The sequence below is a fragment of the Pedobacter steynii genome, assembly GCF_900103665.1.
GTDB lineage: Bacteria > Bacteroidota > Bacteroidia > Sphingobacteriales > Sphingobacteriaceae > Pedobacter > Pedobacter steynii.
In genome coordinates this window covers 57,672-115,342 of sequence record NZ_FNGY01000015.1, presented here as the reverse complement: position 1 = coordinate 115,342, position 57,671 = coordinate 57,672, and the positions used below count along the sequence as shown (strand labels likewise).

Genomic DNA, 57,671 nt, shown 5'->3' with positions numbered 1-57,671 from the left:
GTAAAGCTCAGTGATGGCATTCATATCAAAAAAGAAAATTGATGTTTGGTTTTTTCAAAAATAAATATGACAATCCGGCTTTGCTGGAAGAGATCAGACAAACTGAAGAAAAATGGTTTGTCTTTCTTGATAAGCTGGAAACACGCCTTGAGGAGCTGTGTGCTGCCGCCATACCTGAACTTATTGCCGTATTTAATCAGGATACTGATCCTTATAAACGTGCGCATAGCAGAATGCTTACCGGATTAATCGGACAGATTAGCCAGATGCAGCAGAAAGGCATCGAAGCAAAGGAAACACACATCATTCCCTTTATGCAGCCCTCCGGTTCCCTCCTGCCTGATTTAATGTCCAGTGCCGGCCGTAAATACCATGACCGTCTTTACCGTTTTCAAATGGCCTGCTTTGACCGGCATCATCAATTTGAAGACAAGGTAAATGAAGGGATTGCCGCGTTAAGAGCTGCGAAGGGAAATACAGATCTGGAAGGGGCTTACCAGCGTCAGTTAACGGAATTTGAACGTATAAAAGACAACTTTAACTGCAAACAATGTGGCGGCAAAATGAGCCTTCCAAAGATGTTTTTCATTGCGACCTATATCCAATGTCCATTTTGTCAATCTCAAAACACCTATACCCCTTCTACAGAAATGCAAATGTTGTTCCATCAGGCCAGGAGCTTAGCAGAACAACGGACGGCCCATCTGCTGCAGGATTATGAAAATAGCAAACCTAAAAATCCTGCCCTATATCAGCAGTATTTAAGGGCCATGTTCGATGAGTGGAACAAAATAACTCCCGATATGCTAACCGAAAACGAACGTTTTTATCAGCGTTTACTAAAAGATCATTCTATTAATCATTACTAAATATAAAAAAATATGTCTCAGAATCCATTATTAGAACCTATTCACGGTATTACTTTAGAAGATTACAGCGCTGCATGTGCAAAGATGGGAAGCGGCTTAAGCGAAGACCAGGTGGCAACAGCTTTGGGGGTAGAAATGCCGGTATGGCAGGAAGCGAATTTACTTTGGCAGGAACGCATGAAGGAAGATGCTACTTATCAGATCGTTACCCTTTTTGGTCAGCATTTTGGTACCGCAGATCAGCACCCTAAATTCAGTAACCTGCAAGCAGCGGTTTCCCCGGAAGCAACGGGTTATATTGAGAAAATTAAAACAGATAAAGACTTTTACCAGGAACTGGAAGTAGCCAGACAGGTAGCCTATGATTATGGACTGGATGGCGCCAGCTGGATAGCAGATCAATACGGAATATCTCTTGGTGATTTTCAAATAGCTGCTTCCCTATGGAATGAGCAGATTCATCGGGATATTGCTGCTGATTCTCAAAAATATATGCGTACACAAGACGCTTATAAAGAAAAGTATCGTCAGCAGTTCGCAAATGCCCAGGGCGGGAATGTTGCGGACGACATAGAATTTTAAAGCTCAGTTACCTCCTCTTAACGCATGGTTAAGAACCGCGCCAATATAGCTGCCCCCTCTCTTATTTACACTCGCGGTAATTAAGGGATAAGGGGCAATTGGTCGGGAACCCTTATCTGCAACCACAACCGGCAGGTGATAATAGATGTCTTTCTCGTGTTCAAGATCAATGTCCCATTTCCCCCGCAGGTTTTCCCGGAAGGTTTCCCCAATATAACGGCTCACCAGATCCAGGGTATATTGATGCTCTGCTTTTAGAATCTCTTCTGTGGAGCTGAATTTGACCAATAACCATTCTTCTACGTCATCGATAGACTGCGGACTATAACTGAGCTTTTTACTCGTTTCCTGTTCAAAAAAATTGGTAAATTCTTCCAGCTTCTCTGACATTGCAAATAGCCATTCTTCGAAATCCTCCCTTGTTAAATTTGCGCGCATAACTTAGCTAATAAGACGCTTTAACTTCGTGCTAAAGCGTTAAGTAAGTTAGGGAATAAATTCAGTTATACGAACTAAATCACTAGTTTTATCTATGGCCTGCATATTCATTTCGTTCATTTTATCCTAAAATATTATTGTTCGTCCTTTCTAAAAAAAAAGAGTTATATTTAGTTACCTACTCTCTTTCTATTATGACGCTGTCTCTCTTTTTTGCAAGCATCAGTTGCTTTTTTCTACTCCTTTTTTCTCTGCACCTGTTTTGCGCGAAACGGGGAATCAGACTGCTGAACTATTTGCTTGCCCTGCTCTTCTTTTCAAAATTCGGCCAGGTCCTGATTGCCCTGTTGATGTACTCAGATCAGAAAGCAATATATCCGGCCATATACCAATTGTTTACCCCATTATCCTATATCGCACCCGCCTGCTTTTATCTATACACCACAAATTTTATCCCTGGAAACCAGCAACTGTCTAAAGGGCAATGGTTACATTTCATTCCGGTAGTCTTTGCCTTCGCTCATTTATTTTCAGACGTTCCCATCAACTGGACGTTAATTGCCAATCAGATCGCAGAGAACGGACAGTTGTTTAGCACCGAAAGAACAGGACTGTTTCCTGCGGTTTTCTTCATTCTTGTTAAGCCAGGCCTGGTCATCATCTACCTCGCATTGACCTGGTATGCCGTGTTAAAGTCAAAAGTTCTCGATAAAAACGCCAAACATCCCGGTAGAAACTGGTTATTGCTTTTCCTTAAGGGTGGTACTTTTTTTCAGCTGACCGGCTTTCTTCCATTGGTATTCCAGAACCTGAACCTGAACCTGAACATGAACCTGCCTGATCGCCATGCCTCATTTCTCCTGTTGAATAGCATCGCATTTTTAATGATTATTACTTATGTGCTTAATCATCCGAGATTATTCTACGGCTATCTTTTTGTTTCAGTTAACCTGGACATGGGCCAGACAGACATCGGGAAAGAAATTAGACGGGAAGTTCCGACCGTTACGAACACGATAAAAAAGGTAAGCCTCTTACCGGATCAGCTGATCAATTATTCCAATGCGATGAAAGAAGTGATGGAAACTAAGAAACCCTACCTTCTGGAAAGCTTTCAGATCGTTGACCTGGCCGGAGCGCTAAACATCCCTGTTCACCATTGCTCCTTCGTGCTCAACAACCTGATCGGAAAGAACTTTCGCGACTGGATCAACGAGTACAGGATCAATTCTTTCCTGGAACAATACCCTCTTAAAGCACAAAGAATGACGATTGAGTCGATTGCTCATGAATGTGGTTTTAAAAGTGTGGCCACTTTTTACAATGCCTTTAAAAAAGAAACCGGCATCATGCCAACCGTCTATTTCTCCCAAAAAAAGGTCTCCTAACCTGTATTTCTTTTACAACCGTTGAATAGTTAGACAACTACAACGTTAAAATCAGGCTTTTAGTATGATAAGCCTGATAACTTTATATAGCTAACACACCATGCTCAATTCATTGAATTAAACGAGTAATTTCTAAATGATATGAAATACTCCCGCGCTCATATACAACAGTAAATCATTACATATTTAAATTAATTACCTCTTATTCAATTTTTATGAAAAAAGCAACTTTTACTCTATTGGTGTTATTTTTATTTGTGCTTAACAGTTTCGCACAAACTCCCCAAAAAATCAATTACCAGGCGGTAATTCGAAACGCTACCGGACAGCCTGTACCCAGTCAGGCAGTAGGAATGCGGCTTACAGTACAAAACGGACCGGTAGGTGCCCCGATATATACGGAGACACAAGTGCCAACCACCAATGCTTTTGGATTGGTGAACCTGCAAATCGGAACGGGAACAGTGGTAACGGGCACCTTTTCAGCCATTCCCTGGTCTACAGGAAATAAATATCTTAAAATTGAAGCGGATATCGCCGGCGGATCGGCTTACGTCACGATCGGTACAGTAGAGCTGGTAAGTGTCCCTTATGCTTTAAACTCACAGGCCTCAGCAACCAGCCTCGATAACCGCTGGTCTCTTTCGGGTACTGATATTTTGAATAACAATACAGGAGGCGTTGGAATCGGTGCCGGAACCGGCACATTCCCTGCAACAGACGCGGTGCTGGATATCTGGTCTACCACCAAAGGTATCCTGATCCCAAGGGTGGCCTCTGCAGCAGCAATCGCTTCACCAAGTGATGGTTTACTGGTTTACCAAACCGGCGCACCTAAAGGTTTTTATTACTCAAAAACAGGTGCATGGGTAAGACTTACTGATGCGAATGACGCATCAGGTGGTTCAAATGGCGGTGCTATCATTCCTTATGCTTCCGGTCTTCCTGTAACCTTGACAACCGTTGCAGGCGGTCTGGTTGGTACAACGAGTCTTGTAGGCTTTGGAAGCAGCACTCCTGGAGTTTCCGTGTTTGGTGGAACGATCGACCTTACAGGTGCTGCAGGTACATTGCTCAATTTCGCATTCTCCATGCCAAGATCTGGTACCATAAAAAGTATGTCTGCTTATTTTAGTACAACATTGGCTTTATCACTGATCGGTACCAATTTAACGGTTACTGCACAACTTTATCAAAGCACCACTCCCGATAACCAGTTTACTGCTGTTCCGGGGGCCTCTGTTACTTTGGCGCCATCCTTATCAGGCATCATCAGTATAGGCGGGGTATCCAACGGCATTACCACAGGGCTTAGCATACCTGTAACTGCGCAAACACGCTATTTAATGGTGTTTTCTGCCACCGCGTCCGGGCTAACCCTGATCAATACTGTAGCTGGTTATGCCGGTGCAGGATTAAGCGTTGAGTAAATAAGTTAAGCAGATCACTAAACATATTATTATGAGATACCTCAAAACAATTATATTGTTGTGGGTTTCGATTTTGGCTTGCTTGACGGCAAATGCTCAATCTGCGAATAGCCATACAACCAGCGCCGGGGGCGGTAGCGCATCGCTGCCCGGAGGGAACACGCTGGGTTTCACCGTTGGAGAACCTTTTATCACCACCATCGGATCAAACCCACTGTTCACACAAGGGCTACATCAAACCTTGCTGACTTTTGCAGTAACGGATGTCAGCTCTCCAAGTGCCAATGCCTATTACAAAGAAGCGGGTGTGGTACTGATCACGGTTACATTTGATCAGCCAGTCCTGGTCACGGGAGTTCCTGAACTCGCCCTCAATAGTGGCGGAAAGGGACTTTACACCTCCGGCTCAGGAACCAATACCCTCACTTTCACTTATACAGTCGCAGCCGGAGAAAACGCTGCAGATCTGGACTATGCCGCAATCGGTTCCTTAACCCTTGCCGGCGGAAGTACCATCCAGAATGGCCTTGGTGCAAATGCGCCCCTGACCTTAGCGGTTCCGGGTACTGCAGGTTCATTAGGTGCGAATAAAGATATCATCATTGATACCACCTTACCTGTTGCACCATCCACACCGGTTCTGGCAACGGCCAGCGACAGTGGGATATTTCCTTCAGATAACATCACTAGTGTGGTCCTCCCTGTTTTTACGGGTACCGCAGAAGCAGGCGCAACAGTCACCTTATACGATACTGACGGTACAACCGTACTCGGAACGGGTGTCGCCACTGGCGGAAACTGGTCCATCACGGTCTCACCTGCCTTAACTGAAGGCGCACATACCATTACCGCAAAAACAACAGACCTTGCGGGCAATCAGGGTGTGGCTTCCACAGGACTGGTAGTGACCATTGACCTTACTGCCCCTACCCTTGCGATCACCAGCAATGTGCCGCAATTGAAAACCGGCGAAACAGCGACGATCACCTTTACCTTTTCTGAAGACCCTTCTACCAGCTTTACCTGGGATGGAACTACAGGCGATGTAGTGGTTACCGGTGGTACATTGGGCGCAATATCAGGATCAGGTTTAACACGTACAGCAACCTTTACCCCAACAGCAAGTACAAATGCGGGTACAGCAAGCATTACTGTGGCAGCCGCAACCTATACCGATCTTGCAGGTAACAACGGTGGTGCAGGCACAACTCCGGCACTAACCTTTGATACTTCCGATCCGGTTGCACCATCAGCGCCTGTTCTGGCCGCTGCCAGCGACAGTGGGCTATCTAACTCGGATAACATCACGAATGCAGCCGCACCTGTATTTACCGGAACAGCCGAAGCAGGCGCAACGGTAACTTTATACGGTACAGACGGAGTAACAGCCATCGGAACCGGCATCGCCACTGGCGGAAACTGGTCGATCACTGCTTCCGCTCCGACAGACGGCGTACATACGGTTACTGCTAAAGCAACAGATGGAGCAGGTAATGTGAGCCCGGCTTCAACCGGACTTGCGGTAACCATCGATACGACTTCACCAACACTGGCCATTACGAGCAATGTGCCACAATTGAAAACGGGGGAAACGGCCACGATCACCTTTACTTTTTCGGAAGATCCATCCACAACTTTTGCATGGGATGGCACAACCGGTGATGTAGTGGTTACCGGTGGTACACTTGGCGCGATTTCCGGAGCGGGTTTAACGCGCACGGCAACCTTCACACCAACAGCTTCCACCAACGGCGGAACAGTAAGCATTACGGTAGCAGCTGCTACTTATACGGATATTGCAGGTAACAATGGTGGCGCAGGAACAACTCCGGCACTAACCTTTGATACTTCCGATCCTGCTGCACCATCAGCACCTGTTCTGGCCACTGCCAGCGACAGCGGGTTTTCAAATACAGATAACATCACCAATGTGACTACGCCTGTATTTACCGGAACAGCTGAAGCTGGTTCAACCGTAACTTTATATGATACGGATGGCATTACTTCGATCGGAACAGGTGTCGCCACTGGTGGAAACTGGTCGATCACTGCATCTACCCTGACTCCAGGTGTGCATACCATTACTGCAAAAGCAACAGATGTGGCAGGAAATGTGAGTGCGGCTTCTGCAGGACTCGCAGTGACTATTGATACGACTTCGCCAACACTGGCCATCACCAGCAATGTACCACAATTGAAATCCGGCGAAACAGCCACGATCACTTTTACCTTTTCGGAAGATCCGGGCAGTACATTTGCCTGGGATGGAACAACCGGTGATGTAGTGGTTACCGGTGGTACGCTTGGCGCGATATCAGGCACGGGCCTGACCCGCACAGCAACCTTCACGCCAACGGCTTCCACCAATGGCGGAACAGTAAGCATTACGGTAGCAGCAGCTACTTATACCGATGTTGCAGGTAACAACGGTGGCGCAGGTACGACTCCTGCACTTACTTTTGATACTTCTAACCCGGTTGCTCCTTCTACGCCTGTTTTGGCTTCCGCAAGCGACAGTGGCGTATCCAATTCGGATAACATCACCAACGTAGTGATTCCTGTATTTACAGGTACCGCAGAAGCAGGTTCAACCGTAACTTTATATGATACGGATGGCGTTACTTCAATCGGAACAGGTGTCGCCACTGGCGGAAACTGGTCCATTACCGCGTCAACCCTGACTCCAGGTGTACATACCGTTACCGCAAAAGCAACAGATATTGCAGGTAATACAGGTGTGGCTTCTTCAGGACTTAATGTAACGATAGATACCACTTCACCAACACTGGCCATCACCAGCAACGTTCCTCAATTGAAATCAGGAGAAACGGCAACCATTACCTTTACTTTCTCTGAAGATCCAAGTACCAGCTTTGCCTGGAATGGAACAATCGGCGATGTAGTTGTTACAGGTGGTACGCTTGGCGCGATTTCGGGCTCAGGTCTGACCCGCACTGCGACATTTACCCCAACAGCTTCCACCAACGGCGGAACAGCAAGTATTACGGTAGCCGCTGCGACTTATACCGATATCGCAGGCAACAATGGTGGCGCAGGCACAACCCCTGCACTGACATTTGATACTTCTGATCCGGTTGCTCCTTCTGCGCCTGTTCTGGCTTCAGCCAGCGACAGCGGTGTGTCCAACTCGGATAACATCACTAACGTAACTACTCCGGTATTTACAGGTACCGCAGAAGCAGGTTCAACCGTAACTTTATATGATACGGATGGCATTACTTCAATCGGAACAGGTATCGCCACTGGCGGAAACTGGTCCATCACTGCGTCAACCCTGACGCCAGGCGCACATACCATTACCGCAAAAGCGACAGACGCAGCAGGTAATACAGGTGCGGCTTCTTCAGGACTTAGCGTAACGATAGACACCACTTCACCAACGCTGGCCATCACCAGTGATGTTCCTCAATTGAAAGCGGGAGAAACGGCAACGATCACCTTTACCTTCTCTGAAGATCCGGGCACAACCTTTGCCTGGGACGGAAGTACCGGCGATGTAGTGGTTACGGGTGGTACACTTGCTGCAATTTCAGGCGCAGGTTTAACACGCACCGCGATCTTTACGCCAACCGCAGGAACCAATGGCGGAACAGTAAGCATTACCGTAGCAGCAGCTACTTATACCGATGTTGCAGGTAACAACGGTGGCGCAGGCACAAGTCCTGCACTTACTTTTGATACTTCAAACCCGGTTGCTCCTTCTACTCCTGTTTTGGCTTCGGCCAGCGATAGCGGCATATCCAATTCGGATAACATCACTAACGTAACTACTCCGGTATTTACAGGTACCGCAGAAGCAGGTTCAACCGTAACTTTATATGATACGGATGGCATTACTTCAATCGGAACAGGTATCGCCACTGGCGGAAACTGGTCCATCACTGCGTCAACCCTGACTCCAGGTGTACATACCGTTACCGCAAAAGCAACAGATGTTGCCGGTAATACAGGTGTCGCTTCTTCAGGACTTAATGTAACAATCGATACCACTTCACCAACATTGGCCATCACCAGCAACGTTCCTCAATTGAAATCGGGAGAAACGGCAACCCTTACGTTTACCTTCTCTGAAGATCCGGGTGCCACATTTGCCTGGGATGGAACTACAGGTGACGTAGTCGTTACCGGTGGTACACTTGCTGCGATATCGGGCACAGGCCTGACCCGCACTGCGACCTACACTCCTACGGCTTCGACTAATGCTGGTACAGCAAGTATCACGGTGGCAGCAGCCACTTATACGGATATTGCAGGTAACAATGGCGGCGCAGGTACCACTCCGGCACTGACCTTTGATACTTCAAATCCTGCTGCTCCATCTGCACCAGTTCTGGCTTCAGCCAGTGATAGTGGGGTATCCAATACGGATCACATCACCAATGTAACTACTCCGGTATTTACAGGAACAGCAGAAGCAGGTTCAACGGTAACTTTATACGATACAGACGGTACAACAGTGATCGGAACAGGTATCGCCACTGGCGGAAACTGGTCGATCACCGCTTCTACCTTAGCGCCAGGCGTACATACGGTTACTGCTAAAACAACAGATGCAGCAGGTAATGTGAGTCCGGTTTCAACAGGTCTTGCAGTAACTATCGACACCACAATTCCGGTGATCAACAGTATCGCCCTGGCAGATCCGAATCCTACGCTGGCCACGAGCGTAATTTATACCGTTACTTTCTCGGAAAGCGTATCCAGTGTACAGGTGACAGACTTTAATCTGTCGACCACTGGCGGTACCGCCGGAACAATCGCAGGCGTTGCCACAGCGGATAACACCGTTTACAGTATAACAGTCAATGCCATCACCGGTAGCGGAACCATCGGACTGAACCTGAACAACGCAGGAACAGGAATTATGGATCTCGCCGGAAACGCGATCGCAACTGGTTTTACGGGTGATCTTTACACCTTTGACCACACCGCTCCAACGCTAAGCGCGGTAAACTACGTTTCTAATAACAGCAATCCTGTCTTTGCCAAAGTAGGCAATACGGCTACCTTAACCTTTACTGCCAGCGAAACGTTACAAACTCCGGTAGTGACCATTGGTGGTCACGCTGTAGTTCCAACCGCAGCAGGTAATAACTGGACAGCAGCCTATACCTTTACTTCGGGAGATGCCGATGGCCTGGTACCTTTCAACATTACTTTCAGTGATTTGATTGGCAATGCAGGTGTTCCGGTTTCTACAGGAACAGGGACGGTTACTTTCGACAAGATCACGCCGACCTTGTCTGCAGTAAATATCGCCTCTAACAACACTAACCCGCTCTTTGCTAAAGTCGGAGACCTGGTTAGCTTAACTTTTACTTCGAGTGAAGCATTGCAAACTCCGGTGGTGACCATTGCAGGTCATACCGTAATTCCAACTGCAGTTGGCAACAACTGGACCGCCAGTTATACACTCAGCCCGGCTGATGCAGCAGGTTTGGTGCCTTATAACATTGCTTTCAGTGACCTTGCAGGAAATACAGGAACTCCGGTTTCTACAGGTTCAGGATCTGTTACCTTCGACCAGTCTATACCGACATTAAGTGCGGTAGAAATCAGCTCGAACAACGCCTTGCCATTCCTTGCAATTGTTGGCAATACCGCCACTTTAACCTTTACTTCGAGTGAAGCGTTGCAAACTCCGGTGGTGACCATTGCAGGTCATACCGTGATTCCAACGGCTTCGGGCAATAACTGGACTGCAACTTATACCTTTACTCCGGCAGATCCGAGTGGTTTGGTAGCTTATAACATCAGCTTCAGTGACCAGGCAGGAAATGCAGGAACTCCGGTTTCTACAGGTTCAGGATCAGTTACTTTAGACAAATCGGTGCCTACACTAAGCGCCGTAAATATTGTCTCTAACCATGCCAATCCTACCCTGGCAAAAGTGGGCAATATCGCTACCCTTACCTTTACGGCCAGCGAAGTGCTGCAGACTCCGGATGTAACCATCGCAGGTCATTCGGTAATACCAACCGCTGCAGGCAACAACTGGACTGCAACTTATACCTTTACCTCAGCAGATCCGGAAGGTTTAGTCGCTTACAATATCGCTTTCAGTGATATGGCAGGCAATGCAGGTACTCCTGTTTCTACAGGAACAGGTTCGGTAACCTTCGATAAATCTGTACCAGTTTTAAGTGCAGTAAATATTGTTTCTGACTATAGCATCCCTACCCTTGCCAAAGTCGGCAATATCGCTACCTTAACCTTTACAGCGACTGAAGCCTTGCAAACACCGGTGGTTACGATTGCAGGTCATACAGTGATTCCAACTGCCGCAGGCAACAACTGGACGGCAACTTATACCTTTACTTCAACAGATCCGGAAGGTCTGGTAGCCTATAACATTGCTTTCAGCGATGTGACAGGAAATGCAGGAACACCGGTTTCTACAGGTACAGGTTCGGTAACCTTCGACCGGACGGCTCCGGCCACCCCTTCAGGCGTTACGGCAACATCCGGTGATACGCAAATTATCCTGAACTGGGCTGCCAATACAGAAACAGATCTGGTGAATTACCGCATCTTATCCGGAACAAGTCCTAACCCAACTACCTTCTTAGCCAACGTTCCGGCAGGAACAACAAGCTATACCAATGTAGGCTTAATCAATGGTACGACTTATTATTACCGCATTCAGGCCGTTGATCAGGCAGGTAATATCAGCGGGCTTAGCGCTGAAGTTTCTACGATTCCAAAAGCAAGCCAAAGCATCAGCTTTAATGCGATTGCAGCTAAAACCTATGGAGATCCTTCATTCCTGCTGGGCAGTGCAAATTCATCAGCAGGACTTCCGGCAACCTATACCGCCGCTGATCCGACCATTGTTGCTATCGTTGGCAATGTAGCCACGATTTTAAAAGCAGGAACGACAACGATCACTGCAAGTCAGTCTGGAAATGCATTCTTTAATGCGGCACCTAACGTACCGCAAACATTAACGGTAAATACCAAAACGCTGACGATTGTTAACAACAGCCGTTCTAAAGTTTATGGTGATGTCCTGACCAGTGGCGACTTTACCGGCAGCATTACCGGAGTCCAAAGCGGGGATAACATTACCCTGACCAGGAACAGTGCCGGTATCGCAGCAACTGCCAGTGCAGGCACGTACCCTATCGTTGCTACTTTAGCTGATCCAAATGCCAAACTGTCCAATTACTCCGTGAGCAATCCGGATGGAACGTTGACCGTAACACAGAAAACGTTATCCATTGCAGCGTCGAATCTTAGTAAATTCTATGGTACCGCAAGTGTCTTTGCCGGTACAGAATTCAATGCAATAGGATTGACCAATGGAAATACGGTTACTTCAGTGAGTCTGAGCAGTACTGGTGCAGCAGCAACGGCAAGCGTTGCAGGTTCTGATTATGACATCATTCCGACTGCAGCGGTAGGAACCGGATTGAGCAATTATAGCATCGTCTATACCAATGGTAAATTAACGGTGAACAAGAAAGGCTTAATCATCACCGCAGATGCCAAGGAGAAATTCCTGGGTGCTGCATTGCCGGTGTTTACTGCAAGTTACCTTGGCCTGGCCAATGGCGAAACCAGCTCCGTATTGACTGCCTTACCTACATTTACCACTACGGCAACTGCAAGCAGTCCGGTAGGCCCTTACGACATCAATGTGAGTGGTGCTGCGGCGGCGAATTATGCGATCAGTTATCAAAAAGGAATACTAACGGTTAAACTTGATGCGGTTACAAACATCAGCCTTGCCGGAGTTCCTTTATATGAAAACACTGCCGCAGGAGCTTCAGCAGGAACACTGAGCAGTACTTCTGACAATCCGGCCGCCACCTTTACTTATTCATTGGTAGCAGGAACAGGAAGTACAGATAATGCTTCGTTTAGCATCAGTGGAAACCAATTGCTCAGCACGGCAAGTCTGGATTACGAGACGAAAGCCGTTTATAAAGTGAGGGTTCGTTCTACCACACAAAACAACACTTCACTGGATAAAGAGCTGACGATTAATTTAACAGATGTTAATGAGATCCCTACCCTTTCTGCAATCGGCAATCAAACGCTTTGCGCAACGACCGCTACACAGACGGTTGCATTGGCAGGCATCAGCGCCGGACCGGAAAGCGGTCAGACCACAATCTTAAGTGTGAGCAGTACCAATTCCAGTCTGTTTGAATCCTTAACAGCAGCCGGTACTGGTGCTACAGGAACCCTGAGCTACCAACTCAGATCCGGTGCCTCAGGTACAGCTACAGTTACAGTTATGGTGAAAGACAATGGCGGTGTGGCGAATGGTGGTGTAGACAGCTATACCCGCTCCTTCCTGATTACTGTAAATGCTGCACCAGTCGTTGCCATCAGCAGCAACAAAGGAACGCAGGTGAGTAAAGGAGATGTCGCAACACTTACGGTAACCGGCGGAACAACTTATGTATGGTCTAACAGTGCCGGCATCATCAGCGGACAAAACACTGCGGTGCTTACAGTAAGGCCACGTGAAACGACTACCTATACGGTAACGGCAACCAATATTAACGGTTGCTCACAGTCGCAAACCTTCACACTGGGAGTTCTGGACGACCTGGCACTCATCAAGGGTACCAATATTTTGTCTCCTAACGGTGATGGTTTCAATGACAAATGGATCATAGATAACATTGATTTCTATCCAAATAATGAAGTGAAAGTTTTTGACAAAGCCGGACGTATTCTATATACCAAAAAAGGATACGACAACAGTTGGGATGCCATGCTAAATGGTCGCCCTTTAGATGAAGGAACCTATTATTACATCATCGATTTCGGAACGAACAGACTTAAATTCAGAGGATTTATCACTGTTATCAGACAAAATTAACATGAAGAAGCCTGCATCATCCTTTTGAAAAAGGAATGCAGGCTTCATTAAAATTACGCAGAGACATGAAAATCATACACAAAATAGGTTTACTGATTGCTTTCACAGCGGCAGCAAACTCCTCCCAAGCGCAGTTAAACCCATTGTCGGCACAGTACTATACGAACCAGTATGCCATCAATCCTGCTTTCGCTGGTTTTTCGGAGGGCATCAGAATAAATGGTTCTTACCGCAAGCTTTGGGACAATGTACCTGGCGCGCCACTCACTCAAAACCTGACTGCAGATTACGGCTTCAACAGAGTTGGGATTGGCTTAACGGTGAACAATGAAAGTGCGGGCCTGCAAAGGGCAACCCGGGTCCTGGCCTCCTATGCTTATCACCTGAAACTAAACCAGGCCGGAGATGGACTTCACTTCGGACTCTCGATGGGGATTTTAAGCCAGCGACTGGAGGATACGGATATCTACGGCAATCCCAATGATCCATTGGTAGGCCAGTATAACAATCGTAAAACGTATTTAGACGGAGATTTTGGCGTCGCCTATACCACAAACAGGCTTACCGTACAGGCCTCCATCCCTAACCTTAAAAGCTTCCTTAAAAAGGAAACGATTAAGCTTGCTGATGTGGGTACATTTTACTCCGCTGTCAGCTATAAGTTTCAGCTCAGTAAAGGCGCAGAAGGGATTGATGCAGAGCCTAAGGTGGCTTACCGTGGGGTAAAAGGATTTGACAACATCTGGGATGCCGGTGTTCAGGTGGGAATCGCCAATCAACAGGTGTTTGCAATGGCCATGTACCATAGCTCAGAGAGCGCTACTTTCGGCTTAGGCATGGACTTTAAACACAAATATATGATCAGTGGATCATATAGTACACAGACTTCGGCACTCAGTGCCTATACCAATGGCAGCTTCGAGCTGAATCTGAGGCTTAGCCTCGGTGGTAAATAAATAACGAAGTGGGGGGAAAGAAAGGTCGTAGAAGCTGCTGTTAAAGCTGCCTTTTACGGCCATTTCTAATTGCCGATTTCTTCTTGTAATTTCTTCGGTAAACTGGCCAATACCAGATCATAAGAATGATCAATCAGCTCATTCAACTGCTTCCTGGTCAGCCTGCCATCCATAAAAACTGTATTCCAATGCTTCTTGTTCATGTGAAAACCGGGGATGATTTCCTCATGCTGTTCCCGCAATTCGATGGCGCGTTCAGGGTCACATTTGGCATTAAAACGATTGCCGGTAACCAGACTGGTCAGTAAAAAAATCTTCCCTCCAACTTTAAAAACCAGGGTATCCTCTCCAAAAGGAAGCCCTTCAGATGTCCCCTGCTTCTGCAGGCAATATTCCCTTAATTCTTCTATATTCATATGCAATACCAAATATAACAATTCACCCTATTCCGGAGAAACAGATTTTAACACATATGCCTTCGGAAATCCCTGGGGCCTGATTCTTTTGATGATCGCTTTCGCTTCCTGCTTGTCTTTGACATCCCTGATCTGAATGTTATAATAGATCCATTTAGTAGGAACAATAACTACGTTTTTATAATATTTTGATAAAATCTGCTGACAAACCTTCGCCATCTTAAGTTTGAAATGTGCCGCCTGAACCGTTATCGTGCCTGGTGCCGGAGGTCCGGGAGGTACAACCGGCTCAATTTGTTCCACTTGTTTAACCGCCGGTTTGACCTGCTTAGGCGGAGCTATAGGAATAACCGGATCTGCTGACACCCGCCGTCCAGCTGGTTTCAAAACGTAAGCATCAGGGAATCCAATCGGCTTAATCTTTTTAATAATCTCATTCGCTTCTTCCAGATCTTTGACACCCCTGATCTGGATGTCGTAATAAACCCATTTGGTAGGAATGATGACTACATCTTTATAATATTTTAACAGCATACGCTGCGCAGTCCTCGCCATTGGAAATTTAAAATGCGCCGCCTGAACGGTCAAGGTCTTGCCAGGTTCCGGAACCTCTTCCTGCTCCACAGGCGGAACGGGAGCAACAGCTGGAACAGCAGTAGGAACCGGAGCCGCTGATACTGCGGGCATCGGGCTGGTGACCATGTCGAGATGGTTCACAAGGTCGCCTTCGACGTTCCGGGTAATGACAAAGGGTAGTGCTGCCGTTTCTCCTTTTAACTCCATCAAACGCAATTGCGCGGAATCCATCAGCACGGTATACTTGCCCGGAAGCAAGCCGAGGTAAGAGAAATAACCATCGGCTTCAGACACCGTCTGTCCGACTTTTTTAGAACGCCCATCGTAAAAATTTAGCATCACATTCCCCTGCCCTGTTTCTTCTGCCCCATCCTTCAGGATTACCCTCCCTGAGGCCTCTCCAAATACAGAGACCGGAACTTCCACATTCTTTACATAATTAGGGTCAATCACGACACTGTAGTTCGCTTTTGGAAACTTCCAGGCCAAACGGTCAAAGCCCGAACCATCCAGCTCAATGCTGTAATTGGTATAAGCTTCAAGGTCTGTAATCTGAATGGTCGTGTCTTTAACCGACTGCTTAATCCTGCCTCCGTTAATTCTCACTTTTAGCCCCTGCGCTTTGGGTTCATCTTTATCACGCCTGTTGTTTCCGTTCAGGTCCAGGTATGGAATCAATAAAACGGCTCCTTTACCTACGCTGGTATAGTTGTTAAAACTCGTGAATCCGGATTTCCCATCATGGATCAGGCTTCCGCTGATTCCTTGTAAGGAACGAACCACATCATTGCTTTTCCGTACAGAAACCCGCGTTTGGGCAAAAGAGAAATCATACCTTAAGCCCAGTTCTATATTACTGATGTCGCTGATAAAGTTTTTCTCATAAGACAGGTTCAGATAACCACTCCTGAAAATCCGTTTTTCCAACTCTGTTTTCAAACCGATCACCCTGTTATCCGTGTATTCATATTGGACTTGTTGCGTGATCAGCAAGCTGCTCAATGCCCTCAATGAAAGTGAATAATTGGTATAGATATAAGGATCACTGCCTTTTAGGAATACGGAATAGGTCGTCGCACTCGCATTAAGTTTGCCAACAGCTGCCGAGAGCATCCAGTTCGCAAGTGTATACCGGGTGTTTTCCAGCAATATCTGTTCGGCAGTGAGCCTGGTATAAGCCGAAAAATACCGCCCGCGTATCGGAAAGGAAACAGATGCTTTCCGGTTTTCTACAAAAGTATTGTTGATCGCGGTCTGGCCTTTTTTATACCAGGTATTGTTGACTTCAATTTGTAATCCTGAAGGCAGGTTATAACTCAGCAATGCTTTTGACCGCACATCGTGATCGTATTCACCGGAAAATAAAAGGTTGGGCAACAAACGAACCGAGACATTCGCAAAGGGGATCTTTGTACCGGAGCTAATTGAAGAAAGGTACTCAATACCTCCTCCTACAGTTACATTCCGACTGAGTCCGTAATTCGTACTCAGACGGGCAAATTTAGCATGTCGCCCATCCTCCAGGATTCCTGAGCTGGCCGTATATTCAAATTCATTCTTAGGTAAGAAATTAAACGGAATACTGATGCTCTGTTCTGTAGAGCGTTCCTCTCCGTAAGGACCATAAAACCGCAGCTTGATCATGGTATTCCCATATACCAAAGGCACATTAAAAGTATAGAACCCTGAGGCATCGGCTTTAACATAATTGATGAGCACTCCATTTACGTATAGCTCTACCATCCAGTTGGGTTCGGTATGATTACTTAAAGTATAAGTACCGAAAGAACGCCGGTACGTAGTTGGTGTATTGGTCACCTGTACCCCAATCACCGGCGAATAGATCGAAGCGATCGACTGTGTCTGAATCTTACCCGCCAGAATTTGTTTTACATAACGCAGGTCGTTGTCCACATACCTCCAGAGGTAATATTGTTGCCGTCCGGAAAGGCCTTCATTGTTATGGTAATTCAGCACCACATTTGTTTCTCCTCCGGCCACCATTCCTCCTAAACCAAGGCTTACCCTGGCATCATGGGGTGTCCCTTTATTTCCCGCCGAGGTCAGTGCGGCATAATCTGCTGTACCAAAATAAAACAAGGGATAATTCCTCCCTATGGTGGTATCTGCTTTAAATACACCGCTTAATTTGTTTAAGTTGCTCCGCATCTGCTCCTGTCTCATCTCCCTGAGGACAGGAAGCTCGAGATCGGTACTCAGCACAACCGATAAATTGCGAAAGCTAAACACGCAGTTTAACCCGAAGACCTTCGCGAAAAAGTCCGACTGTAAATAGATGCCGCTTTCCGTTTTGACCAGGTCTTCCGGTTTGAGCTCATAACGCTGTTCTTCATAAGTAATCTGGTGATTCTTCTGATCGATCGTGTACTTTGAGTTAGGGCTGATGAAGGTTCCGGAAACCACATCCCTATCCGGAGAGACTTCATATTTGACCTTTAAAAAATTAAAGAGATCAATCACCGGTAACCAGACTTTTTCGTCTTTGATCAGTGCCGGCATTTCTGCAGCACCCACACGTTGTACATTTAAAAATATCGATATTTCTTCATAATCAGTATTGGCCTGAGCCGAAGAATGTTCCGCAGTAAACAGGCAAAATCCAGCCGCAAGCACACTGGCTTTCAGCAAGTGATTGATTCTGTTGACATATCGGTTGATCCTGGTTCCATACATACTACTTAGGGCTGTATAAAGGTCACAGAAAAGGTTCCACTATAATTTCCAGGCGGATTGGCCAAAGGACTGGTCAGCGTTAAGGTCCCACCGATGCGGATCTGTGTCCTGCCCGGAGAAGTCTGTGTGGCAATAAACGGGCTTGCGGGATCAGCAGTACCAATATGCAAGCTGATCGTGCCGCCGTTACTTCCATTCAGCGTCACATCCGGACCGTTAACGATGGTCACCAATGTACCCGGTTCTGCATCGACCTCAAAGATTGCCGGGGAAAAAGATACGCCCTGATTGGTCTGTATCACACTTCCTGTAGTGGACCTTGTTCCATTGGGATAAATGATCACTGTTCCGCCCATCGCTCCCTGGTAAAATGCGCCAAACTGTAAGCCCTGGGCTGGATTTACATAGATCACTACCGGCCTGGGTGGATTTTCAGGTCCCAATGCCAATAGCTTGCGCTGCGCAGTTGAAGACATGGCAGCCAATAACAGGCCTGGTAAAACAATACCGCATATAATTCTTTTCATCTTCCTCATTTTCCCGTGATTTGCACTTTCGTCGTATGTGTTCCTTTTGAAGTTATAAAGCTAACGAGGTAAACGATATTGGGGTTCAGCTGATCCAGCTGATAGACACCGTTTCCATCTATTTTTTTACGTGAGATGACCTGACCTAAAGTGTTACTGATCATTAAATAACCAGGTAGTTCATCCATCAGTTTAATTCTTAAAAACAATGCACCATTGGAGCCGAATATGGCATAAACATCACCATTGGTTCCAGTCACCTCATTCGATGCAACCACACGCAGTGAGAAGCGGTTTTCGACCACTCCTTTTTTAAGATTTACCGTATATACCGGATTTCGCTGCAGGTCGTGATTGGTGCCGGTTAAAGCATCTTTTAGGTAAAGGTTTAGTCCGGCAGGCCAGTTTTCCAGGTTCCGGAGATCAAAAATCACATTTCCATCCCGCTGCGTTTCTATCCCCAGTGGGATAACCGTTGTGCTGTCCACCCCTTCCAATGCTTTGATCACTAATTTTGAAGCATCGTTTCCAATCGCATACAGGTTCGGCAACTGCTCATCTATGTTCATCAGCTTAATGGCATCCCGCTCTTTATCAAATGTTTTTCTTGCGCCTGAATTTGAATAGAGTACCATCGGATCCGCAGCATTGCTATGGTCTGAGAAACCGGCACTCAACCTCAGCAACATGCGGGGCACAGCTAAAGAGGCATCCATCCGCAGGGCCATAGATTTATGGAATACAGGCGAAAGGTCATTTACCCTTACATTGTTGTTCATGGCCAGCGTTCCGGTAACCGGATAGCTGCCATCTGTCACGTGGACGAAGAAGCCCTGCATCGAAGCAATCACCGGCCCTGCAATCCCATCACTGGAAACTCCGTTGATATAAGTGCTGTAAGCACCAGTGTATTGGCTAACCGTACCTGAATTGAAGAAATAGATTGCATTGTCGATATTTGTCCTCGTTAATCCCGAAGAAGCGTCCCAATTGATGGGTGAAGGATAAGGATTTCCTACGAGATTAAAACCTTTGGTGTACAGCTGGTTGTGGTTGTACAGGGTTGCAGAAAGAGATCCGTTGTTCGCCAGGCCAGTCATACTTACCGTTTTCTGAACCATAGCCGCACCAAAATCAGCCGCATAGCCCGCTAAAGGATACAGTGGATTTGCAGGATTGGTATAGGAAGTGAAACCACTGCTCACTTTATCCTCTATATAGTTGTAGAAATTCGGGAAAGTCGCGTTCAGGTCTACGGTGGAAGCGAAACTGTTTACCGTGGCATTCTGTACAGGCGGACTAAAATATTTATAGCCGAAACCGCTGATGAGGTGTCGTTCCATTGTGATATTTCCCGATACGGAGCCCAGGCCAGTCCCATCGATCAGGGCCGTTTGAGTTGCCGAAGAAACTAAAGTCAGGTTTCCTCCCGAGCTAAACTGTCCGTTACTGACGAGCAGAATATCTGTCAGGCTTAGTGCTCCACCGAGGTTCACTCCTGCAGCATTATTGATCTTGAGGTTCTTAATCAGGTTTCCTGTAAAAGCAGCAGCGGGAATACTTTGGGCTGCTGAACCATTCATTTCAATCATTCCGCTACTCGCGATAAAACTTCCGCTATTGCTGATATTTCCACCTATTTTTAAAGTCCCTGTATTTACGTTTAAAGTTCCTGCAGTAACGGTCACATTGTTGGACACCGTAAGTGTTGAAGATTGCAGGGGAACAGTTACATTACTGCTTCCTATCGTTAAATTATAAACGGGATTCAGGGCACTGATGTTCATCGTTGTTGCCGCAGCTGTTGATCCATTTCCCAACTGCAGGGTTCCTCCGGTAAAACCTGTTCCGGTTGTACTCTGGTTATTATAGGCCAGATTTTGACCACCACTACCTCCGGAATTCTGGATCAGTAAAGTTCCGGCCGACATACTAAAGGCCGCGCCTGCGGCATCCATATGGAAAGGCGAAAGCCCTGCTGTGGTACTTCCTGTTGTATTTATCGTAGTCTGCCCTCCCTGCATTTCATACTGCCATGCAGCGGCAGGATGACCAACCGACGATGCAAAATTAAGGTTCCCGGCAGTCACTGTAAAATGTGCCCCATCCAAAGGAATTGCCTGGTTATTGGCCAGTGTTCCGATATTCATTGTTCCGCCTGTTACCTTAATCAATCCTGCAATCGTCCAGTTCATATCCGCAGAATTGATGGTTCCGGCATTTACCCATAGTCCGGCAGCAGCAGGAATCAAATAATTGCCATCCGTGATGTCTGCCAGGAATGGAGTAATGGTTAATGCGGCATTATTCAGGTTAAATGACCCATTGTTTAGGGTCAGAAAACCATTAGGCGCAGAAAATCCGGAGGCCGTTACCGCCACATAATTGGTGTTTACTGATCCAAGATTTGTTGTGATGGTATTGAAAGAGGTCGTTACGCCAGCTCCGGAAATCGTTTGATTACCATCCTTATTAAAAATCACATTACAAAGGCTATTTGCATCCGGGCGCAGGTTAAAGGTTCCGCTATTGACTACATTTCCGCCCAGTGTTAGTAAATGTGTGGCATCGGAGGCCGTCGAAACCGCTAACGTTGCCCCGCTGGAAACGCTCAGGTTTCCATTTACAATAATTTTCTGTACTGTACTGCTGTTGCCGATGCTCATTGTTCCACTACTCACCGTCAGGTTATTGCTCAGGTTGGCATCCAGTAAGGTCAGACCGGCCGAATTTGCCCCGTCCAGATTGTAATAATTCATGGAGCGTACCGTCTGGGCCGCAGTGCCGTTATAGCTGATCGTCCCCGAATTTGCAACCGCATCCGCTGTAGCGGGTAGCGCAACCGTTAGCACCCCGGCGATGCCGGTAATGCCGGATGAGAAGGATTTTAAACCTCCGTTACTCAGGTTCAGGTGGTTGTAAACAGAGGCGGCCACTGTTTGCGCGGCAGGACCATTGTAATCGACCGTACTTCCGGTGACGGTATAGGCATTGCTTCCCGGGCTAAAGGTATTGGCGATGCCAATAGTTCCCGTTCCTGCCAATACCCTTGCTCCTGTTCCGCTGCTGCTCAGGTTGTAATAATTATAGGCAGGAATCGTTTGAGAACCTGTTCCTGTAAAGCCAACCGTACCTCTGGATACGTCGATTACCCCGGTCACTGTTGGAAAGGCTGCGGCTGTATTAAATGTCCCGTCGACGAGTGTCATATTGCCCGAAACCGACAATGTATTTCCTGCAGTGGTGGTCAGCACCAGCCCCGGAGCACTCAGCAATAAATCTTTTGTAACCGCTGCTACATTGATGTTAATGATGAAAGGCCCGGTAAGCTCCACATTATCGTTAACCGAAGGTACACCATCGGTATTCCAGTTTGCGGCATCTCCCCAATTGGCGGTTCCTGCCCCACCATCCCATGTTTTGATATAAATCGTCATTTCTCCGATCTGGAAATCACCAAAGGCGGTTAAACCAGAGGCCATCAGGCTTGTTGCGGTAAGCGTGCCCACCATGGGATATACCCAGGAACCACTGTTATACCCTCCCAATACAAAAGCGCTGGTATTCGCTCCTCCATCCACATCAGCTGCCAGGTAATTAAAGGTCACATTTACAGAGGTAAAGGCAATTCCGCTGTTGTTCATGGTCCAGTACCGGTTTACACTTTTTGTCGCATTGATCATGGAGTTTCCAATGCTCGGATGGTCTCCGGCATTGGTGGCTACAGTCAGGTCCCCGGCAGTACTCACATTGGTAAAGGCCAGGGTAACCGGAAGGTAATTCGAGGCGTTTCCAATTTCAAAAACCTTATTTGTTATGCCGATAGCTATGTTTTTACGATAGTTTCCATTTACCCAACCCGTTACCTGTGCGGCGTCGCTAACTGATCCTGAGGCAGGCTGGATAACGATAAATGAACCCGTTTGTATTTTTCCAAGGGTAAAGGTCAGGGCATCATTTACCGTCACATTTGAAGAGATGCTTACCGTTCCCCCACTATTATTTAAGGTCAGTTTATAAAATGCCGAAGGAGAATAAACATCCTGAATACTGCTTCCATTGAGGGTAAAGGTAGAGGAGCCCGCATTGATGGTCCCATTGTTGACGATATTTCCGGCAATTCCATAAGACCTTGTACCTGCGTTCAAAATAGCGCCGCTATTGACCGTCAGCATATTGGTTAGCGTCCAGTTGGAAGAAGGGCTAATCCCGGCCGCATTGGTATTGGAAATCAATACATTGTTAATACTTCCGGGAGTTCCGGCCATAGTTACCGCTCCTGCTCCACCAAACGCCACCGTTCCTGTGCTGGAAAAAGTTGTCCCCAGGTTAAGTGTTGCTGCTGTAGCAGGAATAAAATTAAGCGTTCCGGCACTTGACATCGTGCCATTGTTCGTTACCGAGCCCAGGAAGTTATGTGTAGGTGTTCCTCCGCCAAAAATAGCACCTGTTCCGACTGTAAAAGTAAACTGCACATTCCATCCCACGCTGGGGAATACACCTCCTGTATTGTTGATGTTCAAAAAGCCGAACTGAGGTACAGAAGTAGAATTTAATACCGGTGAGACCGTTCCGTTAAAGTTCACCGTCATCGCCACCGTGGTCACTGCATTGATCAGGTTCACGGTCTGAACCACATTTCCGGTAAAGGTGGTCGTGCCTAAGGTATATAAGGTCCCGCTATTGATCAGATCCCCGTTCATGGTCGTATAGATCGTTGATCCGCCACTTAAACTTCCTGTACTGGTGATGTTCAGTAATCCATTGAAAATGACATCGTTAATAATCGTGTAACTTCCCGGAACGGTGACCTTGTTGAAGGTCGTATTGCCGGTAATGTTTTTAGTGGTTCCGGTAAAAATGACCGTGCTTGTAGATGGCGTAAATGTTCCGTTATTGAGCCAGTTTCCATTTAAGGTAATGGTGTTTGCCCCCCCGTCGAATGTCGCTCCGTTGTCTATCGTTAATGTTCCTTTTATCGAAACCGGCGTCAGCAAAGATTTAAGCCCTGCATTGCTAAAAGTGATGTTCCCGTATACCAGTCCCGGCAGTAAGAGGTGCTGGGTACTCAGGCCGTTAAATACAACGGTACTATTCGTTCCCAGAATATAATTCGCAAATTTATTAGGCGCATTGTCTGCTCCTATAATCAGTGTTCCTGCATCGGCAATGTTGGCTGTACCTCCAACTACGTCCCTGTTAAAGAAGAAAGATTTAATATCCAATGTGCCTGAGGTTCCGGTTAGATTTCCCTTCAGCGTTACATCTCCGGTGAGCACCGCTAATGAGCCTACAGGTTTATTGATCTCCAGATTATTGAAGGTACTTGCCGAAATCGACTGTGTTCCCGTCCCGTTAAAAATAACACTTGTTCCGGAGGTCGCGGAATTATACGTCCCGGCATTGGTCCAGTTTCCACCGATCATTAAGGTGCTGTTGTTCTGAAGTGTTGCAGAAGCGGCGATACTTACATTTCCGAGAATGGTCATGACCGCATTGTTGTCAAATTCACCACTGCTTACTGTTAAATTTCCATTTACCGTAAGCGGACTCCCGGCTATGATGGCTGCTCCCGTATTATTGATCGTGAGGTGGTTGTAGTTTACAATACCCAAAGCCTGGTTTGTTGTACCCGAATAAGTAACCGTTCCTGTTCCGGGCGTAAAGACACCGCTCAAATAATTAAAATCCCCGCCAACACTCAGGTTTCCTGCAGCGCTGAAGGTAATGTTGGCTCCCCCACTTTCCGTTAAATCATGTCCGACACTGATACTTCCTGATCCGATACTCAGGTTAATGGCATGCCCGGTTGTTCCATCACTCAGGATTAAATCACCGTTTACCGTGATCGCCTGACTTGCGGCGTCAATGGTATGCGTTGCATTTGCAGACCAGGTGCCCCTGATGTCGCCGGAACTCAGCGATCCGCCTGAGGCCATAGAGAGTGTTACCGCCTTGGCACTGCCAAAGTTGATGTTTTTCACCGTAACAGCAGTATTGATTATAGGCTGATTTGTAAAGGTAACCGTCCCAAGATTAACCACATCCGTTGCTGCCGGAGGTCTTGATGCCGAGCCCTGGGTAACCGTCCAGTTGGCCACCGTATTCCAGTCGGAACTGACACTTCCATTCCACTGCACCACATTTGTAGTCGCAGAGAGTGTCCATCTGTTCGTGATGTCTAATATCAGCGTCTGTTCTACATAATTATTCGTTGTGCTATTGCCACTCTTTCCGCTGGAACTCCAGGAGCTGCCATTATAATGCCAAATGGTCATAGCAGATTCACTGTTCCCGTTCAGCTCAGCATCTTCATAATGGAAGCGCATCGTTGCCCCTACATAAGTGCCGGAGGGAACGGTGACTGTATATAACCTGCTGATCGAGCTGCCAAAAGGGAAATCACTTGCAGGAGCAGAAGCCACCACGACTGTGACACTGTTTACACCAAGTGGAAGTGTAAAAGTAACCAGGTTGTTGGGTCCTTCAAAAGCATAAGCGGTTAGTGCAGCAAAAGAGTGGTTTCTGGTAATCGTACCCATGATAATTCCATTCCCCGTTCTGGTGGTCGTAATGGTAACCGTATTTGCGCCGGTGAGTAGTGTTCCCAGGGTCATGTTCAGCGTGGCAACAGAAACATTACTCAATAAGGTAATGGTTACTGTCGACGCGGAATTGTTGATGGTCAGTATATTAAATGTCGTTGCGCCGCTGATGGTCGCATTCTGCGTTCCCACAAGCTGCACCGTGCCCGATCCGGCAGTGAAGCTGCCATTATTGACCCAGTTGTTATACACAGAATGGGTAAAGGTTCCCGAGATAAAAGTTGTTCCTGTACCAATCGTGATGTCGTTATTCACCGTCACTGCGCCAGCTGCGGTTTTATTTCCCCCGGTAGAAAAGCTCAGGTTGCTATAAGTAATCGCATTAATGCTCTGCGCACCCGATCCGTTAAAATTGACCGTATTGGGCGCAGAACTTACGTTTAAGGTTCCTGCAGTTAACGTCAGTGCTCCCGCTACACCGAGGACAGCATTTGCCGACAACTGTAATGAGGTGCCATTAATCGTAGTATTGAATAAGTTTGCGGTTCCGCTCAGTGTGGACGTTCCGGTAAAGGTTGCTGTTCCGGCCGATGCCGTCAGGCTTCCATACACACTAAGTCCGGAGGAGATGTTAAAACTAACCGCCGTACTGACCGTTCCGGTTACCGACATCAGGTAAAAAGTTTTGGTTCCCGCTCCCGAAATTGTCTTGGTTGTCCCGCTCATGGTGATCGTTCCGGCACTCGCAATCAAGCTGCCAGCCACGGTAAGGTTTCCGGTAATGATCATAGATGAAGTGGTAGTTACCGTCCCTGTAATGCTCAGGTTGTCTGGTGAGATGTCGGTTCCGCTAATCGTTGTACCGGTTCCGCTCATGGTTAAAGTTCCCCCTGAAGCCTGTGTAAAAGATCCTGCTCCGGTAGTCGCTAAATTTCCCGTTAAGCTCAAGCCTTCCGCAGAAAAGGCAACCATCGCCGCCGCAATGCTGAGGTTATTAAAGTTTTGCGTACCTGCACCACTTACGGTAGTTCCCGCCCCGGTAAAAACAACCGTTCCGGTATTTCCGTTAAAGATGCCTGCATTTGCCCAGTTTCCCCCGACATTCTGGGTAAAACTCCCACCATTAAAGGTTGTGGCAGCACCAATGGAAACATTTCCATTTACAGTCAGCGTTGCAGCTGCCGTAAAACTAACTGAGGTTCCGGCACCCTGAATACTACTCAGATTTCCCAGTATCGTCATTGCTGTTGCCGGAAATGTTTTAACCGCCGCTCCGGAGGAACTGCTCAGTTTTAAGTTTCCATAGCTTTGATTCCCTATCGTCTGACTGGTTCCTGAATATTCTACCGTACTTGCCAGCACCAGTGTGTTCGTGCTGTAATTTGTCGGATAAGTATTCGTCCCACCGATCTTCAGGGTGGCATTATTGGACACCGTAAGAATTCCGCCTGCAGTAGCGCGGTTGGCCGTAAAAGCGCCAAGGTCTAAAGTGCCCGTCGTTACAGAGAGGTTTCCGGAGATGATTTCGTTGATGCCCAGGCTGACCGTATTTCCTGTATTGAGGATATTTAAATCATTGAACGTAGTGCTTGCTGTTCCGCCAATGCTCTGGGCACTGCTGCTGTTAAAAGTCACCGTTCCTGTTCCTGCTGTAAATGCGGTACTGCTCACATTGTTGATCCAGTTGCCCGTAACGGTCAGGTTAAAATTATTGGCATTCAGTGTTCCCGCCGAGATGGTCAGGTTGTTATTGATCGTAATGGCTGCAGGCAAGAGCAGGCCTGCACTGTTGTTTAGCGTTAAATTATAAAATGAGCTTAATCCCGAGAAGGTCTGCTGCCCGCTTGTACCGTTAAAATTAACTGTTCCGGTATTGGTAAATGTTCCGTTATTGGTCAGTGTTCCTGCAATATTTAAAGTTCCGGCTCCGGCAAGCGTTACTGTTGCACCACTGTTAATCGTCAGGCTCCGGCTGCTCACACTCGTGCTGATATTTGGCATCCTTGTGGCTCCTGAGGTAATGATTACATCGGTAGTTGAAGTTGGGATCACCCCATTACACCAGTTTCCGGCGGTTGCCCAATCGGTACTTACATTTCCCGTCCATTGTCCGGAAGTACTTGTAGAAGTCACAATTACATAAGCTACTGAAGGTGTAACACAACCTGGTATCGTGACCTGTAAGGTATACGTACCGGCATAAGCCGCGGTATAGCTAATGCTCGGATTTTGTAAAGAAGAACTGAAACCATTAGGACCCGTCCAGGCATAAGTGGCTCCGGAAACCGTAGTTGCGGTCAGGTTTAACGAAGATCCGGCACATACCGGAGCATTGCTGCCGGCACCATCCGCCGAATTATACAACACTCCTATTTCGGCGGCGCTTAGTTCCCTTTGATAGATCACCGCATCGTCCAGTGTTCCCTGGAAAAAGTCGCTGGCAGGATCTGATGGCCAGGTGGCAATATCATTATGGCCAATTCTCCAATACCCTGTACTCGTTTCTCCGGAGATTACCGTGGCATCACTGGCCACGAGTGTGGCATCCACATATAATTTCATTCCGCTTGCACCCAGCGTAGCCGTTGCCATGTGCCAGTTGCCATCATTATAGGAGGCAACAGTACTGACATATTTTTTCACCGAGCCCGGTGCCACTCCGAAATAAAGCACTCCGGTAGCCGTCATATAAACCACCCGGTCCCGGCTGCCCCCGGTACCCGTCTGGAGCGTAGAAAAGCCCGTCAACACCCCTCCCACAGTGGTACTGGTTTTAAACCAGACCGAGGTACTGAAAGTATTCGGACTCACATAAGCATTGGTTGTGGAAATGTAATTGCTTGTTCCGTTGAAGGTATATGCTTTATTGGTAATTCCGTAGCGATCTGATGTCTGTGTCGGGGTTCCCCCCTGAAATGCACCTGCATTATTTGCGGCAGCATCGTTTGCATTTCCTTCAAACTTATAATAGGAAAGCAGGCCTGAAGGCATTTGAGAAATGACAGGTCCATTGCAGCTCGTTGCCTGAGTACCACTGAGAGCGGTACTCAAACCTCCTTCAGTGATGGCATAGACCCGCCAATAATAAGTTGTTCCTGTAGTTAATCCTGATTGGACGGAACTTGTTGCCCCGGCGGCAAGCTGGGTCACAAAAGAATAATTGGTTCCGTCTACAGAGCGATAAATGACAAATCCCCGCTCGTTTGTGGAAAGGTCAGTCCAGTTCAGGGTCATGGTCAGGTTTCCTATCGCCGAAAAGCTAAGACTGCCCGGTGCCACAGGAATTGGTGGCGTAAAGGTATAGGTCCTTCCGCTGACTCTTTTTGTTGTGATACTGGCTTCTGAAGTAGAACTGGTACTTGTTCCGGCATTATTTACCGACAGGTAGTTGCCCGAACCGGTTGCCGTGGCCGTCAGACCTATGGATGCAGAAGGAGAAAGCGCGATCGTCAGGTCCGACCGGTAAACATATTCTATTTTACCACTGCTTTCATAAAAGTTGACCTGAAAGGAACATACCGCACCTAAGGCAAGGTAATTCCATTTCACATTGAGGTATTGCACCGTAAAAATCCTGGAGCCCGCTGTTCCGGAGGTTTTGTAGGTCACATTGGCTGTGGAAACGATGTCAAGGTCATCCCACAAAGGTGCAATTACCGGTCTGGGCGAACCTCCCGTAGCAAGACTGTTCGTGTATACGAAATCTGTAGGAACACTCCCCATTGCAATCCAGCCGTTGGTACTGGCGGAAACGTTGGTATACCGGGTGCCCATATACCAGAAATCAAATCCTATAGGAATCAGTGCAGAAACCCCATCATCTGTAGAGCCTGTCCAGGTAGTTGCGTTTGGCGTACTTAGCGCCGTAAACGTTCCGGTTGTACCTGCAAAAGTATAATTGGTTACAGACTGAGCACTTAACTGAAAACTGAGAAAAATAAGCAACAAACAGGTGATTACACCTTTATAAAGTATATTTTTTTTCATTTTCTGAGCGCGTTTAAGGCAAATGCAGAGAATCGGGGTTCAGTGGCGGTTTACTGCAAACTGATCGTTGATTCTGTGATCGTTACCGATTTTTTGTCAGAAGAAGTGGTATAAAGTACCTGTAGCTTTCCTTTGTTATAATTTATAGCAGTGCTTTGGTTAAGATTAAGTGTAAAAACACGACTTGGGTTGGGTGTATAGATGGCAAAACCTCTTGCCAATCCTACCTGTGTCGATTTTCCCTGTTCAGAAATATAGTTGACCTGCAAATCGCCATATATTGAAGCATTCCCGGAACGGGTAAAACTCAGCCGGACTCTCGGAACCCCTTCGGGGCTGGTCTCAAATTCGGGTTTCTGGAGTACCACTGCCGCCTTTGCCGCACCTACCCTGATGATCACCGGAATGGCAATTCCAAAGGTAGGAACCAGGTGTACCGTCATGGTCTTTGCAAATCTGACTTCCTTCTTATCTTCCGCGGGTTTTGGATTGGCCACGGCTCTGAAATACAGGTGAGATCGGTATTCTCCCGCTTTTAATTCGGAAGTATTCATCACCTGTACCTTTACGGTCTGAGATTCATTTGGTCCAAGGACCACACTTCTGGGGAAAAATCTAAAATTTTTATCCGCAAAATTCTGCCCTGAATCAGGGGTCTCGATGGCCTCAAAATTACCATTTTCCAACATTCTGTACTGAAGCACAGAAATCAGGTATTTGGCAGTATCCCTCCCCGTATTTGCAACATTGAGTTCCTGTGTTCTTTTTGAACCTTCAAATGTCACCCTTCTTGGTATAATTACCAGGTCTCCCTGAGCTTTAACTGCGGACAGGAAACACAACTGTCCTGCAATACAAATGACAACGGCTATTATGAATTGAGTTCCGGCTTTCCTAACCATAGGTATAATTAAGCTTAGTTATAATTTACAGTAACCGTAAAAGGGGTTGCCGAAGTATAGGCTCCTTCTGCCTGTGAGGCTACTAAATTCAATGTTGCACCTACTTTAATCACTTGCGAACCAGCAGTCAGTGCACCTGTTGTACTTGGCGTACTGGTAAATGTATTCACGGTCATATTGTCTGTACCACTTGTAATCGTTACTGAAGTAGGTAAAGTAATCGCATAGGTATAAGATCCTGAACCGGAAACGGTAAAAGAGGCTGCCGTAACAGTACCAGTGGTTGCAGGTAAGGTAACGCCTCCACTAAAGGTCCTTGTACCCGCCGGAGCCAGGATTACGGTGCCCACTGCCCCATTGGTGGCTACATTCCCAAAATTCATGTCTGCAGTTTTAGAAATACTGATTGGCGTAACGATGGTTGCCGATGCGTCTGCGGTGGCTGAAGCTTGCGCGAATGCAGAAGAAACGATAAAAAGGGCTGAAAAGCAGATGCCCGCAGAGATAATTAACTTTTTCATGATACTTTATATTTGGTGAACTGTTACACATTAACATCATCAGCAGGCAAATATGCTTTCGCTGATTTTTTATTTCTTATTGTTCAGAGCGGAGAAAGAATCATTTCAAAATTGGGGACAGTAGCGGCACTCTGTGGTATTTGATATCCTATTTATACTAATATACGTTAATATTAACACATAATGTTCTTAACATTTCAAATTATTTTTTCTAAAATAAAATATTAAAACTTTTATTTCATTCATTCATAGACTAATTTCATTCATTGAAAATAATTATCCACAGTAAGATGCTTATAGCAAAATTTCTGTATGTTTTTAAACTTCTGATTAGGATACGGCTATGCTTCTATTTTGTTTAATATTTATGATATATGCTTAAACTTTTCGCTATTTACGCTCCTCTTTTAAAAGCGTACCGGGAGTAAAAATCAGGCTAAACCTCAGGGTATTTGACAGCGGGCTATTTTTTGTTTCTGCGATCATATAAGCCAGATTGATCTGAACAGACTGATAGGTAAATCCACCTCCAAGTGTAAAATAGCGGCGATCTCCTTTATCAGGATGTTCATAAAAATAACCACAGCGCAAGGCCAGTTGTTTGTTATAAGTGTATTCTAAGCCGCCAGCCAGACTCAGCTCTCTTAATTCTTCATTAAACCCGCCTGGTGCATCGGCAAAAGAACCGAAAATTCCGGCCGGTACAGAAATGTTGGGATCTTTCCCTTTTATAATTTGTCCGTTACTGTCGTAGGTGGGTTGCGTGGGCACCAGGAGTTTATTGAGGTCCAGTGCAAACGTCAGTTCGTTTCTATCGTCCAGAAAAAAGGTAGCAGCCGATCCCAGTTTCAGATTGGTAGGCAGAAAAAGCTTATCTATATTATCATTATAGCTCATTTTTGTACCAATATTGGAAATATTCAAGCCAAAAGCCAGCAATGCATCTTTACCCAAAAATTGGGTTGGTTTCCGAAGGTAAGCCGAGGCATCCACCGCCAGGGCATTTCCTGCCTTGCTATTCTGACTGGAAGAGAAATTTCCGGAAGATAGGTTCGAGCGGATATACCTGACCGCAGTTCCGAGAGAGAAGGTTTCACCGAATTTTCTGGAGAATGAAAAGTCGAACGCAAATTCATTTGGACTATAGAATCCCAGATCCTGTTGGTTATTATCAAACAATTGCACTTTGCCAACCGAAAAATACCGCAATGAAGCCGCCAACGTATTCTGGTCGCTTACTCTGTAATGTCCACTAAGGTAGGCCAGGTTAATGTCTGCCTTTAAACTGTTCAACCAGGGACTATAGGAGGCCGAAACGCTATATTTAGGTTCCAGGAACGCTAATTTTGATGGATTAACCGCTACGCTGTTCACATCCGGTAAAATGGCCACACCAGCATCCCCCATCCCTCCTGTCCTTGCGTCCGGAACGATCAATAAAAAGGGAACAGCTGTAATCACATTTGATGCGTTCCCTCCATTGGTCTGAACCTGGGGATTCACTTGTGCCCTTAACGCTACTGTTGCAGGATTTACACCCAAACACAGTCCAAGAATAACAATTAAAGGCCTGACATTCATAACTTTGAAAATTAGCTTATTCTTTTACTGCCCGGATTTTCTTCTATAAAGAAGGCCATATCGATGGCAACCTCCAGTATTTTTGCAATTTTTATTGCCAATTCCTGAGAGGGCAATACCCTGCCACTTTCCAAGCTACGGAATTTATACGGTGTTAATTGAAGTATCTTCGCAAAATCTGCTTGGGTGAGCCCTTTTTCTTTTCGATAGAGCCGTATGCGATTCTTCATCATAAAACTTCTCATGACCAAATATATATACATCAGCATTTATCTGTATGAGCATCACAAGTTTTTCCCGATAATGAATAAAGTGAACACATTAAACGATATTCTGCATGATGGCCCTGATGGCAATATCCAGTTCCTGAGAAGAGGTTTTCAGGTGTTTTATGCAGTCTTTTTTATCACTTTTTGCAGAAAATCCTTCTAATAAATCCACCAATCCCATGATTCTCGCCAGCGGAGCCCGGATCTCATGCGACTGTATCCATGCGATCTCTTTTAAACGGCTGATGCTTTCTTCCATTTTTATCCGGCTTTCAATACGTTCGGTAATGTCTCTGGAATTACAGATAATTCCTTCAATTGCAGGATCGTCGATCATATTGGTAATGATGGTTTCTATCCACCGGTACTCGCCTTTTGCATTTTTAAACCGGAATGGGAGGAGTTCCACTTGCTTCTGATATTTCAAATGCCGAAAATCGCTGACCGTCCCCTGCCTGTCATCGGGATGAATAAATTCAAAGGCATTCTTCCCGATCAGGTCAGTGGCTCTAATCCCTAATATCCGGAAAGAAGTAGGACTAACATATTTATAGGTACCGCCCTGATCAATGACTGCGATTAAATCAGATCCATCCTGAACCATAGCCTTAAATCTTTGTTCACTCGCCGCCAATGCCTGTTCTGCTTTAATGTGCTCCGTAAGGTCAATGACTAATACCAAACGGGCTTGCTTGTCTTCAAACCAAACGGAATTGCCCTCAACAGTTACATAAATTAATTCGCCATTCTTTTTGCAATGCCGCACAGCAGCCTGGTTGCTGCAGCCTATATTGATGTTGTTTGCAAAAATAGCCCGGAGTCTGTCCAAATCTTCTTTAGGTCTGATGTCATTGATCGTCATTTGCAGAAACTCAGCTTTGCTGTACCCATAATGCTTTATCGCAGCTTCATTTACATTTAAAAATGCTAAAGTCTCCAAATCATATACCCATTGCGGAAGCGGGCTCAGGTTAAACAGATCGATGTACCTTTGTTTTTCCTTTTCCAGCTGTTCTGCCGCCAGTTTATGCGCCGTGATGTCTTTAAAATAAACAGATAAGCCTTCGCCTGAGGGAAATGCAGCCACTTCTATCCACATTTGAAAGGGCTCAAAGTACTCCTGAAAACGCACAGCAATATTTTCTGATACCGCACGATGGTATTCTGTATAAAATTTCAGTGGAATTGCTTCCTTATAAACTTCCCAGATATTTTTGCCAATAATCTCTTTTCTAGGTTTTTGCAGCAGACGTTCTGCTTCCTTATTCCAATAGGTGACCACCCATTCGGTATCTAATTCAAAAAACGCATCCGTGAAACTCTCCAGTATATTTGAAATTTTGCGTTTATAGTTCTGCAGCTGTGCTTCGAAACTCAACTCCAACAATTGATCAGGATTAGTTGTCATTTTGTTTAGTATTTAATACATAAGATTAAACAATATAGGTTTGCCTTTTGTTTTGATTATGATTTTATCTAGGAAAACAATCGGTTTTATGCTATACGACAGCATTTAAACTCAATCTTGGATCGGGACATAGGGCACAGTATATTAATTTCAGCGTCTAGCCGACAGAAAACTCATTAAGAACAGGCCAATACCCGAAATAAAAAAAAATATCAATGATATAATGACAACCTTTGACAAGAAACGAATATTTTAAATAAATCAGAATTATGAGAGTACCTAGAAAACAAAAGAAAGAAGCACAAAAAAAAGCTAATGTTCTTGCAACAAACGAAGTAGCACCAGTTGCTGCAGCTAAAGCGCCTAAAAAAGCGACGAAATAAGAAATGAATAAATGACGGCATCAGATGATGCCGTCTAATAAGCACTTTATCACTGCGGCAGAATTTGTAGTGTTGGGGGTTTCTTCCTTTCCCCGAGATCTGTACCTCTGCCCCATCGCTCAGGGTTTTTCTATTTTTTTCATCAGAACCTGGATTTTCTCTTCCTGTTCCATTAGCTTTCTTTGATTTTCGATATTCAGTTTATTTTCTTTAATCAGATATAGGGTTAGTTCTTCGATCTTTTCAAGTAATTTAGCATTCATCTCTCCAAGATCAAGCCCTTTCTCTTTCACTTCTTTTGCAGAAGGGATCCCAGGCAAATGCCCCTTTTCTTGAATGTGATTTTCTATCTCATTTAGAGACAGAACGTTATAATCCTTTTTAAACACATAGTCAGGCCAATTACCTGATTCTACTTTAACTTCACGTGCCCGGATGTTTCCATTTACAGAAAGTCTCTCCTTAGGGACATTAGTCCCAATACCGACATTCCCCTCCTTGTTCCAGATTCCATTTCCGGATAGATAAACATCTCCTTTAAAACTATTTTTATAAGGTACCTCAACAGTTTTTGTCCCCGTTAAAGGTTCGTCTGCAGTTGTCCAACCCTGAAACCAGGTAGGTGAGTCACTCATTCCCATCGAGTAAGCACTTACTGTGAATCTTTGGTAATAACTTTTATCATTGATATAGATTACCACCTTACCACCTTCATTGGATAGGTTAACCACAGGGGTTGAACCGCCGGAACTGGACACATAGGGTTCGTGAAAATAATAGTTTGCAGGATTATTAAAGTCGGCCGGATTACTGTAAATATAATATACTATTGTTAAATTGATTGAGCCTTTAGCCCCATAGCTATAGCCATTGATGTTAATTGTTGGCATGTGTAATCCCGGAGCAAAGGGCATATTGGTTTTAATCTTCACTCCATTAGTAGGGTAGCCGCTTATGGCATAATTTAAGATGTTATTATAATTCTGTGCGTCACTCTTTAAAGCGAACAATACCAGGAAAAGTAGCGTTATTTTCTTAAGCATATCTATTAAATTTTATTTGTTTGTTATGAAATATTTTTCCAGTGTATAGCTATTTCAACGCCGCCGGTAATATCTTCTCAATAATTACCTGTTGCAACTTCTCTGGTTCACTATTGAAAACGGTATGTCCCGATTTTTCAAACCAAAACAGTTCTTTCTTTGGTGCTTTCAGAAACTTATAATAATCTTCCACAATGTAATGGGACTTCTGCTGGTCTCCGATTCCTTCAATAAAGTAAACAGGGCATTTTAATACAGGTAAGGTTTTGAAAAGATTACTGGTTACTGAGTTCTTCCACATTGGAAACCAGACCGCCAACCATTCATGATACTTTGTTTTAAAGCCATCTTCTTTTGCAAAATCAACACCATTATGAATAAACAGCCATTTTTGAGAATAGAATAGATCGTCCTCTTTTTCAAAAGGTAAATTTACTTGGGTCAGTTCCTTTATAGCTGTTTCGTTCTTTGTTTCTCCTGCCCATTTGACGAGCATCTCCATCGTTAATGTGGCATTTTTCTTTTGATCTACGATCGCGCTGATCGGGATAAAAGCATACAATAGTTCGGGATGTTTTTCTGCGATATCGAACCCTAGCATTGAGCCAAAAGAATGAGAAACCAGGAACAGCTTTTTATGTTTAAACCTTTGCAGCAGGTACTTTACGACTTCATAGGTATCTTTCTGTAATAAGCCTAGAGATAGCGCTTCTGTGGAATGGTTTAATTTTAAAGTCTCACCAACTTCTCTCTGGTCCCATTGGACCACCACAAAATTCTCTTTAAGTTTATCCGTAAATTTATCGGCAACCGGAATGAGTGAAGTGCCCGGACCACCATGAAGAAACAGTAATAACGGCTTTGTTTCGTCTACACCCTGGAGCTTTATAAATTGTTTTATCCCACCTATTTTAACTACTGCTGTGGTATCGATCTTAACTGCTCCTTTTTTATTTACCAATTCCGCTTTTCCTATTGACATTGAAAGAACAAAGAGAATAGTGGCCATTAATTGTTTCATATTTACTTATGGTTAATTACCTGACCGGAAATTTATGTAAATAATACCAGAAGTAGATATAAGTTTCCATATTTATTCAATTTGTAGGACTTCATTTTCCTTTGCGTTTAAAGCCTATTTCTGTTCTGGGCTCCTCTTCCTTTTCAATGAACTTGCTGAGATAAGTAAAAAGAAGCTCAATCTTCCGATCATGTTTCATCAGGTGCTTTTCAACCTGTTCAACACGCAGGAATACATCTTTATGAGCCAGTAACATTTCACGTATCCGGATATAGATACGCATGATCTGAATATTAACCTCAATAGATTGCGGACTATTCAGTACGCTGGATAACATAAGTACTCCGTGTTCTGTAAAAGCATTGGGAAGCTTTCTTCTTCCTCCCCAACTTGATGTCGCATTTTGCGACATCAAGTATGAAAACTCCTCATCAGTCAAAGTAAACATAAAGTCTTCCGGAAAACGCTCCCTATTACGTTTCACCTGCTCGTTCAACCGGCGGGTTTCCACGCCGTATAACCCAGCCAGATCTTCATCCAGCATAACTTTTTGATCGCGGATCAAATAGATTTTACTCATCACGACCTCATCGGGTATACCAACACTTTTCAACGTACTCATGTACGAATATATTCAGGTATTGATTTATATTGGTTATTATTAGATGGCTAATTTCTGTCTAAAATCCTTATTCCGGCAATTTCGGTCGCTCCATATGGTGCTCCACTTGCCGTAAACGCAACGATTGCCTTGATCTCCTCATCCGTTAATGGATGTTTCAGCTTAGAATTTCAAGGTAACCGAGCCGATAAATCTGGCCGGTGCCTGAGGTGTTAGTCTTACCGACCATGCTTTTTCACTAGTCAGGTTGTCTACTTTAAAGCCAACACGGTATTTTGGCTGATCGTAGAAAATGCTCGCATCCAGCATGGTATAGGCAGGAATCGTAATTTTTGTGGTCGCCGTATTGGTATGGTAGGATGAACTTCCATAATTACCACCAAATCCTAATCCCAGACCTTGCAACTGGCCATAAGGAACTCGGTAACTTGCCCAGAAGTTTAGGGAATGTGCAGGTCCAGATAAACCCGGGCGTAAGCCATTCGTACTGGTATTTGATTTGGTGAGCTTACTATCGTTATAGGCATATCCTGCTACCAGGTTGACGCCTTCAAAAGGATTCGCGGTTAATTCTACCTCTACCCCTCTGCTCAGCTGGGTTCCATCCTGAATCTGATAAGCGTTCGTTGGATCGTTAGGATCATTACGTAAAACGTCTTTAACCTTGATGTCATAGTAACTGATCGTTCCCACCAATTTATGGTTGAACACATCACCTTTAAGCCCAAGTTCCAGCTGATTGGCTTGTTCCGGTTTAACAGCAGCACCGGTGGCCGTTATGCCGCTTTTATTGAAAAAGCCACTCATGTAGTTACCAAATAAGGAAACATGGTCTTTGGAAAGCTCATAAACCAATCCGAATTTCTGTGACAAGGAGGTTTGTTTATAAGGCCCTGTCTGCAGTCCTGCGGCGCTCAATCCCCCTGAAGTCTGTCCACTATTGATGTCATACACTCCTTGATTCCGGAAATGATTTACCCGAAGGCTCAACATTGCCAGGAAGCGATCGGTAATGTTGATCACGTCAGAAGCATAAGCAGAATAGGCATTATCGCCATTGCTTTCTCTCCTAAGTGCACCTTTACTCGTTAGTGAATCCACTTTAAAGCGGCTTATCCTGTAAGTTGCAGGCGTATTGACAAAATCTACCGCAGGAAAGTTTACAGTTACCCGGTCAAAATCATTGGCATTGTTGTAGTAATCCAATCCTACCACCAGGCGGTTGCGCAGTTTTGCAACTTTGAAATCTCCGATAAAGTTCTGCTGTAGGTTTGTGGCGATAAATGCTGTATGGCCGGTAATGATCTGAGGACTGATTTTCGTTTCCGTTGTTCCTCTTAATGCAGTGATATAACCATTGATCGAAGAACGGGCACGGGAAATGATGGTCTGTGAAGTCCAGCTTTCCGACATCTTGTAATTTGCCTGGGCAAAGATGTTCAGCATTTGGGTCTGATAAGGTAAATCGTTGCCTATAAAGGTCTTTTTATAAGGAAACTGTAAATCTACAATCGATTTTTCAGATGCTACCGTTGGACTCACAAAAGGGTTAAAACGAACGACTGAAGTTCCCTTCGCCTGACCAAATTCTACATCAAACAATAAAGATAAACGGTCTGTTACCTGATAAGAGAAGCTTGGCGCTACACTTACACTGTTGGTAAAACCCTGGTCCTGAAAACTCTTTTCAAAGCTCGTTGCCCCATTTAAACGAAACAATACGGTTTTATCCGCGTTCACCGGTGTATTGATGTCTACTGCGATGCGGTTAAAGTTCCAGCTTCCGCCAAAATAGCTCACCTCGCCGCCGAAACCATTGTAAGGTTTCTTCGTTACACGGTTGTACAACCCGCCATAACTGCTCGCGATGTTCGTTCCAAACAAAGTGGTAGAAGGTCCTTTGATCACTTCCACGCGCTCGATATTTGCCGGATCTATGGAAGAGAACGCCGCCCCTGCTACCCCATTGCGTGCATTGGGTTCGGTATCAAAACCTCTGGAACGAAAAGTAACCCTGCCCTGGTTGGCAATCATCGGCACACCTGCACCCGGAACATTTTTAGCGATGCTCCCAAGATCTGTGGCCATTTGCTCCTGAATCAGTTCTTTTGGAATGGAAGAATACACCTGCGGATTTTCCAGGTTTTTCAAGGGTAACCTCGCGATGTAAACGCTTTCTTTTTTTGAAAACCGGTTTACCGTTCCTGCAATCGTCACTTCCTGCAAAGCGAGTACGTTTTCCCTGCTGAGCTGATAATCCGCCATTGCTGTTTGTCCGGCAAGCACGTTGATTTTTATGTCTTTTTGAGCTGCACCAAGAATCTGGATTCTTACAGTATAGCTTCCCGGATTCAGATTACTGAAAGCATATTTCCCCTGTTCATCTGTAAGGGTTGTTTTCTTTGTCTCCAGTAAAGTAACTGAAGCAGAGCCGTAGGCTTGTCCGTCGAAAAGTGTGATTTTGCCAGAGATACCTCCCGAAGACTGGGCAAAAGAACTGAGGTAAGTGAATGTAAATAAGGTGACCAGAATAATGCGTAAAGATTTCATCTATATTGTAAATATGAGTTCGTGTAAAAAATACAGCGACAAATATAGAAGTATTATTTATAATTAATCTAATTAAGGTGTGCGCCTATTCAGTGCATCATATGAGCGATGATATTTTGAAGTTCAATTCCTTGATTTTATGCGTCCTCCTTCAGGAAATTCTTAAATCAAGAACCAATTCGTTCCTGGATTGTTTTACAAAAAAGCATTAAACAAATGGGACTGATGGGTTATTACCTTATCGCAGGTGTGATGTTTGTGATAGGACTTATTGTTAGCGGACGATTAAAAAGTAAATTTAAGGAATACAGCGAGATTGGCCTCAGCAATGGAATGAGCGGGCAGGAAATTGCCCTTCAAATGCTGTCCGATCATGGCATTCGGGACGTACAGGTCATTTCTGTGCCCGGCCATTTAAGTGATCATTATAATCCTCAGGATAAAACCGTAAATCTTAGCCCGGATGTTTTTGCCGGGAGAAGTATCGCTGCTGCTGCTGTTGCAGCTCATGAGTGTGGCCATGCGGTTCAACATGCAACAGCTTATACCATGCTGAGCTTTCGTAGTAAAATCGTTCCTTTGGTGAATATTAGTACCCAGCTTTCGCAATGGGTGATATTGGCCGGCCTTGGATTTTTATTCGGCAAGTCAAATCCTACGATCCTGCTTGCTGGAATCTGCCTGTTTGCAGTGACTACCCTGTTTAGCATCATCACACTTCCGGTTGAATATGATGCCAGTAACCGCGCCTTAAAATGGCTGGAGGATAACCAGATCACTACCCGATCCGAGCATGATAAGGCTGCTGATGCGCTAAAATGGGCGGCAAGGACCTATGTAGTGGCGGCCATTAGCTCAATAGCGACGCTATTGTATTACTTGCTCCTGTTTTTCAACAGCCGGGACCGGTCTTAATTGTGACCTTTAGAACTTTAGTTCCTGCACTTTTTCCGGTTCCAGCATTCCCTGGAATGAACTGATGTAATGAATCACTTCTTCCGCAGGTTTAGACAGTCCGCTGATGTCTATTTTTTTTAAAGAATTGTTGTAGCTCAGCTTGATGTAGATGGAATTGAACAACCTTCGGTCTTCATCGAACTCTTCTGCACAAATCAAACCTTGTATGTCTTCCCAGGCATAACAAGAATTCCGATAGGTAATTCCGGCTTTTCCGATGCGCAACAAAGGTTTTTTGAGAAAGTTGTACTTATAGTTCCAAATAAAGATCAACAGAAGCAGAAACATATTGAATGAAAACAGCGCTAACATGCTGCCATCAACGAAATAGAATATGATGGAGAGTGCACCCATGATGATCACTGGCCATGAAAAGTTCGCTTTTTGAGCAAAAGCCACCAATTCGTCGTTCCGGGTAACCGATGAAAACTGAGCAAATGACTTTATTTTAACCTCTTTGTCTAGCGCAGCGATACTTATTTTTGTAGGATAATTTTTCAATTTGTTGGACTGACAGTTCTAAAAAAACTCAGGCTGTAAATTTATTATAAAGGTCTGGCTGGTTCAACTGAGTAAATACGCATATAATCTACTTTTCTCTGGCAGAATTAACTTAATTGTGTTAAAATTGCGCATGAAAAAGCTCTTCTCTCTTTTGTTGACATTCCTGTGTTTGCATGTATATGCTCAAAAAAATCCTTTTGAATTCAGACCGTTAAAAGGTAAGGTTAAATCGGTTAGCATTAAAGGTCAGAATTTACTTCCCCCAAGAGATACCACCAGATTTTCTTCGCACGAAGAATTAACGATAGTTGCATTTCAATATGATACCCGCATGCCCTTTAGTTTTGAATATGATAGCAAAGGGAATATAGTTTATCAAAATGATTATGATTTCATTTACAGGAGGAAGTTCAATAACAACAATCAGCTTACCGAGTTTGTAGAACAGAGTAAAGCCGGTCCCCACAAAAGGATAGGAAAAAAATAACCTGTGAATACACTGGAGGCTTGATCAGTGACTCCACTATTTATACCTATTATTCAGATAAACCTTACGTACGTGAGCGCAATGTATTTGTTTACGATAAAAACAAAAAGCTTAAGGAATTAATCATTAAGAACTACAGCTGGAAGGATACCACCACGGTATATAACTCAGAAAGAAAAATAACTTATAAATATGATGCCCAGTCCAGGCTATTGGAAAAAGCGGAATATGATAGATCCGGAAAGCTAAGCTCCACTGACCGTTACCTTTACGACAACAAGGGAAGGAAAATAAAAGAGCTTTATCAGACCGACACCGAACGCTACAACCGCTATAGCAGCTATCAGTACAACCAACAAGGCAACGTAATTGAGTCTGGTATTTACAACATGGGGAATGAACCGCAGATGAAAAGAACATTCAAATACAACGCGGATAACCTGCTTATAGAAAGAACCTATGATATCAAAAATTCTAAAAAACTAAAAGCGCTGTTCAGTTATGATAAAAAGAAACAATTGGTCAAGGTTCAGCAATTTATTAACGACAAAGTGTATTATGTAAATGAATTCGTACTGGATCAAAAAGGCAATGTGCTGGAGTCTATGTTCTACTTACCGGGAAATAAACCGCTTGTTAAACACATTCATCAAATTGAATATTACGATTAAAACCCGGCCGTTCTGATGTGAAATGGATTAACTGATAAAGCTTTAGTTCGTTCTGGTACAATTTGCCTGATATATTTAAGGTACAATTTCTTATAACATTACAGGGATACAGTTAAAAAACTGTATCCCTGTTTTAGCTTCTATGAAAGGCAAACAACATCTAACAGTGGTTACCGCTTAAAACGGTACCAAATAAAGATCAGCAGGATCAAAAGTAAAAGCAAGTACCAACCCGAAAATGAGGAGCTCTTCTTTTCCATATCTTTCTGAGAAAAATCCTTTGTTTTTAATTGGGATTGTGCCTGCTTTGATTCTTCTATTTGCTGCTTTACTTCCTCTTTCTTCTCTAAGCTCCTGCTGCCAAACTTCCCTTTTCTACGGATCAATACTTTCTCTGCCTGCCCGGAGAAACCCTTCTCTGGCGATAAATCAAACCTTCCTTTGGGCCATATTTCTGTTTGGGAATAGGAATCTAAAGAATCGTTTCTGAGGATTAAAGATCTGCCCTCTTGCTGATCAATCGCTTTTGACTGGCTATCCATCCTGATTTCTTCTTTATCCTGCAGCGTAGCAATGGAACTGTTCCTGGATGTTTTCCGAAGTAATCCGCAAGCCTGCAGCATCAGCAATCCCAGGATTACAAATAATCCATAGGTTTTCATGGGCTACGCTCCTTTCCTATCCAGTTGGCAAATTTGGCGATGCTACGCAGGTGCCTGCGTTTTCTACAGACACCATCGCCTTCTCTGCTCCCGCCTACGTTCGTATTCCCCTCGATGGTCAACACCCAGTCTGATTTTAGTCCCACGACTATTCCTGCATGAGCAATTCTCTTTAACGAGGGAAAATAAATTCCGAACAGATCTGCAGGCATCGACTTTTTAACCAACCGGTTTACAGGAAATAATGCCGGTGTCCAACCTGTTCGGGGTTTGGAAAACCCAGCTTTTGAATAGACCCAGCTCAAATAGGCGCCACACCAGGCATGGCCTTTAGGTAAACCTATATGTTTCAGATACTGCTCTACCCTTTTCCCGTCATTTTTGCCATGCTGTTCCCTGACACCATTTTCTGCCAGGGCAATGGAGAGGATCTCCGTTCTGATCTTTTCTTCAGCTGACAGATTGCTTAACAAATTGCGATCAGGCAGCCTACTGCTGCAAACAACAGTGATACAAATGATGCCCAGTAAAAGCCTAATTGTTTCCATGACTCCATAATTTTAAATTGTACAACCATTATTGCAAGTGCCGGCAAACCCATTCCGCGCCAAAGCCTTTGTAGTAACCAAAAGCTCAACCCAACCATCAGCAGAAAGGAGATCAGGCTCAACAATACCAGGAGCCAGATGCCAGGATCAATATATCCTGCTGTAATGTCTGTACTCAATATCAAGTGCTGGCTAAGCGGCCACATTAGCAACAGAACGGTGAATAAAAATCCAATTTCTACCCTGTGGGCCATTGTAGGTTGAGGCCCTTTAATACCAATATTTTTCATGTGAGTAATTTTTAGATTAAAGAAATAATCACCCGCCATCTTTGCAGAATGGCGGGTGACCGGTTGATTAGCTTAAGGTAACACTCCCACAATACCTGGAGTTAGAAAACCTTTTTCCATCAGCACTGACGACCATGATGTAACAATGAAGCGGCAGACCGATAAATTCAAATGGAACTATCATCCGAATTTTTAAGGCATTTCGTTTAACAACTGTTCCGTTGGTAACGAGATTTTCTATACCCGGAGTATGGATATACACCTTTATCAAATCTGTAGAATCACTCAAGCCAAAACCTCCGTCTAACCAGGAGAATTCAAGCGTAGCTGTTTCACCAGCTACAGCAGCAACAGCAGGCGTAGAAACGGGATTTAATTTTCCCCTGCTGATTAAAAAATCAGCATAACTGATGCTATAATTTGGTGCAGTACCACTAAGCGCGTGCTTAAAATTGTATTTTAACGCAGCGTTTCCTGGAGCAAGCTTATCGATATTGTCTTTAAATCCAATGGCGATTGCGCCACTGAACAAGCTAACCTGTTCCATCATCATACCGAAACCGGTACGGTGGTTAATCTGACTTTGTGATGAGGGTTTTGATGATTTATGTGGCTTAACTGAAAATATGTTCTCACCATCCACATAGCGTCCAACGTTATTGCCGACCGTTCCTGTGACGTCGGACCATGGACCTGCAAATAATTTTCCCATGACTTTAATTATTAAAAATGAATTAATCTGTTGATTCGTAAGTTGCTTGCAAGCCGTTCATTCCGGGCGCCTCGGAAATCACTTAAACATTACGATTCAAACGTATAGATCAATATTTTAACAACCTAATTTCCAATGGGTAATGGCGCTAACTGGCAGTGATTGGCAGTAAATGGCACTGGTTTGTACCGATTTATAGTCCTGGGCACACCAAAAAAAACTGCCTGTGCTAAATCTGCACAGGCATAAAAAAAATCAATTGGATCACATCAAAAGTGCAATCACTGGCTTGCCAGAATAGAGGACTTAAGGTAATACTTTCGTGCGCCTATCTGTTTCGTTATCCAGTTGGACACTTTTGCCAACCTATAAAAAGTACGAGGACTAATGTTTAGTAGTTCCATTACCTGGAGACTATCCAACCATTCGTCAGGCTGCAATGCTGCTTGCTCCTGCAGCATCTGCTTTTCTTTGAATTCAAAAAATCTTTGCAAGATCTGTTCTATTCTTCTCAAGATTATTTTCATAACAATAGGGATTTAACAGGCTGATTTTTGACATGGGACATTGCCCTGACTATAAAAAAATATGGCCTGGAGTTAAAGAATAAGTATGATTTTTACGGGAGACAGTTTGAGACGAGCGGCTCTGGATCTACTTCGGATTTAGGTATTTCATCATGAGATTCAATTTAAAGGTTAATTTGTGTGTTAATTATTTTCCCCTCTTTTTATTTTAATCTCTTCTTAAATTCTGTTCAAACCTAACATTAAACAGCATATAATAAGGATGTATAAGTGCCAATTTGGATGCGAGGCATTATCATAGTATAAATATAACTAAATATTTATTTAATAAGAAATAAAAAAATATTTAATAAAATTATTTCAATAGTAACATTTTTGATATTTATTCCGAAGATTTTCTTTCAATAACATATAAAAGAATTACACCTTGCCCCTTTAAGCGTAAGCCCATTCTACAATTTGCTTCAGGGCTTTCTTTATTTCTAACTTGCCCTCCATCGTATTCACGTCAATACCACACATGGTTTCCCCACTCATCTTAGCCTGAAGCGTAATATAATATATGGCTCCAACCAGGATACCTTCTATAGCCCTAAAATTTTTGTCCTTATCTTTAAAATAATCATCGGTGATTCTGCTAAAAAATTCTTCTCCCAAGCGTTCCCGCTCCTGATTTAACTCTACTAATGGTTTTAGATTTTCACTGAGTCCCCAGTTAATTATCCTACGCATCTCGTCGTTCTCCATCAGGGAATCAAACTGATTCTCCAAAAGCGTATAGGCCATCTGTCTGCCGAAGTCTTCCTTACTTGCTTCTATAATTTCATCGACCTGACTCAGACTGACTTTAAAGTAGTCCTTGCTGTTCAAATATTCCTTTACCAGGTTTTCCATTCCTCCAAAATAATCATAGATCAGTTTGCGGTGGACATTTGCCTTTTTTGCCACATTACTGACATTCAAACCTGTAAAGCCGTCTTTCTTTAAGATGCTGCCTACCGCACTTAAGAGTTTCAGTTTAGTTCGTTCTTTATCTCTGATGGGTCCACTGGTAGTCTTTCTAATCATTCTGCTTTGCAATTTAAACGTAGCAAATTGCATTTTTTAACATACTATTCAAAGACATTTGATCTTTTATTCTATTCTAAATGTTCCGGAAAAACTGGTCCCTCCTCAATGTGTTAATGATGTGCGTGCCGATACTAATTAGTTTGTCTGTTTGAGAAGAGATAAAGACGCCCGAAGAATATGCAAAATGTGTAAGTCCTAATTTGCTGGTTATATGTAACTTCAGGTACAAGAATCCCCTGGACATAAACTTTATTGGCAGAGGATTTAAACCCGAAATTACGATGTTTAATTAATAGACAACACTATGGAAAAAAATAAATTATTGCGAATGGACAATGTCAGCATCGTTGTCGAATCCCTTGATGATGCGATCTCTTTCTTCACAGAGATTGGCCTCAAACTCGAAGGACGAGCGACAATAGAGGGAGAATGGGCTGGTCGCGTTACCGGACTAGGTTCTCAGCATGTAGACATTGCAATGATGGCTACCCCAGATGGCCACAGCCGGCTCGAGCTTTCACAATTTCTAAGCCCTCCTATTATTTCAGATCACAGGAATGCTCCTGTGAATTCCCTTGGTTATCTACGTGTGATGTTCACCGTGGAGGACATTGACGAGCTGGTATCCAGACTCATTAAGCATGGTGCTCAGCTCGTTGGTGAAGTGGTTCGGTACGAGAACTCGTATAAACTCTGCTATATCCGGGCGAAAGACGGACTTCTAATCGGTTTGGCGGAACAGCTCAGTAATTCTTAAGCTTTGTTCATTGTTAACGGCAATTCCTAAATAAAAAAGCCCCGGAACTGGGGCTTTCAATTGAAAATTAGAAAGGGGATTATTGTTGAATATATCGTTGTGCCCTCATCCTTATAACAGACCCTTATTTGCAAAACTGTAATAACCACTTTGGGTCACAATCAAATGGTCCACTACTGCAATATCCAGGGAAGATGCTGCTACTTTTATGGTCTTTGTTAATGCAATATCCCGCTCACTGGGAAACAATCTTGCGCTGGGATGATTGTGAGCTAAAATAACCCCGCTCGCTTTACCTAGTATAGCTGCCGTAACGATTACTTTATGATCTGCTATAACTGAGTCCATGCCACCACTCGAAATATTGATTACACCCAATACCGCACTTCCCTTATCTAACAAGATCATTTTGAACTCTTCGATCAGGTCAATTTTACCCTTATCCCAACATTGCATAAAAATGCCATATACATCCTCCATACATTTTATGACTGGCCGTTCGGATGCTTTCAATTTAGGCTTGTATGTCAATTCAATCTGCGATACATTATATAAGTTCTTTTTCATTTGGATCTGGTTCAGTATGAGTAATTGGATATATTTTTTTGATTTGAGACGCGGAAGGAACCAACGCTCTTTGTAACTGCGCGATGCTCAAAAAAGAACTGTCGAAAAACAGGTCCGGATCAAATTCATTTTTTAAGATGTGGACACAGTTCATCAGCTGAATCAGGTCAAACTGCAGATCCTCAATAAAATCATGTTCGTAATTTTCGAGGTGATCTATTTCAATTATTATTTTTTGGTTTTCTACTTTGATCATGTCATGGTGTTTACTGGTAAATACGATGGTTTAGGGATAATCGCTGTATAGTTTGGCCTATCAGACTGGTGCGGGAAATTTAAATCCAGGCATTTTCCTGTGTAAGATCGAGGTATCGATGAATAAGAAGGTTGCTATTGGGTTGTTTCTTGATTTCATGGCTCATAATTTTTAATGAGCCCTTGTAGAAGTGATCACAAATAAATGTGAGGACTACCAACCACCACCACCTTAAAAGTTTCTGACACCTTATGCGACCTGGAATTACAGTAGCCCTCACATCTATTTTTTGGACGCGCAAATATAGCACATCTATATATTAGATATTAAGCATTCTACTGTCTTAGGCCACGGTGTCAGATTGCGGTGATGATAAGACTCTTTTAAATACTTATTGTTATGTCTAATATATTTAATTTAAAATACAATAACAAACTTATTAATTAATAATTAAGATCGTTCACTTGATTTTTCATCAAAAAAGATATCCTGCTAGGATGCTGTCGAAATGTTTGGCGCTTCCTTTATAGATTTATTAGTAGTTACATAGTCCTTAATAGATAGTTGATAGGTCAATAATTTGTCCAAACGACCTGTTAACTATGTATTTAATACTTAATAAGTATTAATTTTATTTATTCGCATAATATTTTGATATGCAAATTATTTCGTAACTTGTTATTAGGAAGCTTAACAAGTTAATAAACCACACGGATATGGGAAAATTAATAAACGGAGTGTTTGGCGGATTCCATGGCAGAATCGGTAACCTCGTTGGTTATACCTTAAAAGGTAAATACATTGTCAGAAAAATAGGAAGAAGTACTAAGCCGCTTACACCGGGTAGGAAATCAAACTGTCAAAAGATGACGGTTGTAAATGAAATACTAAGCCCTTCCCTGGCTGTTATCCGGGCAGGATTCCGTCTTGCAGTGATAGGAACCGACAAAAATGAGTATAATGAAGCCGTTTCTTATAATAAAATGAACGCTATTCAGGGAGAATATCCCAATATCAGCCTGGATTATACCAAGGTATTGGTAAGTATGGGAGATCTTCCTGTGGCAGTGAATCCGGTTATTAACCAAACCGCTAAAGCTGATGAAATTGAATTTAATTGGGAAATAGCAGCTGATTTGCCTATTCAACGTCATAACGACCGCGCAATGCTGATGGTTTATTTTCCTGAATTGAAACTAACCTTCTATCATCTGAGCGGATCAAAAAGAGTGGAAGGAAAAGACGTACTTCATATCGATTCAGATTATGCTGGAGAACGTATGGAGGCTTATATCTCTTTTATCAATGACGACGGGCAAAGGGTCTCTAACAGCGTATACGCAGGTTCTTTGAACTTAGATCGCAAGAAGCAAATTCCAGATAACGGCAATGCAGAAATTGACGATATTCCTGGATTTATTTACAAACTACAGGATAAACTTATGCAAAAAATAGCAGGAAACTGTGAATTGAGACTCAGCCAGCATGATACCCGTATTGCGGAACTTAGACTCAACTCCTCCCCTGGTAAACAAATGGATATCAAAACGTCTTTATCATCAACGTTGTCTCTTTTGTTTAAAAAAGCAAAGGTTAACCGCGTTGTAGCTAATATCAGCACTGATAATCAGGAAACAATCAGCTTGTTGAAGCAACTGGGTTTTAGAAAGGAAGGTCGTTTTATTGAGAATCGCTTTCTGAATGGTAAATGGGTGAATGAATATCAGTTTGCGATTTTGAAATCGCAATGGGACTTGTTGAACTAGTCGTTTAGCGAAGGACTTAGGTGTTCACTTACAAGGCATGATATATCAGAGAACCTAACGAATCTTCTCTTGCGGGAATTGCTATGGATTGAGCATACAGTCAATCACCTACCTCAATATTACGCTCCCAATTTCTATAAATCGGATATAATTGACCACTGTTTAATACTGCGTACTTCCCGTTGTGGTTTCTTTGATCGAAATACATTGAATCAACACGACCCTTAAAATCTGCTGACAGCTCATCCCTCATCATTAATTCTTCGCTGCCTGGTCCAAAAAATATGGTATACAATACAAATCCTAGCAATGCAAGCATTGGTGACCCAAATACATAATAGATGATGATGTTGTCTTTTTTTGATATTAATTCTTTTGGCATCATTGGATTATTGTTAATATGTCTTATTGGTATCCCTAGTATAGTAATATTCCACCAAAGATGCGATATGATGTCCCTATAAAGCATGAATACTTGCAAATTTAGGCCTATGGGGCATTTTTAACAATAAAAGTCAGAATTTTTCAACCTTATAATCAACCGATTAGAAATGGAATTGATTTAATTTCCATTATTTAGTAATCTGAAAGTACAATATTTGAGTAAAAGTTATACTTTTGCAACCCCAAACAAGGGAAAACAAATGATTCCGTAGCTCAGCTGGTAGAGCATTACACTTTTAATGTAGTGGTCCTGGGTTCGAATCCCAGCGGGATCACCAGATTCATCATCAAAACGTATAAAACCCTGCAAATCGAATGATTGCAGGGTTTTGTGTTTGAGGAGGAAAACACTAAGATTCCGCGATGAAGAACAGATACCCTAAATTGATGCAGCAATTCTGAATCCAATGCATTCATCCTTCGCATTAGCAACTATAGCGTATCTTTTTGAAACTGTGCAATGGACAGCCCAGTTCCAAAGCATCCAATTTGTTTGTCCATCAGGCGCTGCAATAAATCCGTCTATTGAAGTCCGGATCTCTAATATTAATTTTCTCATTAACGATGATTTTAATAAGATAAAAATATAGTTTGTATTCCTTGACTCTGTAGCGCGAAAACGACAAACTACACGTGAATTTGCGACAGTTCTTTATACCAGTATTTTATTGTAAACTACTGGCATTTTTCCTTTCCACCTATTCCAGATAGTATCGTGTATCGTTAATTGAGACATAAAGTTTGCTACATTTATACGGCTTGTCTTTCCCGGATCAAATAGAGCACTTCTCGTGGGTGATGCATTTACTGAATAGTCAGTAACCATTTCCACATCAATTAAACCGTCAGGACGCACTGCAACCCATTCAATAAAAGGATTTTCTTGCCCTATCTTCACTCTTAAATAATCTGCTGCTTTTTCATTGTCAGGATGTGGCGGTAAAAATAGCCGAAGCAGACCTATTACAATTTTCTGCCCAAAAGAAACCGGTTCGTTCAAATCCCTGTTACTATTTCCTGCAGTATTCATCAAGACAAATTTAGTTGGCATTTCTGAGGCATTTTTTAAGATTGCCTCACATAGTACTTTAACAGTATCTGTAACAAGTTGTCTTGGTTTTCCATAAATGCCCTTTAAGCTCAGGTTATGTCCGAGACAGGATGCAACTGATTCACAATCTTTGAGGTGCTCTGCCATCTCGTTCACCTTGATATTCGTAATATTATCGTCCTTGATAACGGTTATATTGTCATTGCTTTCCCACACATCAGGAATATTGCTGGTTGATCGAACAATTACCTTCACTGTTTGACCTGCGCCTAACAATTGCTCGACCAGGAGTTTTCCTGTTGCCCCGCTCGCTCCTACTACCAATGTTTTCATTTTTTTGAGATGTTAATTTATTTTATAGATATATTCAATGTTGATATAAGTATTGAATTTTTGTAAGTTATAATTAAAAATGAGCCTATACAATTAAAATCAAGTTCAAAAATAAGCCTTTCTTTGTTTAAATTAAAATGATGAAGCGATTCCGAATTTTTGATTTTTTGTATCTATAACTAGAATATAATTTAGAAACAGTTTATTTCCTATCATGCCATGGATTCCCATTTTTGACATTTGTTCAATCTGAGTATTGCTTATTCCTTCAATATAAGTGGAAGAACGAAGGGGTATTGTTGTGCCGGCAAATTCTAAACTGTCGTTCGATGCGAGTGTATTGGCTGTCAAAAGTTTACTCCACGATTTTACTTTATATTGAATAAGTTCGGCGTTGGTTTTGGCCAGTTGGCTACACATTTCTTTGTTAGTAAGCAGCTCAAACATACTTGAACCTGTATCAAAATAGAGAATAGTTTCTTTACCTTTTAATTTAGCCGGAAATAATACGCTCCTATTCGAATATATAAAATTGGTTAATGAGATATGTCCCAATAATTTTTCGGGAATGCTTTTTGAGATGGTAAGTTTACAATTCGCGTAATCGATGATTACGACTTTATTATCAATTAGATCAGCTCCAATAGTTCCAATTATTTCAGTGCTATTTTTATCTTTCCAGTCGATTGATGTGCTGTCAAACTGTTGTACAATAATTTCTTTTGCCAAAATAGATATCTCGGCAACGTTGAATGAGAAGTTTTGTAATTTATCTCCTACTTCTCTCAAAGGAATTGATTTCGGATATTTCATTTGGATAGCCTCGACTTTATTTTTATATAACAGGGAATATGGAGAACCCAGGTCAAATTGCATATAAAACAGACGTGGGCAGTTCTTCAGCTTAACTGGAATAAGAATAGCGGTATTAGCCTCCCATTTTGAATTGATATAATCTCCATGCCAACGAAATGAGATAGTTTTGGTTTCCGAGGACATTACCAGTTGATTGACTGGCAATGTTGGCATAGATTGAGCCATGATCAACTTAATGGAAAAGATTGTACTACCTAGTATTACTGATAAAAATTTTTTAAAAAAGTTCGGTTTGATTTGCATTTGCTAGTTTTTTTAATGCAAAACTATCTTTAATATTTATCCGGTCAACCGTAATTTACACGTCATTAGCCCGACATTTAGTAGTAAATAATGCTTCTATTGTAAAGATGAACTAAAAATTTATAGTTTTTATGCGCAAAAAACTGACAGTAATAAGCAAGGCATTTAAAATGTACATTATGAAGAATATCCATAAATAATGTAACAAATAAAACTCTTTAAAATAGGTAACTACAATAAAATTATAGGCCAACGCAAGTAAAAGTGAAAAGGAAAGCGTGATTCCCCAATAAATCTGCTGCCGAATTACCGAACGTCCAAATGCAATTGTCTGAGTATTGTAGCTGCCAGATTTTTTTAAAAGATAAATGGGAATTAAAAAATGTACTAGTGGGATTACAAGATAACCAAAGCAGGACAAGCAAAGGATTTTAAGAAAATGCTTTTCATTTTCCAGATCAGAGATAATTTCAGGTATTGTTGATTCTTTCAACGAATCATGATTTTGTGATTCATGTGTTAACTGCTCAAAGGTGGTTCCTAAAGCCTCGGCTATAATCTTAATAGTAAATGTCCTGGGGCTACTTTTACCACTTTCTATCCGTTGAATAGTACGGACAGTAATATTTGTTAAATCCGCTAATTTTTCCTGAGTAAGACCTATACTTTTCCGGGTTATTGCTATTTTTTTATGTAGTTCCATAGCCACTAAATCATCTTGTAAAGATAATTGTTTTTGCTCATGATCAGGTTTGGGTATCCAAGCATTCGGAGATTTCTTCTATTATGACGCTATATAATCTAATCTGTTACAGTTAGATATAATTTTTCTAGAAGTGTATACAAATGTACAAATTTGCTGTGATTTTATAAATTTTGGTGATTCTTATCCACTTTTGTTCTTAATATGATAAATAAAGGCCAGTATCTATATTTGTATATGAAAAAATTGACCTTAACGCTTACCTTTTGCTTAATAGTTGTAATAGCAAAATCTCAAACACCTACTTTAAGCACGTTAATCAGGTACGTGAATACTCCAGTAGCCGATCTTACAGAGGAAGTGATTTCAATTAACGGATGGGAACTGACTGAATCTGAAGTCGTAGATAGCGTAGTAACGCTTCATTTCAATTTTAAAGATGCTAGCTTGCTAATCAGAAAAGTAAAAGACTATAAAAATGAAATCTCTCTAATTTGTAATAAACTAAAGTACGACAATCTCAATAAGGAACTTTTGCAATTAGCACCCAAATTGGTTGATTCCAGGGTGAATGAAAAAGGTCACGTTGTTAAGACTTATTGGGGAGAAAAATATGGATATAAAATCTCAATAGCACCAAAATCAGTTTTTGTAGTTCAGGTTTTTGACAAAGAAAATTCTTTGATAAGAGAGCAATTGGAAAGCCTGCCTGCTAAAACAGGCTCCATTGAAGCAGCATACATTCAAGATTCAAACTTTGGGGAAACGCCCATGCCATTAAGGAAGTTCAAGAACTTAGTTATGCCGCAAGATGATGGACTAAAAACTGGAAAGATTGCAGTAAGAATTAAAGTTTATAATGATGGTAACGTCATAGACGCTACCCCAGGGGTAAAAGGCACCACGTTAAATGATAGAGACTTGTGGCAAAAATGTAAGGCTTCAATCATGGGAGCGAAGATGCCCCCTTCTAATTCTTTACCTTCTCTCCAAATAGGTATCGTGGTCTTTAATTTTAAAGTAAAATAAAGATATGTCGACTGGCTCTGCCCATATTTCTGTCTTATTTATTAAGCCTTAGATTTGAGAATTATTAGTAGAAAACTGTAGAGATTTATCTCAGGTTATATGATATAAATTAGGTTAAATGCTTTATTTTTCCTATATTTAAGTATAGCATTTGCAGCTAAAACATAGTACAGAATAACCACCAATTACAATAAAATCAACTTTCTTTAATAGAAGCTCTTTTAATAAGTCTTGATGTTTTTCTATAAACAGGTTCATCCAGCTGTAATTATTCTAATTTTACCTGTTGCAGTTCTATTTTTCAAGTCTTCTCTACTAACTTGATGTACACGTAAAATAAGTTCAACAGTATGCCTCAAACGATCAATAGGTGATTGCTTGATAATATCCTGAATTTCAGTTTCTTTAGCCTCTTCAAATGAGTTGAAAATTCGTATCCTGTCTTTTGCCTTATTCATCACAATATCATTTAGTAATATATATTAGAATCAGTATGTTTTTTGTTTTCCTGCGCTTTCAATAAACGCTCATAAAATACTTCTTTTCTGCATGAAGCTTCTCAACTCTTTCTACTATGTCTGTTGTAGTACTCGTATAGTGTTAATTAGAATCAATTGTAAATATATGTATTTCCTAAAAGATTTATGTATTTCAGATATATAGCATCTGCAGCTAAAACGTATAAAATAAAGGTGAGTGATTCGGTGAGTACCAAATCCAAAACCTTCCAGATAATGAATAAACACTGATTTTTACACCAGGTGTGAATCCCAGCGGGACCACTTTTAATTTCCCATGCAGTTTAATAACTAATTTCTATAAATTTTGTATTATTACTACTTGATTAAATAATATGGAAGGGTTTAATAAATCGAATAGTACATCCATAAACACTTTCTGGGTTGCAATGCCAGTAATGCGGAATTTAATCTTACTTGCGGCAAGAAATGAGGTTGAAGTAGATGCGATTTGTGTAGCAGGAGGTATTAATCCAGCCGATATGAACAATATCGAAATGAAGGTGTCCCTCGAATCGAACATAGCCATTATGGAAACTATACTTCAACTTTCGGACGACAAGGACATGGGGCTCCACTTAGGTGAAAAAGCCACCCCTCCCATTATTGGCCAAGCCGGGCATTTACAACAAAGCGATAGTGATGTTCTTTCTGCCTTTAGAAAAACAGTATATTTCACCAGGACTTTCACGGCTTTATACGATTTTATTTTTGAAGAAAAAGATAATAAAATCTTTCTTTATTATGAACCGGTTCAATTATGGAATGATATAGCACCCGAAACAGCAAGGCATGGCGTAGATATTCCATTTGCGGCCACAGTTAATTTTGTAAAAGTACTTTCCGGTCAAACAGTATACCCTATAAAGGTGCAATACAAGTATCCCAAAGTTTCTGATACTAGCGAGCATGAAAGAATTTTTAAATGCAGACCAAGTTTTAATCAACCTTGTAATTGCATTGTATTTAACAGAGCAGACTTAGAAATTCCCATTTTGGGATACAATCCAAAACTAAATATTGTTATCGAAAATATGCTCCATGAAAGGTTACGACAAGCAGCAGAAGGTGTAAGGTTTAGCGTCAAAGTAAAGGAAGCCATTTTGAATAATTATCAATTTGACTTCCCTCAATTAGAAAATGTAGCTGTTTTTTTAAATATTACGCCACGAACCCTGCAAAGAAAGTTACAGGAAGAAAATACAACTTACAGGGTGCTCAGTGATCTGGTGAAGTATGAGCTTGCTGCTGCTTTATTAAAACATAATGAACTGTCTATTTCAGAAATCGCCTATAAACTTGGTTATACAGACCCACACACATTTAGAAAAGCTTTTAAACAATGGAGTGGTAGCACACCGGCAGAATATAGAACCAAGATTATTACGCTTTAAATTTAACCCAAATATATTCGTCATATACGTTATTATTTTTAATAACAGACTTTTCATGAATGCATTCTAGCGTATATCCGTTCTTCTCTAATACCTTCATAGATGCCTTATTAAATTCGAAGACGCCAGCTTCCATCCTGGTGATTTCAAAAGTTTCAAAAGCGTACTCGGTCATCAATTTAATAGCTTCCGTTGTAATTCCCTTACCCCAAAATGGTTCGGCAATCCAGTAGCCAATTCTAGCATTAGATCTATAAACATTCTCTTTTGGAGTAATACCAATATCTCCACAGAAATTCCCGTTATAAAAAATAAGAAACCGCTCTGCGGATATTTTATCTAGCTGTTTTTGAAACAGCTCAATTCCATCATCGTTGGTATAGGAGTTATCGGGTATATCCAATTTATTGTTCAATATGTTGGGATTGTTCTTAAATTTAACAAACTCATCTAGGTATTGAATATCGTAATTAACTAATTTAATCATGTAAAGGATAGGTCAAGATTTAAAAATATACATATATAAACTTATTTCAGAAAAGATTGAACCAATTCTACAATTTTTTCAGGTTGCATAATTAACCATACATGCCCAGTGTTTGGCTGAATAGCCAATTTCGATTTCGGAAAACCAGCCATATCGGCAAATACATTACCACTGCATAGTTGATATAACTTTGCTTTATGTACCAAATCAACCCCATCATTATCTCCAGAAATAAATAGGTGCTTTCATATTTTTTAGATTTTCATCGCCCAAATCAAAGTCTTCTGTATCGAATTTTATAAACTTGCTTACAGTTTCTAGCTACTAACAGGCTAGTCCTTTTTCAGTATATATGTTAATATAATTATGCCGCAGTCGCAATGTAAAGAATTTTCTAATTTGAAATTTCTCTTTTCTGTGACACCTTGAAAAATTGGCAAACCATCGCCAATAATTGCAGGATTTACAAACAAATGCAATTCATCAATTAATGAATGCTTAATCAAATTAGAAACAAAAGTAGCACCACCATATACAATTATGTCTTTGCCTTCCTGATTTTTAAGTTTATTCACTTCTTCTACGAGGTCGCCTTTTGCAATAGTTGTTTTGTCCCACTCGGATTTGTCCAATGTTTTTGAAAAAACAATTTTTGTTGTGTTCGTATAAACAACTCCACCTTCAAATTCAGGGTCTTCTGGATTTGAAGCCACATTCTTCCAATGTGGGATAAATCCTTCGGCTAATTTTCTGCCAAGTAAAATAGTGTCTACTGGTGCTGTTATTTTTTTTACATAGTCAACTATGTCTTGTGTCCAAGGAAATGTCATCCAGTCCATTTCTCCATTTGTGCCAGATACAAAACCATCAATGGTCATCTGTACTTGTAATTTTAATTTACGCATCGCTTTTTGTTATTTAAGTTTTATTTTCTATTAGTTATCAATGAAAAATTGCCAGCAAAAAAGAAATAATTGCAGCATAGGTTCCACATTTACTTTCGGCCTGTTTTATCAGTGTCACCTAATACTAAGATTGTGTTGTTCATGTTCTATATTTTAGTTGCTTACTTCTTTGTTGTGAGACCTCAATTCTATATGCTCAGTTTTTGTTTTCTTCATAAGCCCGGATCCGAAGGTTAGCATAAATACTATTGAGCCAATGAGGTAAATATTTAAACCAATCTCAGCTAGCATTTTTAACTCAAAAACATTTCCTAATGCATCTATTAGGGTTGCTATTCCGGTAACAAC

Annotated in this window: 45 protein-coding genes and 1 tRNA gene (2 of these 46 cut by a window edge); 15 read left to right on the top strand and 31 right to left on the bottom strand. The window is 42.8% G+C overall.

From position 1 onward, the window contains the following. The 3 genes in view from BLQ87_RS30315 to BLQ87_RS30305 are tightly spaced (at most 12 nt apart) and all read left to right on the top strand, a layout consistent with a single transcriptional unit that may run on beyond the window. Nucleotides 1–42, top strand: partial view of a hypothetical protein gene (locus tag BLQ87_RS30315; protein ID WP_074612650.1) — the 3' end only. 201 nt of this gene lie to the left of the window's left edge; 42 of the gene's 243 nt are visible here — the last part of the coding sequence; its start codon lies off the left edge, out of view; the stop codon is at nt 40–42. Then, nucleotides 42–869, top strand: a complete 828-nt coding sequence (locus BLQ87_RS30310; protein WP_074612649.1) for a hypothetical protein — start codon at nt 42–44, stop codon at nt 867–869. The genes BLQ87_RS30315 and BLQ87_RS30310 overlap by 1 nt, the downstream gene beginning before the upstream one ends. A gap of 12 nt (nt 870–881) precedes the next feature. Further along, complete coding sequence (locus BLQ87_RS30305) at nt 882–1,451, top strand: DUF6620 family protein (protein WP_074612648.1); 570 nt, start codon at nt 882–884, stop codon at nt 1,449–1,451. A 3-nt stretch (nt 1,452–1,454) separates the two neighbouring features. Here BLQ87_RS30305 and BLQ87_RS30300 read toward each other — a convergent pair whose 3' ends face one another. After that, nucleotides 1,455–1,889, bottom strand: coding sequence for a hypothetical protein (locus BLQ87_RS30300; RefSeq protein WP_074612647.1), 435 nt, complete (start codon nt 1,887–1,889; stop codon nt 1,455–1,457). A 194-nt stretch (nt 1,890–2,083) separates the two neighbouring features. On the opposite strand from BLQ87_RS30300, the gene BLQ87_RS30295 reads away from it, so the two are divergent. The 4 genes from BLQ87_RS30295 (at nt 2,084) to BLQ87_RS30280 (ending at nt 14,520) form a co-directional block, all read left to right on the top strand. Further along, nucleotides 2,084–3,277, top strand: a complete 1,194-nt coding sequence (locus BLQ87_RS30295; protein WP_074612646.1) for a helix-turn-helix domain-containing protein — start codon at nt 2,084–2,086, stop codon at nt 3,275–3,277. A gap of 215 nt (nt 3,278–3,492) precedes the next feature. Then, a complete protein-coding gene (locus BLQ87_RS34210) occupies nt 3,493–4,707 on the top strand; it encodes an exosporium glycoprotein BclB-related protein (RefSeq protein ID WP_083362136.1) in 1,215 nt (404 codons plus the stop codon). A 31-nt stretch (nt 4,708–4,738) separates the two neighbouring features. Next, nucleotides 4,739–13,564 carry an Ig-like domain-containing protein gene (locus BLQ87_RS30285; protein WP_083362135.1) on the top strand — a complete coding sequence of 2,942 codons (8,826 nt, stop codon included), beginning with the start codon at nt 4,739–4,741 and terminating at the stop codon, nt 13,562–13,564. 65 nt (nt 13,565–13,629) lie between these two features. Beyond that, on the top strand, nt 13,630–14,520 hold the full coding sequence (locus tag BLQ87_RS30280) for a PorP/SprF family type IX secretion system membrane protein (protein WP_074612696.1): 891 nt from the start codon (nt 13,630–13,632) through the stop codon (nt 14,518–14,520). A 65-nt stretch (nt 14,521–14,585) separates the two neighbouring features. Here the strand turns inward: BLQ87_RS30280 and BLQ87_RS30275 are convergent, their stop codons facing one another. From BLQ87_RS30275 to BLQ87_RS30215, 13 genes are all read right to left on the bottom strand, one after another. After that, on the bottom strand, nt 14,586–14,936 hold the full coding sequence (locus BLQ87_RS30275) for an MmcQ/YjbR family DNA-binding protein (RefSeq protein WP_074612644.1): 351 nt from the start codon (nt 14,934–14,936) through the stop codon (nt 14,586–14,588). 27 nt (nt 14,937–14,963) lie between these two features. Continuing rightward, complete coding sequence (locus tag BLQ87_RS30270) at nt 14,964–18,206, bottom strand: hypothetical protein (protein ID WP_074612643.1); 3,243 nt, start codon at nt 18,204–18,206, stop codon at nt 14,964–14,966. A gap of 5 nt (nt 18,207–18,211) precedes the next feature. Next, nucleotides 18,212–18,733, bottom strand: a complete 522-nt coding sequence (locus BLQ87_RS30265; RefSeq protein WP_083362144.1) for a DUF4402 domain-containing protein — start codon at nt 18,731–18,733, stop codon at nt 18,212–18,214. A 5-nt stretch (nt 18,734–18,738) separates the two neighbouring features. Then, complete coding sequence (locus tag BLQ87_RS30260; protein ID WP_074612641.1) at nt 18,739–29,265, bottom strand: fibronectin type III domain-containing protein; 10,527 nt, start codon at nt 29,263–29,265, stop codon at nt 18,739–18,741. 50 nt (nt 29,266–29,315) lie between these two features. Then, nucleotides 29,316–30,167 carry a fimbrial biogenesis chaperone gene (locus tag BLQ87_RS30255; protein ID WP_083362134.1) on the bottom strand — a complete coding sequence of 284 codons (852 nt, stop codon included), beginning with the start codon at nt 30,165–30,167 and terminating at the stop codon, nt 29,316–29,318. Nucleotides 30,168–30,181: 14 nt separating this feature from the next. Next, nucleotides 30,182–30,688, bottom strand: coding sequence for a DUF4402 domain-containing protein (locus BLQ87_RS30250; protein ID WP_074612640.1), 507 nt, complete (start codon nt 30,686–30,688; stop codon nt 30,182–30,184). Between the two features lie 390 nt (nt 30,689–31,078). Continuing rightward, entirely contained in the window at nt 31,079–32,269 is a 1,191-nt protein-coding gene (porV, locus tag BLQ87_RS30245; protein ID WP_074612639.1) for a type IX secretion system outer membrane channel protein PorV, read from the bottom strand. Nucleotides 32,270–32,280: 11 nt separating this feature from the next. Next, a complete protein-coding gene (locus BLQ87_RS30240; protein WP_216857884.1) occupies nt 32,281–32,514 on the bottom strand; it encodes a helix-turn-helix transcriptional regulator in 234 nt (77 codons plus the stop codon). Between the two features lie 76 nt (nt 32,515–32,590). Further along, nucleotides 32,591–33,946 carry a PAS domain S-box protein gene (locus tag BLQ87_RS30235; protein WP_074612638.1) on the bottom strand — a complete coding sequence of 452 codons (1,356 nt, stop codon included), beginning with the start codon at nt 33,944–33,946 and terminating at the stop codon, nt 32,591–32,593. Nucleotides 33,947–34,448: 502 nt separating this feature from the next. Continuing rightward, a complete protein-coding gene (locus BLQ87_RS30230) occupies nt 34,449–35,372 on the bottom strand; it encodes a tail fiber protein (protein WP_074612637.1) in 924 nt (307 codons plus the stop codon). A 49-nt stretch (nt 35,373–35,421) separates the two neighbouring features. Continuing rightward, nucleotides 35,422–36,393 (bottom strand): alpha/beta fold hydrolase, encoded by a 972-nt coding sequence (locus BLQ87_RS30225; RefSeq protein ID WP_083362133.1) that lies wholly within the window; start codon nt 36,391–36,393, stop codon nt 35,422–35,424. Between the two features lie 91 nt (nt 36,394–36,484). Continuing rightward, a complete protein-coding gene (locus BLQ87_RS30220; protein ID WP_245723962.1) occupies nt 36,485–37,015 on the bottom strand; it encodes an ORF6N domain-containing protein in 531 nt (176 codons plus the stop codon). 162 nt (nt 37,016–37,177) lie between these two features. Continuing rightward, on the bottom strand, nt 37,178–39,565 hold the full coding sequence (locus BLQ87_RS30215; protein ID WP_074612634.1) for a TonB-dependent receptor: 2,388 nt from the start codon (nt 39,563–39,565) through the stop codon (nt 37,178–37,180). A 225-nt stretch (nt 39,566–39,790) separates the two neighbouring features. Between BLQ87_RS30215 and BLQ87_RS30210 the strand changes: the two genes are divergently transcribed. Further along, complete coding sequence (locus tag BLQ87_RS30210; RefSeq protein ID WP_245723961.1) at nt 39,791–40,480, top strand: zinc metallopeptidase; 690 nt, start codon at nt 39,791–39,793, stop codon at nt 40,478–40,480. Nucleotides 40,481–40,489: 9 nt separating this feature from the next. On the opposite strand, the gene BLQ87_RS30205 is transcribed toward BLQ87_RS30210, so the two are convergent. Then, a complete protein-coding gene (locus BLQ87_RS30205; RefSeq protein ID WP_074612632.1) occupies nt 40,490–41,023 on the bottom strand; it encodes a hypothetical protein in 534 nt (177 codons plus the stop codon). A gap of 133 nt (nt 41,024–41,156) precedes the next feature. On the opposite strand from BLQ87_RS30205, the gene BLQ87_RS30200 reads away from it, so the two are divergent. Together BLQ87_RS30200 and BLQ87_RS30195 are read left to right on the top strand one after the other, a co-directional pair. Further along, nucleotides 41,157–41,513 carry a hypothetical protein gene (locus tag BLQ87_RS30200; protein WP_074612631.1) on the top strand — a complete coding sequence of 119 codons (357 nt, stop codon included), beginning with the start codon at nt 41,157–41,159 and terminating at the stop codon, nt 41,511–41,513. A gap of 20 nt (nt 41,514–41,533) precedes the next feature. Continuing rightward, nucleotides 41,534–42,184: a hypothetical protein gene (locus BLQ87_RS30195; RefSeq protein ID WP_074612630.1), complete on the top strand. Its 651-nt coding sequence runs from the start codon at nt 41,534–41,536 to the stop codon at nt 42,182–42,184. A 170-nt stretch (nt 42,185–42,354) separates the two neighbouring features. Here BLQ87_RS30195 and BLQ87_RS30190 read toward each other — a convergent pair whose 3' ends face one another. From BLQ87_RS30190 to BLQ87_RS30165, 5 genes are all read right to left on the bottom strand, one after another. Beyond that, complete coding sequence (locus tag BLQ87_RS30190) at nt 42,355–42,846, bottom strand: hypothetical protein (RefSeq protein ID WP_074612629.1); 492 nt, start codon at nt 42,844–42,846, stop codon at nt 42,355–42,357. Then, on the bottom strand, nt 42,843–43,394 hold the full coding sequence (locus BLQ87_RS30185; protein ID WP_074612628.1) for a peptidoglycan-binding protein: 552 nt from the start codon (nt 43,392–43,394) through the stop codon (nt 42,843–42,845). Before BLQ87_RS30185 ends, BLQ87_RS30190 begins: the two co-directional genes overlap by 4 nt. Next, nucleotides 43,313–43,684: a hypothetical protein gene (locus BLQ87_RS30180; protein WP_143010595.1), complete on the bottom strand. Its 372-nt coding sequence runs from the start codon at nt 43,682–43,684 to the stop codon at nt 43,313–43,315. Before BLQ87_RS30180 ends, BLQ87_RS30185 begins: the two co-directional genes overlap by 82 nt. A gap of 67 nt (nt 43,685–43,751) precedes the next feature. Next, nucleotides 43,752–44,396, bottom strand: coding sequence for a DUF6266 family protein (locus BLQ87_RS30175; RefSeq protein ID WP_074612626.1), 645 nt, complete (start codon nt 44,394–44,396; stop codon nt 43,752–43,754). A gap of 962 nt (nt 44,397–45,358) precedes the next feature. Further along, on the bottom strand, nt 45,359–45,991 hold the full coding sequence (locus tag BLQ87_RS30165) for a TetR/AcrR family transcriptional regulator (protein WP_074612693.1): 633 nt from the start codon (nt 45,989–45,991) through the stop codon (nt 45,359–45,361). Nucleotides 45,992–46,322: 331 nt separating this feature from the next. On the opposite strand from BLQ87_RS30165, the gene BLQ87_RS30160 reads away from it, so the two are divergent. Further along, nucleotides 46,323–46,751: a VOC family protein gene (locus tag BLQ87_RS30160; RefSeq protein WP_245723964.1), complete on the top strand. Its 429-nt coding sequence runs from the start codon at nt 46,323–46,325 to the stop codon at nt 46,749–46,751. Between the two features lie 111 nt (nt 46,752–46,862). Here the strand turns inward: BLQ87_RS30160 and BLQ87_RS30155 are convergent, their stop codons facing one another. Both BLQ87_RS30155 and BLQ87_RS30150 read right to left on the bottom strand, forming a co-directional pair. Continuing rightward, nucleotides 46,863–47,318 (bottom strand): JAB domain-containing protein, encoded by a 456-nt coding sequence (locus BLQ87_RS30155; protein ID WP_074612623.1) that lies wholly within the window; start codon nt 47,316–47,318, stop codon nt 46,863–46,865. Next, the gene (locus BLQ87_RS30150) at nt 47,299–47,574 is read right to left on the bottom strand and encodes a hypothetical protein (RefSeq protein ID WP_074612622.1); all 276 of its coding nucleotides are present in this window, start codon (nt 47,572–47,574) and stop codon (nt 47,299–47,301) included. The genes BLQ87_RS30155 and BLQ87_RS30150 overlap by 20 nt, the downstream gene beginning before the upstream one ends. A 716-nt stretch (nt 47,575–48,290) precedes the next feature. Here BLQ87_RS30150 and BLQ87_RS30145 point away from each other — a divergent pair. Further along, nucleotides 48,291–49,340, top strand: coding sequence for a GNAT family N-acetyltransferase (locus BLQ87_RS30145; protein ID WP_074612621.1), 1,050 nt, complete (start codon nt 48,291–48,293; stop codon nt 49,338–49,340). A gap of 100 nt (nt 49,341–49,440) precedes the next feature. Here the strand turns inward: BLQ87_RS30145 and BLQ87_RS30140 are convergent, their stop codons facing one another. Further along, nucleotides 49,441–49,725 (bottom strand): hypothetical protein, encoded by a 285-nt coding sequence (locus tag BLQ87_RS30140; protein ID WP_143010594.1) that lies wholly within the window; start codon nt 49,723–49,725, stop codon nt 49,441–49,443. Nucleotides 49,726–49,986: 261 nt separating this feature from the next. Between BLQ87_RS30140 and BLQ87_RS30135 the strand changes: the two genes are divergently transcribed. Beyond that, a tRNA-Lys gene (locus BLQ87_RS30135) sits at nt 49,987–50,062 on the top strand. Nucleotides 50,063–50,163: 101 nt separating this feature from the next. Here BLQ87_RS30135 and BLQ87_RS30130 read toward each other — a convergent pair. The 4 genes from BLQ87_RS30130 to BLQ87_RS30115 all read right to left on the bottom strand — a co-directional run bounded on the left by BLQ87_RS30130 (nt 50,164) and on the right by BLQ87_RS30115 (nt 52,990). Next, nucleotides 50,164–50,343, bottom strand: a complete 180-nt coding sequence (locus tag BLQ87_RS30130) for a hypothetical protein (RefSeq protein WP_074612619.1) — start codon at nt 50,341–50,343, stop codon at nt 50,164–50,166. Between the two features lie 93 nt (nt 50,344–50,436). After that, nucleotides 50,437–51,168 (bottom strand): NAD(P)-dependent oxidoreductase, encoded by a 732-nt coding sequence (locus BLQ87_RS30125; protein ID WP_074612618.1) that lies wholly within the window; start codon nt 51,166–51,168, stop codon nt 50,437–50,439. A gap of 132 nt (nt 51,169–51,300) precedes the next feature. After that, entirely contained in the window at nt 51,301–52,287 is a 987-nt protein-coding gene (locus BLQ87_RS30120) for a hypothetical protein (protein ID WP_074612617.1), read from the bottom strand. A gap of 112 nt (nt 52,288–52,399) precedes the next feature. Then, on the bottom strand, nt 52,400–52,990 hold the full coding sequence (locus tag BLQ87_RS30115) for a helix-turn-helix domain-containing protein (RefSeq protein ID WP_074612616.1): 591 nt from the start codon (nt 52,988–52,990) through the stop codon (nt 52,400–52,402). Nucleotides 52,991–53,227: 237 nt separating this feature from the next. Here BLQ87_RS30115 and BLQ87_RS33920 point away from each other — a divergent pair, with 237 nt between their 5' ends. Continuing rightward, nucleotides 53,228–54,019 carry a hypothetical protein gene (locus tag BLQ87_RS33920; protein ID WP_176833004.1) on the top strand — a complete coding sequence of 264 codons (792 nt, stop codon included), beginning with the start codon at nt 53,228–53,230 and terminating at the stop codon, nt 54,017–54,019. Nucleotides 54,020–54,273: 254 nt separating this feature from the next. Here the strand turns inward: BLQ87_RS33920 and BLQ87_RS30105 are convergent, their stop codons facing one another. Next, nucleotides 54,274–54,477 carry a hypothetical protein gene (locus BLQ87_RS30105; RefSeq protein WP_074612615.1) on the bottom strand — a complete coding sequence of 68 codons (204 nt, stop codon included), beginning with the start codon at nt 54,475–54,477 and terminating at the stop codon, nt 54,274–54,276. Nucleotides 54,478–54,872: 395 nt separating this feature from the next. On the opposite strand from BLQ87_RS30105, the gene BLQ87_RS30100 reads away from it, so the two are divergent. Next, nucleotides 54,873–55,931 carry an AraC family transcriptional regulator gene (locus BLQ87_RS30100; RefSeq protein WP_074612614.1) on the top strand — a complete coding sequence of 353 codons (1,059 nt, stop codon included), beginning with the start codon at nt 54,873–54,875 and terminating at the stop codon, nt 55,929–55,931. On the opposite strand, the gene BLQ87_RS30095 is transcribed toward BLQ87_RS30100, so the two are convergent. The 3 genes from BLQ87_RS30095 to BLQ87_RS30085 form a co-directional block, all read right to left on the bottom strand. Next, nucleotides 55,921–56,418: a GNAT family N-acetyltransferase gene (locus BLQ87_RS30095; protein WP_074612613.1), complete on the bottom strand. Its 498-nt coding sequence runs from the start codon at nt 56,416–56,418 to the stop codon at nt 55,921–55,923. The two genes, BLQ87_RS30100 and BLQ87_RS30095, sit on opposite strands and share 11 nt — an antisense overlap. Nucleotides 56,419–56,750: 332 nt before the next feature. Next, a complete protein-coding gene (locus tag BLQ87_RS30090; protein ID WP_074612612.1) occupies nt 56,751–57,323 on the bottom strand; it encodes a dihydrofolate reductase family protein in 573 nt (190 codons plus the stop codon). 153 nt (nt 57,324–57,476) lie between these two features. Further along, nucleotides 57,477–57,671, bottom strand: partial view of a hypothetical protein gene (locus tag BLQ87_RS30085; RefSeq protein ID WP_074612611.1) — the 3' portion only. The gene runs 522 nt beyond the window's last position; the window shows 195 of its 717 coding nt (coding positions 523–717); its start codon lies off the right edge, out of view; it ends in the stop codon at nt 57,477–57,479.

Bases quoted from the DNA above. Each gene is read 5' to 3' on its own strand.
- BLQ87_RS30310 (WP_074612649.1), top strand. From the start codon at position 42: ATGTTTGGTTTTTTCAAAAATAAATATGACAATCCGGCTTTGCTGGAA.
- BLQ87_RS30305 (WP_074612648.1), top strand. From the start codon at position 882: ATGTCTCAGAATCCATTATTAGAACCTATTCACGGTATTACTTTAGAA.
- BLQ87_RS30300 (WP_074612647.1), bottom strand. From the start codon at position 1,889: ATGCGCGCAAATTTAACAAGGGAGGATTTCGAAGAATGGCTATTTGCA.
- BLQ87_RS30295 (WP_074612646.1), top strand. From the start codon at position 2,084: ATGACGCTGTCTCTCTTTTTTGCAAGCATCAGTTGCTTTTTTCTACTC.
- BLQ87_RS34210 (WP_083362136.1), top strand. From the start codon at position 3,493: ATGAAAAAAGCAACTTTTACTCTATTGGTGTTATTTTTATTTGTGCTT.
- BLQ87_RS30285 (WP_083362135.1), top strand. From the start codon at position 4,739: ATGAGATACCTCAAAACAATTATATTGTTGTGGGTTTCGATTTTGGCT.
- BLQ87_RS30280 (WP_074612696.1), top strand. From the start codon at position 13,630: ATGAAAATCATACACAAAATAGGTTTACTGATTGCTTTCACAGCGGCA.
- BLQ87_RS30275 (WP_074612644.1), bottom strand. From the start codon at position 14,936: ATGAATATAGAAGAATTAAGGGAATATTGCCTGCAGAAGCAGGGGACA.
- BLQ87_RS30270 (WP_074612643.1), bottom strand. From the start codon at position 18,206: ATGTATGGAACCAGGATCAACCGATATGTCAACAGAATCAATCACTTG.
- BLQ87_RS30265 (WP_083362144.1), bottom strand. From the start codon at position 18,733: ATGAAAAGAATTATATGCGGTATTGTTTTACCAGGCCTGTTATTGGCT.
- BLQ87_RS30260 (WP_074612641.1), bottom strand. From the start codon at position 29,265: ATGAAAAAAAATATACTTTATAAAGGTGTAATCACCTGTTTGTTGCTT.
- BLQ87_RS30255 (WP_083362134.1), bottom strand. From the start codon at position 30,167: ATGGTTAGGAAAGCCGGAACTCAATTCATAATAGCCGTTGTCATTTGT.
- BLQ87_RS30250 (WP_074612640.1), bottom strand. From the start codon at position 30,688: ATGAAAAAGTTAATTATCTCTGCGGGCATCTGCTTTTCAGCCCTTTTT.
- porV (WP_074612639.1), bottom strand. From the start codon at position 32,269: ATGAATGTCAGGCCTTTAATTGTTATTCTTGGACTGTGTTTGGGTGTA.
- BLQ87_RS30240 (WP_216857884.1), bottom strand. From the start codon at position 32,514: ATGAGAAGTTTTATGATGAAGAATCGCATACGGCTCTATCGAAAAGAA.
- BLQ87_RS30235 (WP_074612638.1), bottom strand. From the start codon at position 33,946: ATGACAACTAATCCTGATCAATTGTTGGAGTTGAGTTTCGAAGCACAG.
- BLQ87_RS30230 (WP_074612637.1), bottom strand. From the start codon at position 35,372: ATGCTTAAGAAAATAACGCTACTTTTCCTGGTATTGTTCGCTTTAAAG.
- BLQ87_RS30225 (WP_083362133.1), bottom strand. From the start codon at position 36,393: ATGAAACAATTAATGGCCACTATTCTCTTTGTTCTTTCAATGTCAATA.
- BLQ87_RS30220 (WP_245723962.1), bottom strand. From the start codon at position 37,015: ATGAGTACGTTGAAAAGTGTTGGTATACCCGATGAGGTCGTGATGAGT.
- BLQ87_RS30215 (WP_074612634.1), bottom strand. From the start codon at position 39,565: ATGAAATCTTTACGCATTATTCTGGTCACCTTATTTACATTCACTTAC.
- BLQ87_RS30210 (WP_245723961.1), top strand. From the start codon at position 39,791: ATGGGTTATTACCTTATCGCAGGTGTGATGTTTGTGATAGGACTTATT.
- BLQ87_RS30200 (WP_074612631.1), top strand. From the start codon at position 41,157: ATGAAAAAGCTCTTCTCTCTTTTGTTGACATTCCTGTGTTTGCATGTA.
- BLQ87_RS30190 (WP_074612629.1), bottom strand. From the start codon at position 42,846: ATGAAAACCTATGGATTATTTGTAATCCTGGGATTGCTGATGCTGCAG.
- BLQ87_RS30185 (WP_074612628.1), bottom strand. From the start codon at position 43,394: ATGGAAACAATTAGGCTTTTACTGGGCATCATTTGTATCACTGTTGTT.
- BLQ87_RS30180 (WP_143010595.1), bottom strand. From the start codon at position 43,684: ATGAAAAATATTGGTATTAAAGGGCCTCAACCTACAATGGCCCACAGG.
- BLQ87_RS30175 (WP_074612626.1), bottom strand. From the start codon at position 44,396: ATGGGAAAATTATTTGCAGGTCCATGGTCCGACGTCACAGGAACGGTC.
- BLQ87_RS30165 (WP_074612693.1), bottom strand. From the start codon at position 45,991: ATGATTAGAAAGACTACCAGTGGACCCATCAGAGATAAAGAACGAACT.
- BLQ87_RS30160 (WP_245723964.1), top strand. From the start codon at position 46,323: ATGGACAATGTCAGCATCGTTGTCGAATCCCTTGATGATGCGATCTCT.
- BLQ87_RS30155 (WP_074612623.1), bottom strand. From the start codon at position 47,318: ATGAAAAAGAACTTATATAATGTATCGCAGATTGAATTGACATACAAG.
- BLQ87_RS30150 (WP_074612622.1), bottom strand. From the start codon at position 47,574: ATGATCAAAGTAGAAAACCAAAAAATAATAATTGAAATAGATCACCTC.
- BLQ87_RS30145 (WP_074612621.1), top strand. From the start codon at position 48,291: ATGGGAAAATTAATAAACGGAGTGTTTGGCGGATTCCATGGCAGAATC.
- BLQ87_RS30140 (WP_143010594.1), bottom strand. From the start codon at position 49,725: ATGATGCCAAAAGAATTAATATCAAAAAAAGACAACATCATCATCTAT.
- BLQ87_RS30130 (WP_074612619.1), bottom strand. From the start codon at position 50,343: ATGAGAAAATTAATATTAGAGATCCGGACTTCAATAGACGGATTTATT.
- BLQ87_RS30125 (WP_074612618.1), bottom strand. From the start codon at position 51,168: ATGAAAACATTGGTAGTAGGAGCGAGCGGGGCAACAGGAAAACTCCTG.
- BLQ87_RS30120 (WP_074612617.1), bottom strand. From the start codon at position 52,287: ATGCAAATCAAACCGAACTTTTTTAAAAAATTTTTATCAGTAATACTA.
- BLQ87_RS30115 (WP_074612616.1), bottom strand. From the start codon at position 52,990: ATGGAACTACATAAAAAAATAGCAATAACCCGGAAAAGTATAGGTCTT.
- BLQ87_RS33920 (WP_176833004.1), top strand. From the start codon at position 53,228: ATGAAAAAATTGACCTTAACGCTTACCTTTTGCTTAATAGTTGTAATA.
- BLQ87_RS30105 (WP_074612615.1), bottom strand. From the start codon at position 54,477: ATGAATAAGGCAAAAGACAGGATACGAATTTTCAACTCATTTGAAGAG.
- BLQ87_RS30100 (WP_074612614.1), top strand. From the start codon at position 54,873: ATGGAAGGGTTTAATAAATCGAATAGTACATCCATAAACACTTTCTGG.
- BLQ87_RS30095 (WP_074612613.1), bottom strand. From the start codon at position 56,418: ATGATTAAATTAGTTAATTACGATATTCAATACCTAGATGAGTTTGTT.
- BLQ87_RS30090 (WP_074612612.1), bottom strand. From the start codon at position 57,323: ATGCGTAAATTAAAATTACAAGTACAGATGACCATTGATGGTTTTGTA.